Genomic DNA, 57,671 nt, shown 5'->3' with positions numbered 1-57,671 from the left:
CTCCAGCCGCCCGCTCTTTTCAAGCTGCTCAACGATCTTCTTGACGTTCTGGCTGTGACTGACGGGCGCCACGAATGTCGCGTCGGAAGTCGAGACGATGGCGACGTCCTTAAGGCCGATTGCCGAGAGCAGACGTCCTTCGCCGCGCAAGTAGGAGTTCTCGCAGTCGATGGCGACGACGTCGCCAACAATGACATTACCGTCCTTGTCAGAGGGGCTGACGTCGAGCAGCGACTGCCACGACCCCAGATCGTTCCAGCGGAAGCTCGCCGGCACCATGGCGATGCCGCTGACGCGTTCCATGATGGCATAGTCGATCGAGTTGGACGGAATAGCCTGATAGGCGTCCAGCGACATGTACACGCCGGAGAGGTCGCTGGTGGCAGCCTTGAACGCGGCTTCGGCCTTCTGCCAGATTTCCGGCTGGTGCTTGAGGAAGGCGTCGCGCATGGCGCTCGCCTTGAACAGGAAGATGCCGGCGTTCCAGAAGAAGTTGCCAGCGGCGAGATACGTTTCGGCGGTCGCCAAGTCAGGCTTTTCGACAAAACGGGTGACGTCCGCGACGTCGCCGGCTTCGCCACCAACCTCGATGTAGCCGTAGCCGGTCTCCGGTGTCGCCGGCTTGATGCCAAAGACGACAAGGCGCCCGGCATTGGCCGCAGGGACGCCACGCTCGACCGTGTCCCAGAACTGACGCTGCGTCGAAATCTCATGGTCTGAGGGCACCACCAGCACGATGCCGTCGCCATAGGCCTTGATGGTCTGCAACGCGGCGATTGCCACGGCTGCCGCCGTGTTGCGGCCCGTCGGCTCGAAGATCGCGCCGCCGCCGGCAAGATCGATCGCCGCGAGATCGGCCCGCACCCGTTCGGCATGGCGCTCCGATGCGATCAGATAGATCGGGGTTTCACCGTCGTCGCGCGCAGCAAGCCGCTTCAGCGTCTTGACGAGCATCGAGCCGTCGCCCGACAGATCGTGGAACTGCTTGGGGTTGTCCTCGCGCGACAGCGGCCAGAGACGGGAGCCGACGCCTCCGCTCATCACAAAACTGACGATCCTCTCGGCCATGCCCACTCCCCTCAGAAGGTCTGGTTGTAGGCGCCGACGGACGGATTGCGCCTCAGCACAGCGTCAACCGCCTCGAACATCTCGCGCCGGCGCTCCGACGATACCGGGCTTTCCACCACCACGACCAGTTCCGGCTTGTTGGAGGACGCGCGAACGAGCCCCCAGGTGCCATCCTCGGCAACGACACGCACGCCGTTGACGGTCACCAGGTCAACGATCTTCTGGCCGGCGAAGATTTCGCCATCGCGCTTCATTGCCTCGAAATCTGCGACGACCTTGTCGACGACGCCATATTTCAACTCGTCGTCGCAATGTGGCGACATGGTCGGCGTGCCGTAAGTCAGCGGCAGGTCGCGGTAGAGATCCGCCATCGACTTACCGGGGCTGCGGTCGAGCATCTGGCAAACGGCAATCGCCGTGACGATACCATCGTCATAGCCGCGCCCGATCGGCGGGTTGAAGAAGAAGTGGCCCGACTTTTCAAAGCCGGCGATCGCGCTCAGTTCGGCGACGCGCCGCTTGAGATAGGAGTGACCTGTTTTCCAGTAGTCGGTCTTCGCGCCGTTGGCGGCCAGCACCTTGTCGGTGTTGAACAGGCCCGTCGACTTCACGTCAACGACAAAGGTCGAGTTGGGATAGAGCGCCGAGATATCGCGCGCCAACATCACGCCGACCTTGTCGGCGAAGATCTCGTTGCCCTCGTTGTCAACCACACCGCAACGGTCACCGTCGCCGTCGAAGCCGAGCCCGACATCGGCGCCTGTTTCCAGCACCTTGTCCCTGATCGCATGCAGCATCTGCATGTCCTCAGGGTTGGGGTTGTAACGCGGGAACGAATGGTCGAGCTCGATGTCGAGCGGGATGACCTCGCAGCCGATGCGCTCCAGCGCTTCCGGCGCAAAGGCCCCCGCCGTGCCGTTGCCGCAGGCGGCGACGACGCGCAGCTTGCGCGTGATGCGTTTGCCAGTAACGAGGTCATCGATGTAGATCTTGCGGAAATTGGGCACGAATTCGTAGGTGCCGCTGCCGATCAGGTCGAAATCGCCGTTGAGCACGACCTCCTTCAGCGCCGACATTTCGTCCGGCCCGAAGGTCAGCGGCCGCTGCGCGCCCATCTTGACGCCGGTCCAGCCGTTTTCGTTATGCGAGGCGGTGACCATGGCCACCGACGGTGTGTCGAGCGCGAACTGGGCGAAGTAAGCCATCGGCGAAAGCGCGAGGCCGATGTCCTTGACGCGGGCACCCGCCGCCAGAAGCCCCGACACAAGCGCCAGCTTGATCGACATCGAGTAGGAGCGGAAATCGTGGCCGACGACAATGTCGGGGCCTGCGCCGAGACGCCGGATCAACGTACCGATGCCCATGCCCAGCGCCTGGACGCCGATCAGGTTGAGTTCCGGCTCCTTGGCCGAACTCGGATGGCCGAACCACCAGCGCGCGTCGTATTCGCGAAAACCGGTCGGTTTAACCAGTGGGAGCGTCTCGAATTCGAACGTGTTGGGAGATGCTTGGGCGACTGGCTTGAAATTCACGTCTGCACTCCGGCGCCATGGCTGCGCATAGATTCTGTTCGGGATCGAATACCGCAAGATCGGGGCACTGTCCCCTCCCGCCACGGCAGCAAAAAGGCTTAAAAGCACAACAAGATTACTCACTTGCGAAAAATTGCGCCAGTCGAACCTTTGGCGCTTGCAGGAACCCGAACCGGCGGCTATAAGCCCGCCCACTGGTCACGGAGTGTAGCGCAGCCTGGTAGCGCACATCGTTCGGGACGATGGGGTCGCAGGTTCGAATCCTGCCACTCCGACCAGAAAAATCCCGAAATCCCAACTCCTTAAGCCGAAGCGCCAGAGACTGGCTTCTTTGCCCGCTTGCAACTTTTGTCAGCACCGCGCCAGAATTCTCGACTGACGCTGGCAAGATTTCCGAGATTGGCGCGTACTATTCGCAAGACGGCAATCAAGAGTTGCGCACTACCTGCCGCAAGAAGATGTGCGCTCGTCATCTACGCATTCTATCTAACAATGCACGCCATACCTCATACAAGTTGCTGATTGTTTTAAGCAGATTTTAGTATCGGCGTTGAACCATTCTTGATCATCCGCCACCGCGAAGCGCCATATTAGCAAATCGATAATCTTCTGCGCCCACTCTGCCCTTGATCTTTCTTATCTCTGATCATCGAGGCCGAAGATCTTGGCAAAAGCCAAACAGGTGGCATATGACTGGGCATAATTACTTTGTGTACAAACAATATTTCCGGGAGCTCCCGACTCTAGCGACAAGCAGGACGTCTGGGGCATGGCGCTTGTGCCGACGCTGCAAGCTCGGAGCAGACGGTTCCAGGCCATTTACCGAACGAATTGGCTTGGGCAGATGGCAAAGGAACCTGCTTCGAGGACGACCGCCTGATACAAGCAGCTTCCTTCAGTCGAAATCCGGTACTTCGGCAATAGAGTTTGCAATTGTCGCACCGGTCTTCATCCTTCTTGTGTTCGGGATGATTGCTTACGGCATTTACTTCGGCGCCCTGCATTCCGTCCAGCAGATGGCAGCCGACGCAGCCCGAACCGCCATTGGCGGGCTCAACGAAGCCGAGCGCAAGACGCTCGCGCAGAGATATCTCGATCTCAACGCTGACGGTTACGTCCTCATCGACAAGAGCAAGTTGACCATCGACGTCAAAGACAATGTCAATGACAGCGAACAGTTCGTTGTTTCGTTGAGCTACGACGCGCGCCAGCTTCCGATCTGGAATCTGCTGCCAATGCTCCCAATGCCGGAACAGACGATCAAACGCAGTTCGACTATTCGGGTGGGGGGCATCTGAATGTTTGCAGCAATTCTCAAGAGATTGGTTGAGTTCCGTCGTTCCCGAAAAGGCAACATGGCCACCATGTTTGCCCTGTCGCTGCCGATCGGCCTGGCCGCGGCGGCTCTGGCGGTCGACGAAGGCTCGCTTTATGTCGAGCGCCGCGAAGCCCAGTCGGTCACCGATCTGGCCGCGATCTATGCCGCAGCCAACATCGCCAAGGCCGATGCCGCGGTATTGAAGGTGTTCAACAACAATCAGCAGACGAAAGTCGTCCTGGTTGACGGCTCCACCCCTCAAACGCTCGCAGTCGGCTATCAGCGTGTGCTTGTCGAAAAAGGCCGCTATGCGGCCGACCCCACTGTCGCGGCCGCCACGCGCTTTGTCGTCGGCGCGACGCCGCCCAATGCCGTGCGCGTCACCTACTCGAAGGACGGCACGACCTATTTCGCCAACGCGTTGATGGGCGACCGGAAGATCGTCACAACCGCGGTCGCCACGGCGCCGGCTGAAGCTGCCTTCTCCGTAGGATCCAGGCTTGCCAGCCTCAATGGCGGCCTCCTCAACGGTGTCCTCGGCGGCCTGCTTGGCACGACCCTTTCGCTGAACGTGATGGACTACAATGCGCTGCTGGGCGTCGACGTCAACGCGCTGCAGTTCATCGACGCCCTGAAGACCGGGCTGAACCTGACGGCTGGCACCTACAGCGAGGTTCTCGAGGCCGAGGCGACCGTCGGGCAGATCCTGTCGGCCCTGGCAACGGTCAACAAGGACAGGGACGCCGACATCGCTCTGAACAAGCTCCTGGGTTCTCATATCCCGGGTTCGCTCAAGGTGCCGCTGAAGAACTACATCGACCTCGGCGCCATTGGCAAACTGGCGACAGGCCGCGGCGCCGCCGGGCTGGATGCCAATGTCGGCATCATGGAACTGCTGAGCGCTGCGGCCGCAATCGCCAACGGCAAGAACCAGGTCGCCGTCGACCTCGGTGCCGGTGTGCCAGGCCTGCTCGGTGTCAAGCTGAACGTTGCCATCGGCGAACCGCCGCAAGGGTACAGCTGGTTTGCGGTGGGCGAGCCGGGCAAGATCGTGCGCACGGCGCAGACAAGGCTGCAACTCGTCGTCACCGTCGGCGGCGCTGGTGGGCTGGTCGACAGCGTGTTGGGTGGATCGGTGCGGGTGCCGCTCTATGTCGAGCTGGCATATGCCGAGGCCCAGCTCAAAAGCGTCTCCTGCCCCACCGGCAAGCCGGCAAGCGCAATCGTCACCGTTGCTGCCCAGCCGGGCGTCGCGGAAATCTGGCTCGGAGACATCGACCCGGCGGAACTCAAGGTTTTCACAAAGAGACCGGTTATACAGCCAGCGCAGCTGGTAAAACTCAACCCGGTCGGCCTCAACGTGCTGACTGTCGACGTCAAGGGTGCCGCCAATGTGCGGATCGGCAACATGACGCCATCTACCCTTACCTTCAACAAGAGCGACATCGACGCGCGCAGGATCAAGTCGGTTTCGACCCGCAACCTGACGCAATCGCTGACAGCCTCGCTGCTGAGCGGGCTGACGCTGGACATCGAGCTCAAGGTGCTGGGTCTTGGCCTCGGGCTGTTCGTGCCGACAGACGCCGCAGTTAAGACCGCCATCATCGGGTTGCTGTCAGGCGTGACGGCGCCTATCGACGGCCTGCTGTACAACGTCCTGTCGCTGGTGGGCGTAAAGATCGGCGAAGCCGACGTCCGGGTCCACGGCGTAAACTGTGGCCGTTCGGTTCTCGTGCTCTAAACGCGAACAGGCCCAGAGACATCGATCTCCGGGCCTGTCGTCATTTTTCAGCAAATAGTCGAGATAAGCGCCGTCAGGCCGACTGGCGGAACTTGGTCTCGTCGATCGCCGCCGCCATCAACGTCTTGGTGTAGGCTTCGCGGGGCGCACCGAAGATCTCTTCCGTCGGCCCCTCCTCGACGATCTTTCCCTGCTTCATCACGATGATGTAGTCCGACATGGCGCGCACCACCGCCAGATCGTGACTGATGAACAGGTAGGACAGGTCGTGGTCGGCCTGCAGCTTGCGCAACAGTTCGACGATCTGCTTCTGCACCGACCGGTCGAGCGCCGAGGTCGGCTCGTCGAGCACGACGACCTTTGGCTTGAGGATCATTGCCCGCGCGATTGCGATGCGCTGGCGCTGGCCGCCGGAGAACTCATGCGGATAGCGGTTGCGTGTCTCGGGCGACAGCCCGACCTCGCGCAGAGCCTCCACCGCCCGATTGTCACGTTCCTTTGACGACAGCGACGGCTCGTGGACCAGCAGTCCTTCGGTGATGATCTGGCCCACCGTCATGCGCGGCGACAAGGAGCCAAAAGGATCCTGGAACACCAGCTGAAGCTCCCGACGCAGCGGGCGCATCTCGGCGCGATCGGCCTTTGACAGGTCCTTGTCGCCAAAGCGGATCACACCCTGGCTGGGCAGCAGCCTGAGCAAGGCGCGGCCCAGCGTCGACTTACCCGATCCGGATTCGCCGACAATGCCGATCGTCTGGCGTTGCTTGAGCATTATCGAGATGCGATCGACCGCCCGAAGCAGCATCGGCGGGCCGGCAAGGAAGCCGCCACCAATCTTGAACTCCACCTCTACATTGCGGCCTTCCAGCAAGATCGGCGCCTTGTCGGCAGGTGGCGACTTGCGACCGGTCGGCTCGGCCGCCAGCAGCATCTTGGTGTAGTCGTGCTGCGGGTTGGCGAACAGTTCGTCGGCCTTGCCCTCCTCCACCACCTCGCCATAGCGCATGACATAGACACGGTCGGCAAAGCGCCGAACAATGCCGAGGTCATGGGTGATGAAGACGATCGCCATGCCGAGCTTGCGCTGCAGTTCGGCAAGCAGCATCAGGATCTGCGCCTGGATCGTCACGTCGAGTGCTGTGGTCGGCTCGTCGGCGATCAGGATGTCGGGGTCGTTGGCAAGCGCCATGGCGATCATCACGCGCTGGCGCTGGCCGCCCGACATTTCGTGCGGGTATGATTTCAGGCGACGCTCTGGATCAGGGATCTTGACCAGTTCGAGCAGCCTCAGTGCTTCGGCGCGCGCCTCCGCACCACTCAACCCGCGATGCTTGCGGATCGGTTCCATCAGCTGGTTGCCGATGGTGTAGAGCGGATCGAGCGAGGTCATCGGCTCCTGGAAGATCATGCTGATCTTGCGGCCACGGACCTTGTTGAGTTCCGATTTGCCGAGTGTCAGCAGGTTCTTGCCACGATAGTCGACAGCGCCGGTGGCCTCGCCGTTGGATGCCAGCAGGCTCATCGCCGCCATCATCGTCTGGCTCTTGCCGGAGCCGGATTCACCGACCACGGCAACAGTCTCGCCGGCGTCGACGTGAAGGTGGATGCCCTTCACCGCTTCCACAACGCCGTCGAGCGTGCGGAAGCGGACGCGCAGGTCCTTGACCGAAAGGATTGTTTCTCCAGCCATCTCACCTGTCCTTCGGATCGAGAGCGTCACGCAGGCCGTCGCCGATGAAATTCAGCGCGAACAGCGTCGAGACCAGGAAGAAGGCTGGGAACAAAAGCAGCCAGTTGGCAGTACCGATGTTCTTGGCACCCACTGAGATCAGCACGCCCCAGCTCGTCATCGGCTCCTGCACGCCAAGCCCCAGGAACGAAAGGAAGCTCTCGAGGATGATGACCTGCGGTACCAGCAGGGTCATGTAGATGACCACCGGCCCGAGCAGGTTGGGGATGACGTGACGCTGCACGATGCCACGCGAGCGGACGCCGAGCGCTTCGGCTGCCTGCACATACTCCTGCCTACGGATCGACAAGGCCTGGCCACGCACGATGCGCGCCATGTCGAGCCACAGCACCGCCCCCACCGCTAAGAACATCAACACGAAGTTTCGTCCGAAGAAGACGACCAGCATGATGACGAAGAAGATGAAGGGAAGCGAATAGAGCACATCGACGATGCGCATCATCACCTCGTCGGTCTTGCCGCCCATGAAGCCTGCGGTGGCGCCATAGACGACCCCGATGACCACGGCGACGATGCCAGCAAGAAGGCCGATCGCCAGCGAGATGCGGCCCGCCATCAGCGTTCGCGACAGCAGGTCGCGGCCGGTGTTGTCGGTGCCGAAGAGGAAGTACTGCTGCTTGATCGTGGCGCTCATCACTGCTGTTAGCCCGTCGGCGGACGTGCTCTCGAGCTTGCCGTTGTCGAACGTGTCGGAACGGTCGAGGTAGCGGATGTTGCGTTCGTCGAGCGGCTTGGCCGACGTCACCGTAATGAACACCCGTTCGCCTTCCTGACGCCATTCCTTGACGTCAACCCGCATACGCTTGACGGCGTCTGTCATGGCGGTTTCGATCATCTCCGGCTTTGGATAGGCCGAGAGACTTGGCGGCGTCCTGACATAGTCGGCATAGATCGTCGTGTACTGATGCGGCACGAAGAACGGTCCGACGATGCAGACGGTCGCCATGCCGATCAGGTAAAAGAGGCTGAACATCGCAGCCTTGTTGGCCTTGAGGCGTGCCCAGGCATCACCCCAGAGCGATCTGCCGACGACAGGCGCGGTCATGGCTGTATCAGTCATAGCGCACCCTCGGATCGAAGAAGGCATAGAGAATGTCGACGATCAGGTTGAATGCGATTGTAAACATCGCAATCACCACCACGGTGCCCATCACCAGCGTGTAGTCGCGGTTGAGCGCGGCATCGACGAAGTAGCGGCCAATTCCGGGGATAGCGAAAATGGTCTCCACGATGATCGAACCGGTGAGCAACGCCGCCGCTGCCGGGCCCGCATAAGACACGATGGGCAGGACAGCGCCTCTCAGCGCATGCTTGACCACCACCGACCAGTCGGAAAGGCCAAGCGCACGCGCCGTTCTGATATGATTGGAGCGCAGGGACTCGATCATCGAACCACGCATCAGGCGCGCCACGATGGCGATCTGTGGCAGCGACAGCGTCAGGATCGGGCCGATCTTGTTGATCCAAGCACCGTCCCCCCAGCCGCCGATCGGCAGCAGCTTCCAGGTCAGGCCAAACAGAAGCTGGATGACGGGGGCGATGACGAAGGTCGGGATCGTGCTGCCAGCAGTGGCAAGTGCGATGACCGAATAGTCGCCAAGCTTGTTCTGGTTGAGTGCTGCGACGATACCAAGCACCGTGCCGACGGCAAGCGCCAGGACCAGAGCCGACAGGCCAAGCTGGACCGAGATCGGCAGGCCGTTGGCGAACAGCTCGGTGACGGTGAAGTCGGGCAGGTTGTAGCTGGGCCCGAAATTACCGTGCAGCAGGTTCTTGAGATAGTTGACGTATTGAAGCCAGATCGGATCGCTGAGACCGAATTGCGCTTCGAGGTTGGCCTTGATCTCGGGACTGAGACCGCGCTCCTGATTGAATGGGCCGCCGGGGGCGACGCGGATCAGGAAGAAGGCCAGCGTGACGATGACGAACATCGTCGGGATGGCGGTCAGAAGCCGCCTGAATACATAGAGAAACATAGCTACCACGCCTTCGCAGGTTAGCCGGGACCGCCGCCCCCTTTTTCAGGGGGCAGCGGCAGAGCCGGGACTAGTCCTTGCTGACGAAGCGCGAAGGATGAACGTCCATGACGTTCTCGTCGAAGCCCTTGATCTTCGGCGAAACGAGGTTCTTGTAGCTATAGTAGAGCAGCGGGATCTGGCCGACTTCGTCGATCAGGATGCGTTCTGCTTCTTCGAGGTCCTTGAGGCGGAGCTCCGGCTTGCCGCCATCGGCAGCAGCCTTGTTCATGGCCTCTTCAAACTTCGGGTTGTTGAAGTTCGAGTAGTTGTTGCCGGAAGCCTTACGCGAAATGCCGAGGAAGCTTTCCGGATCCTTGTAGTCGGCGATCCAGCCAGCGCGAGCGACGTCGAAGTCACCCTTCTGCTCCAGGTGGCCGTAGTGGGTCTTGGTGTCGGTGTTGAGCAGGGTCACCTCGATGCCGAGCGGCTTGAGCTGTTCCTGGATGGCAACCGCGGTGTTCTTGTGGTTCTCCGACGTGTTGTAGCGGATTTCCATCTTCAGCGGCTTGTCGGGACCGTAGCCGAGCTTTTCGAGAACCTTCTTGGCCTCGTCCTCACGGTCGATCTGCGACATCTCGGCGAACTTGGCCAGCGACGACTTGTAGCCGTCGATACCCGGAGGAACCATCGAATAGCCGGGCAGCATAGAATTCTGCCAGACCTTCTCGGCGAGGAAGTCGCGGTCGATTGCCATCGAGACTGCGTTGCGCAGCTCGACATTGTCCCACGGTGCCTTGTCCGTCTTGATCGCGTAATAATAGGTGCCGAGATAGGCGCCGATACGCAGCTGTTCGCCGAACTTGGCCTTCAGGTCAGCCATCTGCTCGGTCGGGATGTCGTCGTTGGAGTCGAGTTCGCCGGCCTCGAAGCGCTTGATGGCGGTCGAGCGGTCTTCCGTCGGGAAGTAGTTGACGGCGTCGAGCTTCACATTGGCGGCGTCATGGAACTTCGGGTTCTTGAGCAGCTTGATGTGATCGTTCGGGACGAACTCAGCCAGCGTGAACGCGCCGTTGGAAACCAGGTTGCCCGGCTTGATCCAGTCGGCGCCGAGCTTGTCGATGGCAGCCTTGTTCACCGGATAGGTGGACTGGTGCGTCAGCATCTCGAGGAAGTAAGGGGTCGGCGACTTCAGGGTCACTTCGAAGGTGTTGGCATCGACTGCCTTGACGCCGAGTTCTTCGGGCTTGGCCTTGCCGGTGTTCACTTCTTCGGCGTTCTTCACGACGTAGAGCATCGAGGCATACTCAGCGGCGGTTGCCGGATCCTCGAGGCGACGGAAGGAGTAGACGAAATCGTCAGCGGTAACCGGGCTGCCATCCGACCAGGTGCCGCCCTGGCGGAGCTTGAAGGTGTAGACGGTGCCGTCATCCGAAACGGTCCAGCTCTCGGCTGCACCCGGAATGACTTCGGCATTCTGGTCCTGCATCACCAGACCTTCGAACAGGTCGCGCAGGATGTGAGCTTCGTAGACGGTCGATGTCTTGTGCGGATCAAGCGATTCCGGATCGGCCGAATTGCCGCGATTAAAGACGACCTCCGCAAAGGCCGGAACGGACAACGCTCCAGCAGACAGCGCAAGCGTCGTAGCGAACACTGTCGCTTTCAGCATGTTCTTCAGCATGTGTACTTCTCCCAAATAGGCGTGTTCCCCGTAAACACGGCCTCGCCTGGTTAGCGCCCGAATGCCGGATTTTTCCGGTTTCGTTGAGCGAGCCGGCAGCTCCCTACCGCCAGCGGTGGCTGACACTAGACACGACAATTTTTATTTTCAACACGACTCGTGCTCACCTAAAGTCAACTTGAGCGAGTTCAAACAAAGCGCCCGATAAAGTAATCGAGCGGGGCCAAGGTGATACGGTCTTTTTCGCGTTCACCTAAAGCCCCGGGAAACTGGACTGGGCTCAGGCCACCAAGCCTTGCCGGAACTGGCAATGACGCCGCTTTTTCGGAAAAGTTGAAGACGCAGAGCATCCGTTCGGCCCCCTCCTCACGCACGAAAGCGAGCACTTCGCCTTCGGTTTCCAGCAACGTAATCGAGCCGTGGATAAGTGCCGGAAGCGTCCTTCGGGCCGCAAGAACCGCTCTGTAACGACACAGAACTGATTCCGCATCGCGCTGCTGGCGGTCGACCGCGAGCGCACGATGGGCAGCCGAAATCGGCAGCCAGGGTTTGCCATCCGAGAAACCGCCCTGCTCTGCCTGGGCCTCCCAAACCATCGGCGTACGGCATCCGTCGCGGCCTTTGTAGCCCGGCCAAAAGCGGATGCCGTAGGGATCGCGGAGGTCTTCGAAGGCGATCTCCGCCTCCTCCAGGCCAAGCTCCTCGCCCTGGTAGATGCAGATCGAGCCACGCAGGCAGGCAAGCAAGGCAATCGAGAACTTGGCGACAGCCTCAGGGTCGCAGCCGGGCCTCGTCCAGCGCGTCACATGGCGGATCACGTCGTGGTTGGAGAATGCCCAGCAGACCCAGCCATCGGTCACCGCCGCCTCGAAATCGGCAATGCATTTGTGGACGTGAGCGGCGGAGAATTTCGGGCCAAGCAGGTCGAATGTGTAGCACATGTGCAGCTTGTCGCCGCCCGACGTGTAGGCCGCCACCGTCTGCAGCGACCGCTCGCCATCGCCGACCTCGCCCACCGAACCGCGATTGCCATATTCGTCGAGCAGCGCGCGAAACCGCTCGAGGAAGGCGATGTTTTCCGGCCGCGTCTTGTCGAACAGATGGTCCTGGTATTCGTAGGGGTTGGCTTCCTCGTTCTCGCCGGCAACGCTCTTCGCCAACGGCGGATTGTCGCGCAGCCACTTGTCGTGGACGTAGAAATTCACCGTATCGAGCCGGAAGCCATCGACGCCGCGATCGAGCCAGAAGCGCACCGTTTCCAGAAGCGCGTCCTGCACTTCGGGATTGTGGAAATTGAGATCGGGCTGCGAGGCGAGGAAGTTGTGCTGATAATACTGCTTGCGCGTCGAATCCCACTCCCAGCCCGGACCGCCGAAGATCGACAGCCAGTTGTTCGGCGCGGTGCCATCTGGCTTGGGCTGCGCCCAGACATACCAATCGGCCTTGGGATTGTCGCGGCTGGACCGGCTTTCGACAAACCAGGGATGCTTGTCGGAGGAATGCGACAGCACCTGGTCGATGATGATCTTTAGCCCGAGGCGGTGCGCCTCTGATATCATCGCATCGAAGTCGGCAAGCGTGCCGAACATCGGATCGACGGCGCAGTAGTCCGACACGTCGTAGCCCATGTCGGCCATAGGCGACTTGAAGAAGGGCGACAGCCAGACCGCGTCCACACCCAGCGAAGCAATATGCGGCAGGCGCCTGGTGATGCCGGCAAGATCGCCGCTACCATCACCGGTGCTGTCCTGGAACGAGCGCGGATAGACCTGGTAGATGACGCAGCCGCGCCACCAGTCGGCACCAGATCCGGCTTGCTGCGTCATGGCTAATCTCCCTGGCTCACGGCCTGAGGCCGTTCTATCGCAAATGAAACACTGCGCGCCGGCACGCCGAAGCGCCCACCCCCCGAAACCGATCCGTCCAGAGCCGGACGCCATTCGAAAGCCGAACGCACTGGCAAGGCAAAATGCACATCACGCCGCGAGCCATTGATCATGACTGCAAACCGGCCGCCGGAAGCGTCACCATTGCCCAGCAGCATTGTCAGCCGGTGGCGGTCGGGTTCATGCCAATTGGCGTCGCCCATCGCTCGACCGGCCTCGGTCAGCCACTCGACATCTGCAATCTGCGAGCCATCAACGGCCGAACCTCGCAGAAAATCCAGTTGCGCCAGCGCTGGCACCTCTCGCCTCAACTTGCCAAGAGCAGCGACAAAGTCCTCCAACGCGACGTCACGTTCGGCCCAATCGAGCCAGGTCAGCTCGTTGTCCTGGGCGTAGGCATTGTTGTTGCCGCGCTGGCTCCGGCCGAATTCGTCGCCGGCCGTCAGCATGATGGCGCCGCGTGAGGCAAACAGCGTCGCCAGCAAGGCTCGGATATCGCGATCGCGCTCGGCAGCGATTTCAGGATCGCCGCTCTCGCCCTCGACGCCGTTGTTCCACGAGAAGTTCTCGTTGTGGCCGTCGTGATTGTGTTCGCCATTGGCCTCGTTGTGCTTGCGCTCGTAGCGAACGAGATCGGCGACCGTCATGCCGTCATGGGCAGCAATGAAGTTCACGGTCCGCGTTTGCACGCCACCGCCGAAGGTATCCGACGATCCCGCAAGCCGTGTCGCCAGCGCTCCCACCATGCCGCGATCGCCGCGCCAGAAACGCCTGACGTCGTCGCGGTAACGGTCGTTCCATTCGAGGAGTTCCTGGGGAAAGCCGCCCAGCCGATAGCCGTTGTGACCGATGTCCCAGGGTTCGGCGATCAGGACCCGGTCGCCGATGACGGGATCGTGCCGCATCGCCTGCAGCAATGGCGCGTCGGCGCTGAACTCGCCGTCGACCCGCCCGAGCACCGGCGCGAGATCGAAGCGGAACCCATCGACGCCGGCGTGGACGATGAAATGCCGCAAGCTGTCGAGGACCAGCTCCCGCGCAACCGGGCGGTCGCAGGCAAGCGTATTGCCGGTTCCAGTGTCATTGGCATAGCGGCCGGGATCGTCGACCGCCGTGCGATAATAGGCACGGTTGTCCACGCCGCGCAGCGACAGCGTCGGTCCGAGTTCGTCGCTTTCGGCGGTGTGGTTGAATACCAGATCGAGGATGACGCCGATGCCGGCGGCATGCAGTGCTGCCGTCGTCTCGCGCAGGTCGGCCATGCCGCCAGGCGCCAGGCGTGGGTCGAGCGCCATGAAGGTCACCGGATTGTAGCCCCAGGCATTGGTGAGGCCGAGGCGAGGCAAGTGGCGCTCGTCCATCGTCGCCGTCACCGGCATCAACTCGACCGCCGACACGCCGATCTTCAACAAATGTTCGATGATCGCGGGCTCGGCGAGCGCCCGGATCGTGCCACGCAGGCGCTTGGGCACGTCGGGATGCCGCATGGTGAAGGCGCGCATCGGCACTTCGTAGATCAGGCCGCCCGGCCTGAACGCCGGCGCTGCGTGCGGCACGATGGGCAGCGTCTCAGCCACCGCCTTGGGCATCAGGCCGGCGCTGTCGCCGCCCTGCCCCCTCGGGGACGCAAGCCGGACATCATAGCGGTAGGGCCGGTCAAGCCGCAGCGCATAAGGATCGACCAGCAGCTTGTCGGGATCGAACCACAAGCCGTCTTCGGGCGCATATGGCCCGTCGGCGCGAAAGCCGTACCGCGTGCCCTCCAGCAAGCCCGGAACGGAAAGCGCGAAAACGCCATCGCCTTCGCGCTGAAGCTCCAGCCGGTCCGTCTCCGCCTTGCCGTCGGCGCCGAAGATCGACACCCACATGCGTTCGGCGGCACTGGACCAGACGGCAAAACGGATGCCGCTTTCGCTGACGGTCGCGCCGAACCGCGGCCGATATGCAGCCGCCCGGTCCACTGGCATCAGGTGATGACACTCGGCTTGTCGCGGCCGGTATGGCTCCGGATGCCGGCAATGTCGTCGGCGGCCTTGATCAGGTCGGCAAGCGCTGCCTGCGTGTCCTGCCCGTGCCCCGCCGGATCGGGTTCGTAGCGCTCGATGTAGACGCGCAAAGTGGCGCCCGACGTGCCCGTGCCCGACAGACGGAAGACGACACGCGAGCCACCCTCGAACAGCACGCGGATGCCCTGGTTCTTGCTCACCGAGCCATCGACCGGATCGTTGTAGGCAAAGTCGTCGGCACTGGCGATCTTCATGCCCTGCACGGTGGTTCCTGGCAGGGACGCCAGCTTGCCGCGCAGTTCGTCGACCAGCGCATTGGCCTTGTCGGTCTCGACCTCTTCATAGTCGTGGCGCGAATAGTAGTTCTGGCCATAGGTTGCCCAATGCTTGGCAACGATGTCCTTGGCGCTCTCGCCGCGCACGGCGAGAATGTTGAGCCACAGCAGCACCGCCCATAGCCCGTCCTTCTCGCGGACATGATCGGAACCGGTGCCGGCACTCTCCTCGCCACAGATCGTCGCCATGCCGGCGTCGAGCAGATTGCCGAAGAACTTCCAGCCCGTCGGTGTCTCGTAGATGCCGATGCCGAGCTTCTCGGCGACGCGATCGGCGGCACCGCTGGTCGGCATCGAGCGTGCTATGCCCTTGAGGCCCGATCTGTAGCCGGGCGCGAGATGCGCATTGGCCGCCAGCATCGCCAGCGAATCCGACGGCGTGATGAAGATGCCGCGACCGATGATCAGATTGCGGTCGCCGTCGCCGTCGGAGGCCGCTCCGAAGTCCGGCGCGTTCGGTCCCATCATCTCGTCATAGAGATGCTTGGCGTGAACGAGGTTCGGGTCGGGGTGGTGACCGCCGAAATCCTCCAGCGGCACGAAATTGCGGGCGGTGCCTTCGGCAGCGCCGAGACGGCGTTCGAGTATCTCCTTAGCGTAAGGCCCCGTCACGGCATGCATGGCGTCGAAGCGCATGCGGAAGCCGGACTTGAACAGCGCCCGCAAAGCGTCGAAATCGAACAGCGTTTCCATCAGCTCGGCATAATCGGCGACCGGATCGACGACCTCGACCTTCATGCCGCCGACCTCGAAAGTGCCGAGCTTGTCGAGATCGACCGCGCCGACATCGGCGATCTTGTAGGCCGAGATGACCTTGCTGCGGGCGTAGACCGCGTCGGTCATCTTCTCCGGCGCGGGACCGCCGTTTTCGGCATTGTACTTGATGCCGAAATCCTCGTGCGGGCCGCCGGGATTATGGCTGGCCGACAGGATCAACCCGCCAAAGGCCTTGCGCTTGCGGATCAGGTTCGAGGCCGCCGGCGTCGACAGGATGCCGCCCTGTCCCACCACCACGCGGCCGAAGCCATTGGCGACCGCCATGGCGATGACCTTCTGGATCACCTCGCGATTGTAAAAGCGACCATCGCCGCCAACCACCAGCGTCTTGCCAGCCAAGCCTTCAAGCGAATCGAACACTGACTGGATGAAGTTCTCGGCATAGTTCGGCTGCTGGAAGACCGGCACCTTCTTGCGCAGGCCCGAAGTGCCGGGTTTCTGGTCGTTGTAGGGCGTGGTGGCGACGGTACGAATCATTCAGGCATCCCTTTTTGAGAGAAGCATGCGATAAAGTGCGGCATATTTCTGGGCGCTGCGGCCCCATGACACATCCGACTTCATGCCCTGCTTTTGGATTGCCGCCCAAGTTGCAGGCTCGGCATACAGCGCGTTGGCCCTCAGGATGGCGTGATTGAAGGCGGCTGCGTCTTCAGGCGCGAACTGAATGCCTGTGGCAACGCCGGCTGCAACAGCCGCCTCGTTGGCATCGATGACCGTATCCGCCAGTCCGCCGGTACGCGCGACGATCGGCACGCAGCCATAGCGCAGGCCGTAGAGCTGGGTGAGACCGCACGGCTCGAAGCGCGATGGGATCAGGATGCCATCGGCGCCGCCCTGCAACAGGTGCGACAGGCCCTCGTCATAACCGATGACGACGCCAACGCGGCCGCGATGGCGCGCGGCGGCAGCCAGAAGTGCGCCTTCCAGCCCGGCATCACCCGAGCCTAGGATCGCCAGCCGCGCACCGGAGGCGATCACCGGATCGATGATCGACGCCAGGATGTCGATGCCCTTCTGCCAGGTCAGGCGGCTGACGACGCAATAGATCGGACCGTCATCGCGATCGAGCGTCATGCGCTCTTCGATCGCCCGCTTGTTGGCCTTGCGCCCCTTCAGGTTCTTCGCCGTGTAGGTCGCCGCAAGATGCTTGTCGGTCTTCGGGTTCCAGATGTCGTCGTCAATGCCGTTGACGATGCCGTGGAGATCGGGCGAACGCAAGTTGATGAGCCCGTCGAGCCCCATGCCGAAGGCCGGGGTCCGGATTTCCTGGGCGTAGGTCGGGCTGACGGTGGTGATCGCCCACGCTGCCTGCAGGCCAGCCTTGAGGAAGCCGACGCCGCCATAATACTCGACGCCGTCGAGCGCCATAGCCTGCTGCGGCAGGCCAAGGCCGGCAAAGATGCTGACGCCGAACTGCCCCTGGAAGGCCAGGTTGTGCACGGTCATCACCGACGGCACCTTCGCCGCCTCGCCATAGCGCATGTAGGCCAGCGTCATCGCCGACTGCCAATCATGGGCATGCACGATGTCAGGCTTGTAGTCCTTGACCACACCGGCAGCGATGTCGGCGCCGACACGACCAAGTGCTGCGAACCGCCGCCAATTGTCCTGCCAGTCGGCGCCGGTTGCATCGCCATAGGGACCACCGGGCCGGTCGAACAGATGCGGCGCGTCAAGCACCAGCATATCCAGGCCAGCGATTTCGGCAGCATGGAGCGCTGCCTTGCCGCCTTGCAGTGCGGTGTACTGATGAACCGCCTTTTTCTTCTTCAGCGCGTTCATCACCACGGGATAGCCCGGGACCAGGCTGCGGGTGGCAACGCCAAGTCCTGCAAGTGCCCCCGGCAGCGCGCCGGTGACATCGGCCAGCCCGCCGGTCTTGATCAGCGGGAAAATCTCGGGCGTGACCGAAAGCACCTGCACCAATTACAACTCCAGCCTGTTGATCATGTCCTGGGTGATCAGGCAGATACCTTTCTCCGAGACGCGGAAACGCTTGGCGTCCAGCACCGGATCCTCACCGACGACCAGTCCCTCGGGTATCTGTACACCATGGTCTATGACAACTCGTTTGAGCCGTGCATTGCGGCCGACATAGCAGGCCGGCAGCATCACCACGTCCTCGAGCGTCGAAAAGGAATTGATGCGCGCGCCGGTGAAGATCAGGCTGCGCTTGAGCGAGGCACCCGAGACGATGCAGTCGCCTGAGACAAGCGAGGAAACAGCCGAGCCGCGCCGGCCGTCCTCGTCATGGACGAACTTCGCCGGCGGGGTCAGTTCCGAATAGGTCCAGATCGGCCAGTCGCGGTCATAGAGGTCGAGCTCGGGCGTGATGTCGGTCAGGTCGATGTTGGCTTCCCAGTAGGCATCGACGGTTCCGACATCGCGCCAGTAGGCCTCGCCTTCCATGCTCGAACGCACGCAGGACTTGGCGAAGCGATGGGCCACGGCTTTGCCGTGCTGGACGATGTAGGGAATGATGTCCTTGCCGAAATCTCGGCTCGATTCCGGCTCGTTGGCGTCGCGGCGCAACTGCTCCATCAGGAACTTGGTCTTGAAGACATAGATGCCCATCGAGGCCAGCGCATAGTCCGGCTTGTCGGGAATGCCGGGCGGATCGGCCGGCTTCTCGATGAACGAAATGATGCTGTCCTTCTTGTCGACATGCATGACGCCGAAGCCCGTCGCTTCCATGCGTGGCACCTCGAGGCAGCCGACGGTAACGTCCGCCCCGGCGTCGACGTGCTGGCGCAGCATCAGCTCGTAGTCCATCTTGTAGATGTGATCGCCGGCCAGGATGACCATGTATTCGGGGCCATAGGCCTCGATGATGTCGATGTTCTGGTAGACCGCGTCGGCAGTTCCTTCATACCATTGCGTCTCCGAGACGCGCTGGCTCGCCGGCAGGATGTCGAAGCTCTCGTTTCGCTCGGGCCTGAGGAAGTTCCAGCCGCGTTGCAGGTGGCGGATCAGCGAATGCGCCTTGTACTGGGTGGCGACGCCGAGGCGGCGAATACCCGAGTTCAGGGCATTGGACAGCGCAAAATCGATGATGCGGGTCTTGCCGCCGAAATAGACGGCGGGCTTGGCGCGCCGGTCGGTCAGTTCCTTGAGCCGGCTGCCGCGCCCGCCAGCAAGCACATAGGCCATGGCATCGCGCGCCAGCGGCTGGTTTCTCTTCAGTTCCATGCCATCCTCCCTGCTCAGTCCGCCACAAACTCAAGCATGATCGTCGCCAGCGGCGGCAGAAGCAGCGTGGCCGCTGCCCCTCCTCCATCCGTCGGTTGCGCGGTGACCATGCCGCTGTTGCCTTTGCCCGACCCGCCATAGTCCAGCGCATCGGAGTTGAAGATTTCCTGCCACTTGCCCGCCTTTGGCAGCGGCACGCGATATCCGTCGCGCAGAACCGGGGTGAAGCTGGTGATGACGGCGATCGGCGCGCCATCAGGCGCCTTGCGCAGCCAGGCGAAGACCGAATTCGCCGCGTCGTCGACGATCAGCCACTCGAAGCCTTCGGGCTCGCAGTCGCGGGCGTGCAGCGCCGGGCGCGAGCGGTAGAGATAGTTGAGATCGCGCACCAGCTGCCAGACGCCGCGATGCGGGGCGAAGTCGAGCAGGTTCCAGTCGAGCGCCCTTGCCTCGCTCCACTCCGCGCGCTGGGCAAACTCCTGGCCCATGAACAACAGTTTCTTGCCGGGATAACCCCACATGAAGGCGTAGTAGGCGCGCAGCGTCGCGAACTTCTGCCAGTCGTCGCCCGCCATCTTGTTGAGCAGCGTGCCTTTGCCATGCACGACCTCGTCATGGGACAACGGCAGGACGAAATTCTCGCTGAAGGCGTAGAGCAGCCCGAAGGTGATTTCGTTGTGGTGATGCTTGCGGTGCACCGGCTCCTTGGCGAGGTACTCCAGCGTGTCATGCATGAAGCCCATGTTCCATTTGAAGCCGAAGCCGAGCCCGCCTTCATGCACCGGCTGCGACACCTTGGGCCAGGATGTCGATTCCTCGGCAATCGTCATTACGCCCGGATGGGCGCCGTAGACGGCAGCATTCATCTTCTGCAGGAAACGCACCGATTCCAGGTTCTCGCGGCCACCGAACTCGTTGGGGATCCACTCGCCTTCTTTGCGCGAGTAGTCGAGATAGAGCATCGACGCCACCGCATCCACGCGCAGTCCGTCGACATGGTATTTCTCCGCCCAGAACAGGGCGTTGTTGACCAGGAACGACACCACCTCGCGCCGGCCGAAATTGTAGATCGCCGTGTTCCAGTCGGGATGGAAACCCTGACGCGGGTCGGCATGCTCGTAGAGCGCCGTGCCATCGAAATGCGCCAACCCATGCTCATCGACCGGGAAATGCGCCGGCACCCAGTCGAGGATGACGCCGATGCCGGCGCGATGGGCGCCGTCGACGAAGCGGGCAAAGCCCTCGGGTTCACCGAACCGGGCGGACGGCGCATAAAGCCCCGTCGTCTGGTAGCCCCAGGACGGGTCATAGGGATGCTCGGAGATCGGCATGAACTCGATATGGGTGAAGCCTGTCTCGACGGCATATGGGATCAGCCGGTCAGCCATCTCGTCCCACGACAGGAATGTGCCGTCATCGCGGCGCTGCCACGAGCCGGCGTGCACCTCATAGATGCTGATCGGCTCGCGCCGATGGTCGGCCGCACGCCAATGAGCGCGGTGCTTGTCGTCGCCCCATTCATGCGCGGGCGGTATGTCGGTCACCGACGCAGTCGCCGGTCGCAGCTCCGAACGGATCGCGTAGGGGTCGGCCTTGAGCGGCAACCTGACACCGCGAGCTCCGATCAGTTCGAACTTGTAGGGGCGGCCCGGACCGATGTCGGGGACGAAGATCTCCCAGATGCCGGTGTCCTGGCGCAGACGCATGGGATGGCGGCGGCCGTCCCAGTCGTTGAAGTCGCCGACCACCGAAACCCGATGCGCGTTCGGCGCCCAGACCGCGAAATGCACGCCGTTGGCGCCTTCATGCGAAATCAGATGTGCGCCCAGCTTGTCGAACAGCCGGAGATGCGAGCCTTCCCCAATGAAGTAGTCGTCCATCGGACCGAGCACCGGGCCGAAGCTGTAGGCATCGGTCACCCACCATTCGCCGCCGGCATTTTTCGCGAGATAACGCAGTGGCTGGCGCTTGCGGATCGACAGCTTGCCTTCGAAGAAGCCCGCATCGTTGCGGCGGGCAAGCTCGCCGCACGCCTTGCCCTCCAGCGTGTGGGCGGTGACGGTTTCGGCATGCGGCACGAAGCAACGGGCGATAAGCCCCTTGCCAGACTGCTGGAGCCCGAGCACCGCGAACGGGTCGCCATGGGTGCCGTTCACGATCGCCTCGATATCGCCTTCCGTGGCTCTGTCGAGCTCCGGTTTCGTTTCGGCGGCCGCGCCGGGCTTCAGCATGTTTTGGTGTCCCCTCCCAGGGTTTCTTCGGCGAGGTCAGTTCATGCAATCACATCAGGCCGGCACGTTCCAGATTTCTTTGGCATATTGGCGGATGGTGCGGTCGGAAGAGAACCAGCCGACACGCGCAACGTTGCGAATGGCGCGCGCGTACCAGTCCGGGCTGTCGCGCCAGACAGTGTCGACCTGGCGCTGGGCAGCGGCATAAGAATCGAAGTCGGCAGCGACCATGAACCAGTCGTGCTGGTAGATCCCGTCCATCAGCTCGCGGTAACGCGCCGGATCGTCGGGCGAGAACACGCCTGACGAAATCGCAGCCACCGCCTGCTTGAGCTCGGGCGAACTGTCGATCACGGCTTGCGGCTGGTAGCCACTGTTGCGGCGCTCGGCGACCTCCTCGGTGGTCAGGCCGAAGATGAAGATGTTGTCGTCGCCGACATGCTCCTTGATCTCGACATTGGCGCCGTCGAGCGTGCCGATGGTCAGCGCGCCGTTGAGCGCGAACTTCATGTTGCCTGTGCCCGACGCTTCCATGCCCGCCGTCGAGATCTGTTCCGACAAATCGGCCGCCGGCATCAGGATCTCGGCCGCGCTGACATTGTAGTTCGGCACGAAGACGACCTTGAGCAATCCGCGCACCGAGGGATCGCTGTTGATCACCCTGGCGACGTCGTTGGCCAGTTTGATGATCAGCTTGGCGTTGTGGTAGCTCGGTGCCGCCTTGCCGCCGAAGAACTTCACCCGCGGCATCCATTCGCGTTCCGGGTGCGAGCGGATCTGGTCGTAGAGCGCAACCGCCTCGATGATGTTCAGAAGCTGGCGCTTGTATTCGTGGATGCGCTTGATCTGGATGTCGAACAGCGCAGACGGATCGACCTTGATGCCCAGCCGCTCGGCCACGAGGTTCGACAACCGCACCTTGTTGGCGCGCTTGACGGCCGCGAACTTGTCGCGGAACGCGGCGTCCCCGGCAAAGCCATCGAGCTCGCGGATCGCCTCGATGTCATCGAGGAAGCGGTCGCCGATGGCTTCTCGCGCCAGGCCGGTCAAACCAGGATTGCACTGGATCAGCCAGCGTCGCGGCGTGATGCCGTTGGTCTTGTTGTTGATGCGATCGGGATAGAGGCTGTGCAGGTCGGCAAACACCGTTTCCTTCATCAGCTCGGTGTGCAGCGCCGAGACACCGTTGACGCTATGCGAACCGGCAAAGGCGAGATTGCCCATGCGGACACGGCGCTCGCCGTTTTCCTGGATCAGCGAAATGCGGCTGATCTGCTCGCCGTTGAAGCGGCCCGTCGCCCGCGCTTCAAGCAGAACCTCGGCATTGATCGCGTAGACGATCTGCATGTGGCGCGGCAAAAGCCGCTCGAACAGCGGCACCGGCCAGCTTTCGAGCGCCTCCGGCAGCAGCGTGTGGTTGGTGTAGGCAAAGGTGCGCTTGGTGATGTCCCAGGACGTGTCGAAATCCATGCCATGGACGTCCATCAACAGGCGCATCAGCTCAGGCACGGCGACAGCGGGATGGGTATCGTTGAGATGGATTGCCGCCTTGTCCGGCAAGGACAGCAGGTCGCCATACTTGCTGATGTGGCGCTGCAAGATGTCCTGCAGCGAGGCGGTCGAGAAGAAGTACTCCTGCCGCAGCCGCAGTTCCTGGCCGGCCTTGTGCGAGTCCGCGGGATAGAGCACGCGTGACAGTGCGTCGGCCTTGTTGCTCTCGGCAAGGGCGCCGATGTGGTCGCCGGCATTGAACTTGTCGAGCAGGATCGGGTCGAGCGGCATGCCCGACCACAGGCGCAGCGTGTTGACGCGCGCACCGCGCCAGCCAACCACCGGGGTGTCGTAGGCAACGGCCAGGACGCGATCGGTGGGCTTCCAGACATGGCGCTCGAGCCGGCCATCCGGTGTCGTGACCGACTCGACCGAACCTCCGAAGCCGACCTCGAAGGCGCGTTCGCGGCGCTCGAATTCCCAGGGATTGCCGTGCTCAAGCCATGTCTCGGGCAGTTCGACCTGCCAGCCATCATGGATTTCCTGGCGGAACATGCCGTTGGCATAACGAATGCCGTAGCCATGAGCCGGGATGTCGACGGTTGCCATGCTCTCCATGAAGCAGGCGGCGAGCCGGCCGAGACCGCCATTGCCGAGTGCGGCGTCGGGCTCGAGCTTGGCGATGACGTCGAACTCGACACCGAGCGAGGCCAGCGCCTGGCGCATCGCATCCATCAGGCCGAGATTGGAGAAGGCGTCGCGCATCAGGCGACCGATCAGGAACTCCAGCGAGAGATAATAAACCCGCTTGGCGCTCTGGTCGTAGGCTTCTTTGGTCGAGGAAATCCACTCGTCGACGATGCGGTCGCGCACGACCTTGATCGACGCGGTCAGCCAGTCGTAGTCGGTAGCAACGGTCGCGTCCTTGCCGAGCCGATACTTCAGCGCGCTCAGGATTTCGGCAGCCAATGCCTCGGGGCTGGTGTCGCCAAGCGGCGGCTGGGGGATTTTCGGGGTCACTGCGCGGGTCATCTCGCCTCTCGCATGTTGTTCGGCCACCGTTCTTTTGCCTCCCTCGCCGACACCTGTCCTCCCGCACTCATGTTAGCCATTCCGAATGCGATCTCAATCGATTTAAATCTCCGCGTCAATATCTCGCGACGCGGAGACCTAAGGTTGTGGAGGGGCCACCGGTCAGGCAGCGATTGCCGCCTCCGGCGGCGCCTTGGCGCCGGTCATGAACGCCACCGCATCGGACATCGAGTATTCCTTCGGGTCGATGACCGTCAGCCTGCGGCCCAAGCGGTGAATATGGATCCTGTCGGCAACCTCGAAGACATGCGGCATGTTGTGCGAGATCAGCACGATCGGCAGACCGCGCCGCTTCACGTCGAGGATCAGTTCGAGCACGCGGCGCGATTCCTTGACGCCAAGGGCAGCCGTCGGCTCGTCCATGATCACGACCTTGGAGCCGAAGGCCGCGGCCCGTGCCACCGCCACACCCTGGCGCTGGCCGCCGGAAAGAGTTTCGACAGCCTGGCTGATGTTCTGGATGGTCATCAGGCCAAGTTCGGTCAGCTTTTCGCGCGCCCGCTTTTCCATCGCGCCCCGGTCAAGCATGCGGAACCAGTTGCCCATGATGCCGGGCTTCCGGATTTCGCGGCCGAGGAACATGTTGTCGGCGATCGACAGCGCCGGCGACAGAGCGAGGTTCTGGTAGACCGTTTCGATGCCGGCGTCGCGGGCCTCCATCGGCGCCTTGAAGTTCACCACCTTGCCTTCGAGGCGGATCTCGCCTTCGTCAGGGGTGATGGCTCCCGAGATCGCCTTGATGAGCGACGACTTGCCGGCGCCGTTGTCGCCGATGACGGCAAGGATTTCGCCGGGATAGAGGTCAAAGTCGGCCTGATCGAGGGCGGTGACGCGACCGTAGCGCTTGACCAGGCCGCGTGCGGTGAGAAGAGGTTCGGTAGCCATCAGCCTGCAACCTTTCTGATCCACTGGTCGATTGCGACCGCGATGATGATGAGGGTGCCGATCAGCAGATAGGTCCACTGCGGGTCGGTGCCGATGAGGCGTAGGCCGAGCTGGAACACGCCGACGATCAGCGCGCCGAACAGCATACCGAGGATCGAACCGCGCCCACCGAACAGCGAGATGCCGCCGATCACCACTGCGGTAATGGATTCGATGTTGGCGAACTGGCCTGCCGTAGGTGACACCGAGCCGATACGGCCAATGAGCATCCAGCCACCGAGAGCACAAATCAGCCCGGAGATGACATAGACGGAGATAAGGACCCTGTTGACGCGCACGCCGGAAAGCTGAGCCGCCTCGGGATCATCGCCGATGGCGTAGACATGCCGGCCCCAGGCGGTGTGGTTCAAGATGTACCAGAGGACAGCCACCAGCAGCACCATGGCGACGACGCCATAGGTGAAGACGGCACTGCCAAGACGGAAGTTCTCGCCGAAGAATTTGAGGATCGGTGCCTGCGCCTCGATGTCCTGGGATCGGATCGTCTCGTTGGCCGAATAGAGGAAGTTCGTTGCCAGCACGATCTGCCAAGTGCCGAGCGTGACGATGAACGGCGGCAGCTTCATGTAGGAAACGAGTACACCATTGATCCAGCCGCAAAACGCGCCAACGGCGAACCCGCACAGGATCGCCAGCGACGGCGGCAGGCCGTAGCGGAAGGTGAACTGCCCCATCACCACCGACGACAGCACCATGATGGCACCAACGGACAGGTCGATGCCGGCGGTCAGGATGACGAGTGTCTGGGCAGCGCCGATGATGCCGGTGATCGCCACCTGCTGCAGGATCAGCGTCATCGAGAAGGCCGAGAAGAACTTGCCGCCGATGATCAGGCCGAAAAGTGCAACCGAGGCGACAAGCACGATCAGCGGGACTGCGGCCGGGTTGGAATGCAGGAAATGCTGGATCTTCTCGATTGGCGACCTTGTATGCGTATCGAAGCTGGCCACTGAGGTGTCGCTGCCCGAGAGAACCTTCTCGAACTCCTGCGGCCGCCTGGCATCTGCCGAAGCGTCAGTCATGTCGATTTCCTCCCATGAGGGATTTCACATCCCCCTTGTAGGAAGGGCGACCAAGGGGCCGCCCTTCGTCTGCAAGGAAGTGTCACGCCGTCAGGCGGTCAGATCAACCCCAGCACTTTTCCAGGCCGGTCTTGACGTCGATCGATTCCACGCCGGTAGCCGGCTTGTCGGTCACCAGCGATACGCCGGTGTCGAAGAAGTCCTTGCCTTCCGTCGGCTTGGGCTTCTCGCCAGAGTCGGCGAACTTCTTGATCGCCTCGATGCCGAGAGCCGCCATCATCAACGGGTACTGCTGCGAGGTCGCGCCGATGACACCATCCTGGACGTTCTTGACGCCCGGGCAGCCACCGTCGACGGAGACGATCAGCACGTTCTTTTCCATCCCGACTGCCTTGAGTGCCTCATAGGCACCGGCGGCGGCAGGTTCGTTGATGGTGTGGACGACGGTGATGCCCGGATCCTTCTGGAGCAGGTTCTCCATCGCCTTGCGGCCGCCCTCTTCATTGCCGTTGGTGACGTCGTGGCCGACGATGCGGGCATCGTCTTCATCGCCGATCTTGTTGGCGTCCTTCACGTCGATGCCGAAGCCCATCATGAAGCCCTGGTCGCGCAGAACGTCGACAGTCGGCTGCGACGGGGTCAGGTCAAGGAAGGCAACCTTGGCGTCCTTGGCCTTGTCGCCGAGCGTGGCGGCAGCCCACTGGCCGATCAGCTTGCCGGCAAGCAGGTTGTCGGTGGCGAAGGTGGCATCGGCAGCATCTGCCGGCTCAAGCGGGGTGTCGAGCGCGATGACCAGGATGCCGGCGTCGCGCGCCTTCTTGATCGCGGGCACGATGCCCTTGGTGTCGGACGCGGTGATCAGGATGCCCTTGGCGCCGTCGGCGATGCAGGTTTCGATCGCCGCGACCTGGCTTTCGCTGTCGCCGTCGATCTTACCGGCATAGCTCTTCAGTGTCACGCCGAGCTCAGTCGCCTTGGCGGTGGCACCCTCCTTCATCTTGACGAAGAAGGGGTTGGTGTCGGTCTTCGTGATCAGGCACGCGCCGACATCGGCAGCAGATGCAGGTGCTGCAACGGCAGCGAGCGCGGCGACGGCCGCACCAAAGACAGTCGTCTTCAGAACTGAAAATTTCATAGGGCATTCCTCCCAGAACCAAAACCATGCGAGCCCATCAGCGGGCCTCGCCCCGGATGCTCGTGCACTCTTCCCAGTCGAGTATCCGGCCCTGACGAAACACCAATCGGGGTCCGCTGTCAATAATTAAATCACTCTTATTTATTATTGACAGGATTGCAGTCCACCCGCATTCTGTCCCAAAAGAAAAATTGCGGATTTTCAGAGAAAACCGCGGAAATGACGGGAGGAAGCCGGTGGAGGCCGGGAGTTTGAAGCACGGTTCGCCCGATGCTGCGGAAGCGCCGCAGCTGCGTGGCACCAATCAGAGCGGCATGCGCGACCAGAACGAGCGGCTGGTGCTGTCGCTGGTCAGGCAGAGCGGCGCGCTGGCCAAATCCGACATCGCCCGCATGACCGGCCTGTCGGCGCAAACCGTCTCCGTCATCATGCGCGAACTGGAGGTCGAGGGGCTTTTGCTGCGCCAGGAACCGATCCGCGGCAAGATCGGCCAGCCCTCCATTCCGATGGCCCTCAACCCGGAAGGCGCCTTCTTCATCGGCCTCAAGGTCGGTCGTCGTAGCGCCGAGCTGGTGCTCATCGATTTTCTCGGCAGGACGCGGGCGATGCTGCAGAACTCCTATGGCTACCCGACACCCCACGACACCATCGAATTCGTGAAGTCGGGCATAGCCCAAATGCGTGCCGGCCTGACGCGCGAGCAGGACAAACGCATTGCCGGCCTGGGCGTCGCCATGCCGTTCGAGCTCTGGAACTGGGTCGATACGGCGGGCGCCCCGCGCGAAATCATGGACGCATGGCGCAACCGCGACATCCGCAGCGACCTCCAGGCGCTGTTTTCTTTTCCCGTCTATCTGCAAAACGATGCCACCTCGGCCTGCGGCGCCGAACTGGTGTTCGGCGACATCGGCTCGCTTCGCGACTTCATCTATTTCTACATCGGCGCCTTTGCCGGCGGCGGCGTGGTGCTCAACGGCAGGCTCTACAGCGGACCGACGGGCAATGCCGGCGCGCTCGGCTCGATGCCGGTGCCGGGCCCGGGCGGCAGGCCTACCCAGCTCATCGATGTCGCCTCCATTGCCGTGCTCGAAAAGGCGCTGAACGCCAGGGGCATCGAAGCCTCATACCTCTGGACCTCGCCCGAGGAATGGCACGATCTCGGACCTGACCTCGACAACTGGATATCGACCGCCTCGGAGGCGCTTGCCTACGCCATCGTGGCGTCGGCATCCGTCATCGATTTCGAAAGCGCCGTCATCGACGGCTGGATGCCACCGTCGATTCGCGCCCGCCTGGTGCAATCGGTGCAATCGGCGATCGGCAAGATCGACGTCGAGGGCCTGCGTATCCCGTCCGTGCGCGAGGGCACGGTCGGCATCCACGCGCGCGCCATGGGCGGCGCCAGCCTGCCGCTGTCCGAGCGCTTCCTCATCGGCTCGACCGCACCATCGCGAGGGGTCTGATCGTGCTCATCAACATCCCTCCCCTGCTCGGGCCGGACCTCTTGTTCACGTTGCGGGCGATGGGCCATGGCGACGAGATCGCCATCGTCGACGGCAACTATCCCGCGCTCGAGCATGGCCGCCGCGTCATCCGCGCCGACGGGCTCGACCTGATCCCGGTGCTCGACGCCGTGCTGCAGGTGCTGCCGGTCGACGATTTCGTGCCGCAAGCGATCTTCCGCTCCTCGGTCAAGGGCGACCCCGCCCTGTCCGACCCCGTGCATGATGAAATCGACCAGGTCTGCGCCCATCGCGCACCAGGCTTCGCCGTCGTGCCACTCGCTGGCGATGCCTTCTACAGCCGCGTCAAGGCGGCCCACACCATCATTGCCACCAGCGAGCCAAGGCTCTACGCCAATATCATCGTCCGCAAGGGCGTCATCTATCCAAAGGGAACCGGCAAGCCATGATCCTGTGCTGCGGCGAAGCGCTCATCGACATGCTGCCACGGCAAAGTCCTGATGGCGAACCTGCTTTTGCGCCTTATGCCGGCGGCGCGATCTTCAATTCGGCGATCGCGCTCGGTCGCCTCGGCGTGCCGACCGAATTCTTCTCCGGCCTGTCGTCCGACCTGTTCGGCCAACAGGTCCGCGACGTGCTCGCGGCGAGCAATGTCGGCTCGCGCTACGCCAATCTGTCGGGACGGCCGACGACGCTCGCCTTCGTCCGGCTCGACAACGGCCACGCCACCTACACCTTCTATGATGAAAACACCGCCGGCCGCATGCTGACCGAGGCCGACCTGCCTGCGCTTGGCGACGACATCGATGCCATGTTGTTCGGCGCGATCAGCCTCATTCCCGAGCCATGCGGTTCAGCCTACGAGGGGCTGATGAAGCGCGAGCACGAGCGCCGCGTGATGATGTTCGATCCCAACATCCGGCCGGGCTTCATCCAGGACAAGCAGGCTCACCTCGGACGCATGCGCCGCATGCTTGCCATGGCCGACATCGTCAAGCTTTCGGACGAGGACCTGGCCTGGTTCGGCGAGACGGGCAGCCATGACGAGATCGCTGCTGACTGGCTGGGCAAGGGCCCGAAGCTGGTGATCATCACCAAGGGCAGCAAAGGTGCCACCGCCTACAGCGCCCAGCACACTGTCTCCGTGACACCCGAAAAGGTAACAGTGGTCGACACCGTCGGCGCCGGTGACACCTTCAATGCCGGGGTGCTCGCAGCCCTCCACGAACAGAAGGTGCTGACCAAGGCCGCCGTCGCCACACTTTCGGAATCAGCCATAGAAGCGGCACTTTCGCTCGGCGCACGCGCTGCGGCAGTGACGGTGTCGCGAGCGGGCGCAAACCCACCATGGCGGCGCGAACTGGCCTGAATCGCGCGTTTTCCGGCGATTTTACCGATCACTTTATGTTTCGCATCGCCAAGCCGGCTTAGACGCGCCAGCCGGCAAAACCCCTGTTTTCCGCCATTTTCGGTGCGAAAACGCTGCAACCGAAAGTAACAGGAACTGCAGGCGCGCCTTGCATGCCGCAGGGTGCTCGGCTTTTTCGGACTCCCCAACTCTGCTATCAGCGGCGCGAAGAAACGATTGGGTTTTGGGGCAATAATGCAGTTCATCGATCTCGGCGCGCAGCGCGAACGAATCCGCGACCGTCTCAAGGCGGCTATCGACAAGGTTGTCGATGAAGGACGCTACATCCTCGGTCCGGAAGTCACCGAATTCGAAAACCAGCTCGCCAAATATGTCGGCGTCAAGCATGTCGTGGCCTGCGCCAACGGCACCGACGCGCTGCTGCTGCCGCTGCTGGCCTCGGGCATTGGCCCTGGCGATGCGGTGTTCGTGCCGAGCTTCACCTTTGCTGCCACCGCTGAAGTTGTGGCGCTTGCCAAGGCCGAGCCGGTGTTCGTCGACATCGAGCCGGACACCTACAACATCTCCATCGAGAGCCTCGAAGCCGCGATCGCCATGATAAAGGCCGAAGGCCGCCTGAAGCCGAAGGCGATCATCCCGGTCGACCTGTTCGGCATCGCCGCCGACTACGCGGCCATCGACGCCATCGCCAAGCGCGAGAACCTGCTGGTCATTGAAGACGCCGCCCAGTCGATCGGCGGCTCGCAGGACGGCAAGATGTGCGGTGCCTACGGCCATGTCGCCGCCACCAGCTTCTACCCGGCCAAGCCGCTCGGCTGCTACGGTGACGGCGGTGCGATGTTCACCAATGACGACGAGTTCGCCGCCAAGCTGCGTTCCTTCGCCTTCCACGGCAAGGGCGAGACCCAGTACGACAACATCCATGTCGGCCTGAACTCGCGACTCGACACGCTGCAGGCAGCGATCCTGATCGAGAAGCTGGCGATCCTGGAAGACGAGATGGAGGCGCGTGCGCGCGTCGCCAAGCGTTATGCCGACGGCCTCGGCGATGTGGTCAAGGCCTCGCGCGCGCCCTCGGGCGGCCGCTCGGCATGGGCGCAGTACGCCATCGAGACCGCGGACCGCGACGGCCTGAAGAAGCACCTGCAGGAGCAGGGAATTCCGTCTGTCATCTACTATGTGAAGCCGCTGCATGTGCAGGTGGCCTACAGCCACTACCCGCGCACGCCGGGCGGCCTGCCAGTTTCCGATGCCGTGCCGGGCACCATCCTGTGCCTGCCGATGCATCCCTACCTCAGCGAAGCCGACCAGGACCGGATCATCTCGACGATCCGCAACTATGTCGGCTCCAACTCGGCCAAGATCGCGGCCGAGTAAGCAGCACTTTCAAGTCAGAACATGAAGGCCGGGTCGATGATCCGGCCGCTCGAGACGAAATGCGGATTGGCGAAATCCGCGTCGTTGACCTGGTTGCGCTTGCCATAGACCAGCGACGCACCGTCTAGCGTATGCGTGGTACCACCCGCTGCGCGCAAAACCGCATCGCCGGCAGCCGTATCCCATTCCATCGTCCTGCCGAAGCGCGGATAGAGGTCGGCCTCTCCTGATGCCAGCAGGCAGAACTTCAGCGACGAGCCGACCGAGACGATCTCGGCGGCATGCACGCGCTTGATGAAGGTTTCGGTTTCGGGCGTCAGGTGCGAGCGGCTGGCGACGATGGTCAGCGGCTCGCGTCCTTCGCGCACATGGATCTGGCGCCGGCCGGCGGCCACGCCGTCGACGATCTCGAACGCTTCGGCCTTGCCGGGTCGGCCGGCAAAGAAGCGTCCGGTGCACGGTGCGTAAACGACACCGATTTCGGGGGCTCCGTCGCGGACCAACGCGATGTTGACGGTGAAGTCGGTGCGCCGCTTGACGAACTCCTTGGTTCCATCGAGCGGGTCGATGACGAAGAAGGCGCGGCCGAGATCGGGCGCAACGACACCCTCCGACGTCTCTTCCTCGGCAACACAAGGCACGCCGGGAAAGGCCATCCGCAAGCCCTGGAGGATGATCTTTTCTGCAGCCCTGTCAGCTTGCGTGACGGGTGAGGCGTCCGCCTTGTCCGTCACCGTGATCTCGGAGTTGTAGACCTCCATGATCGCCTGCCCGGCCTCGACAGCCAGGCGTTCGAACAGTGCGAGTATGGCTTCGTCAGATGCCGCCGCCGTCGTCGTATTGATGCTCTGCAATGTCTCGCTCATTCAGCCAGGTCTCGACGGTCTCGACCATCTCTTCAGGGGTCTTGCCGAGTGTCTGGAGATGAATCTCAGGATTCTCCGGCGTTTCATAGGGCGAATCGACACCGGTGAAGTTCTTTATCGCGCCGGCGAGTGCACGGGCATAAAGCCCCTTCGGGTCGCGCTTGGCGCATTCCTCGAACGGCGTATCGACAAAGACCTCGACGAACTCGCCCTGCCCCATCAGTTCGCGCGCCATGCGGCGCTCGGCGCGGAACGGCGAGATAAACGAGACGATGACGATCAGGCCGGCATCGGCCATCAGCTTGGCGACTTCGGCGACGCGGCGGATGTTTTCGACGCGATCCTCGTCGGTGAAGCCGAGGTCGCGGTTGAGACCGTGGCGGACGTTGTCGCCGTCGAGGATGTAGGTGTGGCGGCCGGCCGCGTGCAGCTTCTTTTCCAGCATGTTGGCGACGGTCGACTTGCCCGAGCCGGACAGGCCGGTGAACCACAGCACGGCCGGGCGCTGGTTCTTGAGGTCGGCGCGGGCATGGCGGGTCACGTCGAGCGACTGCCAGTGGATGTTTTCCGACCGCCGCAGCGGGTGCAGGATCATGCCGGCACCGACGGTGGCGTTGCTGATCCGGTCGATCAGGATGAAGGCACCGGTGGTGCGGTTCTCGGCAAAACTGTCGAAGGCCACCGTCGACTGGGTCGAGATGTTGCAGACGCCGACTTCGTTCATCTCCAGCGACTTCGCCGCTTCATGGGCGAAGTCGTTGACGTTGATGCGGTACTTCAGCTCGGTGACTGTAGCACTTGCTTGATCGGTCTCTGTGCGCAGGATGTAGGAGCGCCCAGGCAGCAGCGCCTGCTCGTCGAACCAGACGACATTGGCGGCGAACTGGTCGGCGACATCGGGGCGAGCATCGGGCGAAACCAGCAGGTTGCCACGCGAAACCTCGACCTCGTCTTCGAGCACGATGGTGATCGCCTGGCCGGCAACGGCGCTGCGCAGGTCACCGCCATGGGCGACGATACGCTTGACTGTCGACGGCTTGCCCGACTTGGCAACGACGATCTCGTCGCCCTGCGAGATCGAACCTGATGCAATCGTCCCGGCGAACCCACGGAAATCGAGATTGGGCCGGTTCACATATTGCACGGGGAAGCGGAACGGCCGGTCGGTCGCCTCTTCCTCGACGACCACCGTTTCCAGATGCTCGATCAGGGTCGGGCCGGAGTACCAGCCCATCTTGTCCGAGCGTCGCGTGACGTTGTCGCCGAAGCGCGCCGACATCGGGATCGGCACAATCGACTTGAAGCCGAGGCTTTCGGCAAAGCTCGCATATTCTGCAGTGACGCGGTCGAACACGCCCTGGTCGAAGCCGACAAGGTCGATCTTGTTGATCGCAACGACGATGTTCCTGATGCCGAGCAGCGAGGCGATGATCGAGTGTCGGCGCGTCTGGCGCAGCACGCCCTGCCGCGCATCGACAAGCACGATGGCGAGGTCGGCAGTCGAGGCACCCGTCGCCATGTTGCGGGTGTACTGCTCATGGCCGGGCGTGTCGGCGACGATGAACTTGCGCTTCGGCGTGGCGAAGAAGCGGTAGGCGACATCGATGGTGATGCCCTGCTCGCGCTCGGCCTCCAGACCGTCGACAAGAAGCGCGAAATCGACGTCCTCGCCGGTAGTGCCGTGCTTGCGCGAATCGCGTTCGAGCGCGGCGAGCTGGTCCTCGAATATCTGCTTGGTGTCGGACAAAAGCCGGCCAATCAGCGTCGACTTGCCGTCATCGACCGAGCCGCAAGTCAGGAAGCGCAGGAGCGACTTCTGCTCCTGGCCGGCGAGATACTCGCGGACGCTCTCGGCGGCCTCAATCTTGGTGGCCATGGCGTGGCGCATTCTCAGAAATACCCTTCGCGCTTCTTCTTTTCCATCGAGCCGGCTTCGTCGCGGTCGATGAGGCGTCCCTGCCGCTCGGAGGTGCGGGCGGTCAGCATCTCGCTGACGATGCCCTCGAGGCTGTCGGCGTCGGATTCGATGGCACCGGTCAGCGGGTAGCAACCCAGCGTGCGGAAGCGCACGAGCTTGTTTTCTACCACCTCGCCCGGCCGCAGCTTCATGCGGTCGTCATCGCGCAGGATCAGCATGCCGTCGCGCTCGACCACCGGCCGATGCTTGGCGAAATAGAGCGGCACGATCGGGATGTTTTCCTGTAGGATGTACTGCCAGATATCGAGCTCGGTCCAATTGGAGAGCGGGAATACGCGGATCGATTCACCTGCGGCGACGCGGGTGTTGAAGATTTTCCACATTTCCGGGCGCTGGTTCTTCGGATCCCAGGCATGCTGGGCATTGCGGAAGGAGAAGATGCGCTCCTTGGCGCGCGACTTCTCCTCGTCGCGGCGGGCACCACCGAAGGCTGCGTCGAAGCCGTATTTGTCGAGCGCCTGGCGCAGCCCAACCGTCTTCATCACGTGGGTGTGCGTGTTCGAGCCGTGATCGAACGGGTTGATGTTGTCGCGGACGCCGTCCGGATTGACATGGACCAGCAGGTCGAAGCCGAGCTCGCGCGCCATGGTGTCGCGAAACTCGATCATCTCGCGGAATTTCCACGTCGTGTCGACATGCAAGAACGGGAATGGCGGCTTGGCGGGATAGAAGGCCTTCATCGCCAGATGCAACAGGACCGAGGAATCCTTTCCCACGGAATAGAGCATCACAGGCTTGGTGAAAGTGGCAGCGACCTCACGAAAAATGTGGATCGCCTCCGCCTCGAGACGGTCCAGGTGAGTCAGTCTGGCAAGCATTGAAAAGCCTTCGGAAATCGTTCCTTGGCCGCGGTTTTTGTGCCGAAACGACCGATTGGCTTGCAGTGTCGCACAAATTAGCTGTGTCGCAAGCAGCCCACGACCAAAAACCACTGCCCGCACAGTCAGTTTTTGCCCGTGTTCCACATCTTCTGGAATGCAATTCCCCGGCGTGGTCAGGCAGCTGATTTTGGCGCGAAATTTGTTCTTGGACAGGCGTTCAGATTCTTCCTGGAACCCTAGGCACTTCCCGACAGCTTGAAGCGTGGATAGACACGCTCGTTTTTCAACGTCCCTCCGCGCAGCCTTATCATTGGACAAATGCCAACGACAGGAGCCCGCCTTGGAACAAACGACCAACCTCAAGATGCCCTTCATCATGCCTTCGCAGGCGCAAAAGCACGTCACTCACAACGAGGCGCTGCTGGCGCTCGACGTCGTCGTGCAGCTTTCGGTGCTCGACCGGCATCTGGCGGCGCCACCCGCTCTGCCCATCGAAGGCGACCGCTACATCGTCGCGGCCTCGGCCACCGGCGGCTGGATTGGCAAAAGTGGCCAGGTCGCTGCCTGGCAGGACGGCGTCTGGGCTTTCCACGCCCCGGTCAAGGGTTGGCTCGCCTGGGTCGCCGACGAGCAACGCATCTTCGCCTATGACGGCACCATCTGGCTCGATGCGGTTGCACTCGGCATCAATCCGGCTGCGATGGTCGGCGTCAACACAACGGCGGATGCCACCAACCGGCTTTCGGTGAAAAGCCCGGCGGTTCTGTTAGACAATCAAGGCGCCGGCCACCAGGTCAAGATCAACAAGGCCGCATCCGGCGACAACGCCTCCCTGCTTTTCCAGACCGGCTACTCAGGAAGGGTCGAGTTCGGCCTCGCCGGCGACGACGACTGGCATCTCAAAGTGTCGCCCGATGGTTCGGCCTGGACGGAAGCCGTGAAGGTCAGCCGCACCGATGGGCGCGTACTGTTGCCGGCCGCGCTGACGTTGACTGACCAGAACCAGGTGGTAGCCAAGAGGCATGTCCGCGACATGCTTACCACCAACCGCACCTATTATGTCCGGACCGACGGCTCCAACAGTAACACCGGCCTGGTCAACAACGCCGGCGGCGCATTTCTGACCATCCAGAAGGCCGTCGACACCGCCGCCGCCCTCGACCTCTCGATCTATAATGTGACAATCCAGATTGGCACCGGCACTTATGCCGATGCTGTCGCGTTCAAAAGCTACATCGGGACTGGGCCAATCACTATCCAGGGGGATTTGACCACTCCCTCCAATGTGACTTCGTCTCTGACGACCAGCTTCAACTTCTCGGCAGTCAACGTCACTGGACGTTGGCGCGTCGCCGGCATCAAGCTCACCAACACGGGCAACTTCATCGCCGGCATCTATTGCGAGAACTCGACCGTAGAATGGTCGAACATCGAGTTTGGCGCATTCAGCGGCACTTCCTCTGTGCACCTGCAGGTTGGGTTTGGTGGGGTTCTGAGGTCCTACGGCAACTACAGCATTTCGGGCGGAGCGGTTGCGCATATCTACGCAACGCTCGGCGCAGTCATTTCAAACATCGGCCGCACGATCAACATCACCGGCACACCTGCCTTCTCAAACTGGTTCGCAGGGATATTCTCCGGATCGCTATTACAGATAAACGGCAACACCTTTTTGGGCGCCGCGACCGGCGCGCGCTACTCGGTCGCGACCAACTCGGTCATCGACACCAACGGCGGCGGAGCTAGCTATCTGCCCGGCGGAAGCAGCGGTTCTGCCACAACCGGAGGCCAGTACGTCTGATTGGCCTGCTCATCGGCGGTGCGCCCCTTTTACTGGACGCGGTAATGCCTGCCGTACCAGTCAACGAAGCGGACAAGCCCCTCCTCGATCGGCGTGTGTGGCAGCTCGCCGATCAATGCTTCGAGGTCGCTGACATCGGCCCAGGTGCTCAGCACATCGCCCGGCTGCAGCGGCATGAAGTTCTTCACCGCCTCGCGGCCCGTCGCGCGTTCGAGAATGCGGATCATCTCCATCAGATGTTCCTTGCGGCGGTTGCCGATGTTCATGACGCGATGCGGCGCCCAGCTGCCTAATGCCCCGCCGGCCGCGATGTCATAGTCCGGGTCGGCCTTGGGCGGCAGGTCGATCAGCCGCACGATGCCTTCGACGATGTCGTCGACATAGGTGAAGTCGCGGTACATGTCGCCATTGTTGTAGATATCGATGGTCTCGCCGGCGAAGATGGCGCGAGTGAACTTGTAATAGGCCATGTCGGGTCGGCCCCATGGCCCGTAGACGGTGAAGAAGCGCAGGCCCGTCGCCGGCACGCCAAACAGATGGCTGTAGGTATGCGCCATCAGCTCGTTTGCCTTCTTGGTAGCGGCATAGAGGCTGACCGGATGGTCGACACCGTCGTGCGGCGAATAGGGCTGCTTCTTGTTGCCGCCATAGACCGAACTCGACGAAGCATAGATCAGGTGCTTCGGCTGCGTTGCGCGGCAATTTTCCAGGATGTTCAGAAAGCCGGTGACGTTGGCATCGACATAGGCTTGCGGATTTTCCAGCGAGTAGCGCACGCCGGCCTGTGCCGCGAGGTTGATGACGATCTCCGGCCGGCATTCGAAAGCGGCTTTCACCGCCGCCGCATCGGCCAGATCGGCCTGGATGAAGCGGAAATCGCCATGTTCGGCCAGCAACTCCAGCCGCGCCGCCTTCAGCGACGTGTCGTAGTAGTCGGTCACGCTGTCGAAGCCGACGACCTCATGGCCATCAGCCAGAAGGCGTCGGGCGACGTGGAAACCGATGAAGCCGGCCGTGCCGGTGACGAGAACGGTCATGAATTCACTGCTCTTCAAATGCAAAACGCCCCGGCCTTTCTAAGGCCGGGGCGTCTGCAAATCCATCGCTCGATTGAAGCGATCAGGCCTTCTTGGGCAGCAGCGCCCAGATCGCCGGAACGGCTGCTGCAGCCAGTGCCACCTTGATCAGATCCGGCACGATGAACGGCACGACGCCGAACTGCCAGGACTTTTCCACGCCGATCAGCAGCGAAAGCCAGGAGAAACCAAGCGCCATCATGACGACTTCGGCGACGAGCATCGCGCCGAGCATCTTGACGATGCTGCGGCCCCAGCCGCGGTCGACGGCCCAGCCAACGATTGCCGCCATGGCAACGAAGCCCAGTAGATAGCCGCCGGTCGAACCGAGCATGTAGGTAATGCCGATGCCCTTTTCGGGCGTGCTCTGGAACACCGGATACCCCATGGCGCCCTGCGCCATGTAGAGCAGCAGTGTCGCCACGCCGAGGCGCAGGCCATAGGCCGCGCCGATGCCGAGCACGGCCAGCGTCTGCAGCGACATGTCGACCGGCCCGAGCACGACCTTGGTCTTGGCCGAAGCGATAAGCAGCAGCGAACCTGCAATGGCCAGCAAAAGCTGGGTCGCCAGGCGCGTCGCACCCTTTTCAGGCAATGCCGCCGAGATGAGCGCGGTGGAACTGGATGCAGCGGCCATGTAAATCCCCTTGTGGTATGCGCGCCGAGGCACGCCAAACATGGTTTTCCCTATATTGTCTTCCATGCTAAGCGGCAAACGAATTTGCCTTGGGCATCTCGAACTCACAGATATCGGCCGGTCATGTCCCTCGATTTCGACACACGCTTCGATCCTGCCTACGGCCAGACTGTTGCTGTCGCCGACGGCGTCGTGCGGCTCACCGCCAACAATCCAAGCGCCTTTACCTTCCATGGCACCAACAGCTACATCATCGGCACCGACACGCTGGCGGTGCTCGATCCCGGACCAAACGACGACGCGCATCTCGAAGCGCTGCTTCGCGCCATTGCAGGCCGTCCCGTCAGCCATATTTTCGTCAGCCACACCCATCGCGACCACTCGCCGCTGGCGGCCCGGCTGAAGGCGCTTACCGGTGCCGTGACGGTCGCCGAAGGGCCGCATCGCTCGGCACGTCCGCTGCGCATCGGCGAAGTCGCACCACTCGATGCGAGCAGCGACACCGATTTTATCCCCGACCTCACTGTCGCCGACGGCCAGGTCGTCGATGGCGATGGCTGGTGCATGCGGGCTGTGCTGACCCCAGGCCACGCGGCGAATCACGCCGCGTTCGCGCTTGAAGGCAGCGGCATCCTGTTTTCAGCCGACCACGTCATGGCCTGGTCGACCTCGATCGTGGCACCGCCTGACGGGGCGATGTCAGACTACATGGCATCGCTCGACAAACTCATCGAACGCGACGACAGTACCTATCTGCCCGGTCATGGCGGCCCGGTCGTTTCGCCGCAGATTTTCGTACGCGGCCTGAAAGCCCATCGCCAGATGCGCGAGGCCGCGATCCTCGAACGCCTCGCCGCCGGCGACAGCTCTATCCCAGACATCGTGCGTGCGATCTATCGCAATACCGATCCCAGCCTCTATGGCGCCGCCGGGCTTTCGGTGCTCGCCCATCTCGAGGACCTTGTCGGCCGCGGTCAGGCCGCCAGCAACGAGGCTCCGGCGATCGACAGCGTCTATTCCCTGGTCAAATAAGGCTATTGCTCGGGCGTCGCCGTGGTCGCGGTTCCCGCTTGATTGGCGATCTCCTGATCGAGCTCGGCCAGGAAAACCGTGATCCGCCCGGCGTTCTCGCCGAGGTCGTGCCGCCCGTAGCGGGAAGCCGAGCGCATGTCGACGAATGTCGAATCGCCGTCATCCACCAGCCGGATCGCCACGTCGGAGGGCAAGGCGAGGATGAAGGTTCGCGCCACCGCTTCGATGTCGACTTCGCCGACAGCCTTGTCGGCGGCAGGCGGTGGCACCACGATCTCCCAACCCTGCCGAGCGAGCACGGCCGAGACACTCTGCAGCACCTGGTCGAGTGACAGGTCGTAGCGACGCCCGGCGACCAGCGGATAGGACTGTGTCTGAAGGGTGCGCTCGCCTGCGGTTGGGATTTCGAGCCTGTTCATGGCTGACGTCCTGAGCGAGGCCGCAGCCGTCAGCGCCGGCGGATCTTCGACATCGGTCGAGATGTCGCGCAGCATCGGCAAGGTGGCGATCTGGTAGGCGACGAAACCGAACGGCGCGAGCACCGCCAACCCCAGCAGCGCACCGAAGGTCAGGTCGTGCCCGCCCCGGTCACCAAACTTCCACAGCCGCGAAAAGGCAAAGCCGGACAACAGCAACGCGAAAGCGGCGAGCAGCGCGACGATGCCCAGCACCCAGAAGAACGCCGTCGTGTCGACCAGGCCGCGGCGATGGCCGAGCACTGCGGTGATCAGCAGAACCGCGGCAAACGAAGCCATGCCCCGCGACAGACCCGCCGAACGCGTGGTGCGCACCTCATGATATCTCGTCTGGAACTCAGCCATGGAACCCCGTTACCCACCCAGCGTACATGGCAGCACTGCCGTCCCCACGGCAGAAATCGCTGCCCGGCCAAACTAGAGGGTTTCCGGCTCCGGTTGAAGCGGAAAGGCGGCTCGCGCCCCCTTCCCGCACATGAACTTGCTTACGCCGCAGTGTCCGTCGGCAGCCGGTAATCCCTGAACTTCTCGCGCAGCGCCGTCTTCAGGATCTTGCCAGTCGCCGTATGGGGAATCTCGTCGACGAAGGCGACATCGTCAGGCATCCACCACTTGGCGACCTTGCCGTCGAGGAATGCCAGAATGTCTGATTTTTCCGGATCCTTGCCTTGCTTGCGCACGATCACCATCAGCGGCCGCTCTTCCCAGCGCGAGTGTCTGACCCCGATCACCGCCGCTTCCTGGACGTCAGGATGTCCGACCGCCAGGTTTTCGAGTTCGATCGAGGAAATCCACTCGCCGCCCGACTTGATCACATCCTTGGAGCGGTCGGTGATCTGCATGTAGCCATGTTCATCGATATGAGCGACGTCGCCGGTGTCGAACCACTCGTCGGCATCGAACTGCTCGGCGCTGGCGCCACCGAAATACGAGCCGGATACCGCGGGGCCGCGCACCTTCAGCCGGCCGAAGGTCTTGCCATCCCAGGGCAGTTCGTTGTTGTTGTCGTCGGTGATCTTCATCTCGACGCCGAAGGGCGTGTAGCCCTGCTTCTGCTGGAGGTTCAGTCGGCTTTCGCCCTCGAGGTCGTCGTATTCGGGCTTGATGGTGCAGAGCGTGCCGAGCGGCGACATCTCCGTCATGCCCCAGGCGTGGATGACCTCGACGCCGTAATTGCGCTCGAACTTCTCCGTCACCATGCGCGGGCAGGCCGATCCGCCGATCACCACCTTGTTGAGATGCGGCAGCTTCTTGCCGGTTTCCTCCAAGTGCTGAAGCAGCATCAGCCAGACGGTCGGCACGGCCGCGGTGAAGGTGACGCGTTCGCTGTCGAGCAATTCGTAGATCGAGGCGCCATCCATCTTGCCGCCGGGCATGACCAGCTTGGCGCCGACCATCGGCACGCTTTGGGCCAGCCCCCAGGCATTGGCATGGAACATCGGCACCACGGGCAGGACGACGTCGCGCACTGAAATGCCCATCGCATCAGGCATCACGGCGATCATCGCGTGCAGCACGTTGGAGCGGTGGCTGTAGACGACGCCCTTGGGGTCACCCGTCGTGCCCGAGGTATAGCACATGCCGGCCGCGGCATGTTCGTCGAGCGCCTTCCAGACAAAATCGCCATCGGCTTCGGCCAGCCATTGCTCATAGGCCACGACATTGGGCAGCGCCGTCGGCGGCAAGTGGGCGGCATCGGTCAGGACGATGATGCGCTTGAGCGAGGCGACCTGCGGCGCGATCTTCTCGACCAGCGGCATGAAGGTCAGGTCGACGAACAGCGCCTGGTCCTGGGCGTGGTTCATGATCCAGACGAGCTGCTCGGGGAAAAGCCGCGGATTGAGCGTGTGGTAGACGGCGCCCATGCCCATGGTGCCGTACCAGGCCTCCATATGCCGCGCCGAGTTCCATGCCAGCGTGGCGATACGATCGCCGAGGTTGTAGCCGTCACGCTCCAGCCGTTGCGCCACCTTGAGCGAGCGCGTGCGCAGTTCTGCAAAATTGGTGCGGACGATCGGCCCCTCGATCGATCGCGACACGATCTCCCGGTCCGGATGCTGCCGTGCGGCGTGGTCAATGATCTTGTGGCACAGCAGCGGCCACTCCTGCATCAGTCCAAGCATGTGGATCCTCCCAGATCTAGTCTGGCCATTTTGGGCGCAATAGCCGGATTGTCCAGCCTGACCAAAGGGAAAGCCAAGCCGGCAAATCCAGCGGCCATATTGCGGCCACGGTCCCGGTTAACCTTTGTTACCGGCTGGCGGGATTGGTAAGATATTGTGAGGGATCACATGGATACGCATCCCCGCGCAGAGGACGAAGCCCTGCCGCAGCACGAAACGTCATCGCAGGAGCCAGAGTCTCATCTGGACAGCGTTGCCGAAACGGTCGAGCAGGACGTGATCGCAGCCGAGGAGATACCGGCAGGCGACGAAGCTCTCGCAATTTCCGATGCCGAGGACGCCGTCGTTGAGGCTGCATCCGAGCCGGTCGTGGAAACGGCCGCCGATATCGAGCTTTCCGCCGAAGAATTGTCCGAGGAAACGGCCGCGGTTTCAGAGGCCGAGGAAGCTTCTGAGGTTGTGCTCGCGGCTGAAACTTCGGCCGAAGCCGAAGTACCATCGGCGGACGACGCCGCGCCCCTCGCGATTGGCCCCGAAGAGCTGACAGAGGCAGTGCCTGAAATCGAGGAAGCCGGCCCCGCCACCATTGCGGCACCGTCCATCGCTCCAGGCTCCGTCTCGGAGTCGGAATTCGCCCACATGGTCGACGACGCACTCGAGGCTGTCGGCGGCATACTGCTGTTCAAGATGCGCCTCGATGAGGCCGGCGAGGACAGGCATGTCGCCGCGGCATCGATCGGCGACGGCGCCAGGCGCCAGTTCCTGCTGCTCTCGCTGCCTGTCACCGGCGGCAAGCTCAAGGTCGAGTCGGCCAGCCGCAGCAGCAGCCCGTTGGCCAAGCTCGCCGAAGCCTATGTCGGCGTGGTCGAGGCCTTCCGCGCCGCAGCCTGATGCCCCGACACGACGGTCAGTTCGTCGTGTCGTCGGTACCGTCATCCTCGACATCGTCGAGTCGCACAAAGGCGTAGCCCTTTGCCTTGAGCGCCAGCAAGCCCTTGACCAGCCCGCCGCCTGCCGCATGGGTCGGCTGGTTGATGTGGGCGATGATGACGTCGCCATCCTTGGCTGAGGAAACGCGGCGCTCGGTTTCGCGCGCGCCGAGCAGCGAGCCACCGTCGCCATTGATCGAATAGCCGGCAATCCTGAAGCCGAGACTGCGGATCAGTGCGATCGATGACTTGCTGTATTGCGCGGCAGCGCCGCGGAACCATTTCGGCGCCGGCCCGCCGCGCTCGGTCAGGGCCAGCGCACCGGCCACGACCTCGGCCTGCACGGCCTCGGTGCTGCCGGCACTTTTCAGCCCATAGATGCTGCGCGGCGTGTCGACCGCCGGGACGTGCTCGGCGCCGTGATTTTCCAGCTCGAACAGCTCGGGATGTGCCCGCATGATGGCGAGCGCCTCGCCATTGCGCTTCAGCCACTTGCCGGTCACGAAGATCGTCGCTGGTATCTTGTTGTCGACGAGTGCCGAGAGGATGCGGGCGTCGGTCTTGCCGCCACAGGCGTCCAGCGTCAGTGCCACGCGGGGCGTAGATTCGGTGGAAGGTCTGAGGTGCAACCGGGGTTCGAGAAGCGCTGCCGAGGCCGAAGAACTCACCAGCGCCGCGAAACCGACGCCAATCAAAAACCTGCCGAGCATGCGCATGCGAACTTCCGGGAATTGCAGTCTGGAACCGCGGCCACTGGCGCCCGAATTTTGGCGCGATGATGACCGCTGCTGCTATTTGGCTGCGGTGGTAACCGGCAATCCGCCTGCTGCTCAGCGAAGCCACCTGAAGCTATACCCAATTCGCAAATCGGGTATAGCCAAGCAGAATCAAGTCGTTCGCGGGCAGAAAAACCCTAGCGCTTTGCCTTGACCGCCGACTGCGCAGCGGCAAGCCGGGCGATCGGCACGCGGAACGGCGAGCAGGAGACATAATCCAGCCCGACGCTTTCGCAGAAGTGGATCGAGGCCGGGTCGCCGCCATGCTCGCCGCAGATGCCGAGCTTGATCTCCGGTCGCGTCGCCCTGCCCTTTTCGGCGGCGATCTTGACCAGTTCGCCGACACCGTCGACGTCGAGCGAGACGAACGGGTCCTGCTCGATGATGCCCTTCTGGCGATAGGTCTCGAGGAAGGACGCCGCATCGTCACGCGAGATGCCGAAGGTCGTCTGCGTCAAGTCGTTGGTGCCGAAGGAGAAGAACTCCGCCGCCTCGGCAATGACATGGGCGCGAATGGCCGCGCGCGGCAGCTCGATCATCGTGCCGACGAGATAATCGATATTCACGCCCGTTTCCTGCATCACGCTCTGCGCGACCTGGTCGATGCGCGCCTTGACGTAGTCGAGCTCCTTCATCAGGCCGACCAGCGGCACCATGATCTCGGGCACGACCGGGCTACCGGTCTTCTTGCCGGCTTCGATGGCCGCCTCGAAGATGGCGCGCGCCTGCATCTCGGCAATCTCCGGATAGGAGACGGCGAGACGGCAGCCGCGATGGCCGAGCATCGGGTTGAACTCGTGCAGTGCCTCGGTGCGCTGGCGCAGCTTGTCAGCCGACACGTTCATCGCGGCCGCGACCTCGGCGATCTCTTCCTCGGTCTTGGGCAGGAACTCGTGCAGCGGTGGATCGAGCAGGCGGATCGTCACCGGCAGGCCAGCCATGATCTCGAACAGCTCGATGAAATCGGAACGCTGCATCGGCAACAGCTTGTCGAGGGCTGTGCGCCTGTCCTTTTCGGTGTCGGCGAGAATCATCTCTCGCATCGCCACGATGCGGTCGCCGTCGAAGAACATGTGCTCGGTGCGGCAAAGGCCGATGCCCTCGGCGCCGAAGGAACGCGCCATGCGCGCGTCGGCCGGCGTTTCGGCATTGGTGCGCACCTTCATGCGGCGCGCCGCATCGGCCCACTCCATGATGGCAGCGAAATCGCCCGACAGTTCCGGCTGCAGCATCGGCACCGAGCCCTTCAGCACCTGGCCGTTGGAGCCGTCGATGGTGATGATGTCGCCCTTGCGGAAGGTATGCCCCATGGTGATCAGCGTACCGGCGCGATAATCGACGCGCAGCGAGCCGGCGCCGGAGACGCAAGGCTTGCCCATGCCGCGGGCAACCACCGCCGCGTGGCTGGTCATGCCGCCGCGCGTCGTCAGGATGCCTTCCGAGGCATGCATGCCGTGGATGTCCTCGGGGCTGGTCTCGATGCGCACCAGGATGACCTTGCGCCCTGCCGACTTCAGCTCCTCGGCCTCGTCGGAGGAGAACACGATCTCGCCGGTGGCAGCACCCGGCGACGCCGGCAGGCCGACGGCGATGACTTCACGCTGCGCCTTGGGGTCGATGGTCGGATGCAGTAGTTGGTCGAGCGCCGACGGGTCGATCCGGCAGATTGCTTCGTCCTTGGTGATCAGCCCCTCGCCGGCCATCTCGGCGGCGATCTTGAGGGCCGCCTTGGCGGTACGCTTGCCCGAGCGGGTCTGCAGCATCCACAGCTTGCCGCGCTCGATGGTGAATTCGAGGTCCTGCATGTCTCGGTAATGCTGTTCGAGGCGATTGGAGATCGCAACGAAGGTGTTGAACGCCTCCGGCATAAGCTTCTGCAGCGAGGGCTTGTCGGAGCCGGCGGCAATGCGCGCAGCTTCAGTGATGTTCTGCGGCGTACGGATGCCGGCCACGACGTCCTCGCCCTGCGCGTTCACCAGGAACTCGCCATAGAGCATCTTCTCGCCGGTCGACGGGTTGCGCGTGAAGGCAACGCCGGTAGCCGATGTCTCGCCCATGTTGCCGAACACCATGGCCTGGACATTGACCGCCGTGCCCCAGCTCTCGGGAATGTCGTGCAGACGGCGATAGGTGATGGCGCGGTGGTTCATCCAGCTCTGGAACACGGCGCCGATGGCGCCCCAAAGCTGCTCATGCGGATCCTGCGGGAATGCGCGGCCGAGCTCTTCCTCGACCTTGGCCTTGTAGAGCTTGATGACATCCTGCCACTGCGGCGCGGTGAACTCGGTGTCGAGTTCATAACCGAGACGCCCCTTCTCGTCTTCGAGCAGTTCCTCGAAGACCTCATGGTCGAGGCCCAACACCACGTCGGAATACATGGTGATGAAGCGACGATAGCTGTCATAGGCAAAACGTGCATCGCCGGCATCGACGGCCAGCGCCTCGACGGTAACGTCGTTGAGGCCGAGATTGAGCACGGTGTCCATCATGCCCGGCATCGAAGCCCGGGCGCCGGAGCGTACCGAGACGAGCAGCAGCTTTTCCGGATCGCCGAAACGGCGGCCGGTGATGGCGCCGACATGGTCGAGGGCGGCACGGACGTCGGCTTCAAGTGTTGCGGGATAGGCGCGGCCATTGGCATAAAACCAGTTGCAGGCTGCCGTGGTGATGGTGAAACCGGGTGGCACCGGCAGGCCGAGACTGCACATCTCGGCGAGATTCGCGCCCTTGCCGCCGAGCAGGTCGCGGTCGCTGGACCGTCCCTCCGCTGCACCGTCGCCAAAACTGTAAACCCACTTGGTCATGCCTTCTCCTCGCCGACTTAGTGTGGAGCTGGACGGTGGCCTCCGCCTGCTTCTGCGGGGAGCGATAGGATGCTGCGCTGCGAAAGGCAAGGCGCAGTTCCGCCACGGAATGTCCTACAATCGATTAATGAACCAGCACCGCGGCACCCTTGCAGCCACCCGTCGCCTCATATAGAACATACCAAGAACAAACATCGGAGACGATCATGCGCAAGACCGGCAAGCTCGACTATATCGAAATGGCGGCGGTTGGCGGCACGCTCGACCATGTGAAGTCCTTCTACAGTGCGGCTTTCGGCTGGACCTTCACCGACTACGGCCCCGACTATTCGGCCTTCTCAGAAGGCCTCGACGGCGGCTTCCAGGCCGAAGTCCCGGCAAAACCACTGCCGATTCTCTATTCCGAGGCACTGGAAGACAGCCTGACTGCTGTCGAAGAGGCCGGCGGCACCATCGTCAAGCCGATCTTCTCCTTCCCCGGCGGCCGGCGATTCCATTTCGTCGATCCGGCGGGAAACGAGCTCGCTGTCTGGGGCGAATGATTGGCTGAGCCATCGCTCTCGATCGGAGCCTGACTGCATAAGCCCAAGATCATTCGACGCGCGTCGGCGAATGCGTGTTGGTTAGATCGAGCCCCATACAACCGGCGCAAACTCGATGCGACCTGCCCCAAGATGATGCGGAAAGCTGCAAAGGCGCGATTGTGCTTTTGCCGCGCGCTGCATATAAGGCGGCTGTCGATTGACTCGCTGCGGCTTGCTGTTGCTGCCGAAGCATGTTGGGGCGTCGCCAAGCGGTAAGGCATCGGTTTTTGGTACCGACATTCCCAGGTTCGAATCCTGGCGCCCCAGCCAAAATTTTCGCAAATCGCTCGAAATCACCTCAATTCGCAAGGTTGCCGACCGGCCTCGTGCGCGCGGCAGTCGCATCCTCGACAAGGCCGCACCTCACAGCGTCGGCAGGACCTGCCGGATGTGATTGGCAAAAGCCTCGACCGCCGGCGAGCGTTCGGCGTCGCCATAGGCGATCAGCATGCCGAGGCTTGAAAGCGGCGGCAAAGGCGCGTTGAGGATGTGGAGGTCGGAGGGCACCGCCTCCTTGGTCATGACGCTGATCGCCAGGCCCGAGCGGGCAACCGCGATCAATCCGGCCAGGCTGTTGCTGGCGTAGGAGATCTTGTAGCGCAGCCCGGCATGGGCCATGGCATCGCAGGCGGCGCGGTGGTCCATGGCGTTGGAGGCCGGTAGCGCCATCGGGATGACGTCGCCGAATTCGTGCTGTTCCAGCGTCGGCCGGCTGCCGACCCAGACCAGGGGCTCGGGGCGCACGACGTCGGGGGAATCGCCGGCATTCGGGGTCGACACCAGCGCCAAGTCGAGTTGCCGCTGGTGCAGCAGGCCGCGCAGCTCGACCGTCGGCGCCGAGACGACCTTGATCTCGACGTCGGGATAGAGGCTGCCGAAGGTCTTCAGGATCGCCGGGAAGAAGGCGATCAGATAGTCCTCCGGGCTGCCGAAGATGATCGACCCATGCAGGCCCTTGTCCGAAAAAGCCGAGACCGCGTCGTCCTGCAGCTTGAGGATGCGCTCGGCATAGGCGAGGAAACGGGTACCGCTCGCCGTCAGGCTGACGCCGCTGCCCCGGCGGTGAAACAGGCTCTGGCCGAGCACCTCCTCCAGCCGCTGGATCTGCATCGTCACCGCGGACTGCGTCCGCCCGACCTGCACCGCCGTAGCACTCAGGGTTCCGAGCTGCGCCGCCCGCACGAAGGTCGTCACCAATCTGAGGTCGAGCGGCGCCTGCATATCAAATCCCCTTATATCTGAATCCTTTTATTATCAATTTTACTGCACAAACGCCAACCCCTATCGTTCGCCCGAGCATCATCAAAAGGGGTGAGACATGTCGAACAACCGGGATCACGCGTTTTGGGCTTCGGCAAGGAAGCATCTGATCCGCTATGGCGGCAGCTTCGAGCCGGCGATCATCGAGCGCGCCGCAGGCTCGTTCGTCTATGACGCCGACGACAGGCCGATCCTCGACTTCACCTCCGGCCAGATGAGCGCCCTGCTCGGCCATGCCCATCCCAGGATCGTCTCGACGGTCAGCCGGCAGGTCGAGACGGTCGCGCATCTGTTCAGCGGCATGCTGTCCCGCCCGGTCGTCGATCTCGCCGAGCGCCTTGCCGGGCTGGCGCCCGGCCTCGACAGGGCGCTTCTGCTGTCGACAGGCGCCGAATCGAACGAAGCCGCCATCCGCATGGCCAAGCTGGTCACCGGCAAACACGAGATCGTCGCCTTCTCCAAGAGCTGGCACGGCATGACCGGTGTCGCGGCCTCGGCGACCTACAGTGCCGGCCGCAAGGGATATGGCCCTGCCGCCGTCGGATCGATCGCCATACCGGCGCCGAACAGTTTTCGCCCGCGCTTCCGGCATGCCGACGGCACGCTGGACTGGCGCAGCGAGCTCGACGACGCCTTCACCCTGGTGGACAGCCAGTCGACGGGAAGCCTGGCAGCCTTCGTCGCCGAGCCGATCCTGTCGAGCGGCGGCATGCTGGAACTGCCCGAGGGTTATCTCGCTGCACTCAAGCAGAAATGCCACGAGCGCGGCATGCTGCTCATCCTCGACGAGGCGCAGACCGGCATCGGTCGCACCGGAACGATGTTTGCCTTCCAGCGCGACGGCGTCACCCCCGACATACTGACGCTGTCCAAGACCATCGGCGCCGGCCTGCCGCTTTCGGCAGTGATGACGACGGCCGAGATCGAGGACGCCGCCTTTGCCAAGGGTTTCCTGTTCTACACCACCCATGTCTCCGACCCGTTGCCGGCGGCCGTCGGCCTCACCGTGCTCGACGTGGTGGAGGACGAGAATCTCGTCGAACGCGCCCGCCATCTCGGCACAAGACTCTTCGACGGCCTGTCACAGCTCAAGCAGCGCCATGAATGTGTCGGCGACGTGCGCGGCCGCGGCCTGATGCTCGGCGTCGAGATCGTCAGGAACGGCGCGGACAGGGAGCCCGACCATGAACTCGGCGCACGGATCGCGGCGGAGGCATTCAGCCGCGGCCTCAGCATGAACATCGTCAAGCTTCCCGGCATGGGCGGCGTGTTCCGCATCGCCCCTCCCCTGACGATCTCGGAGGCCGAACTCGATCTCGGCCTCAGCATCATCTCGGACGCGATCGAAGCCGGGCTGGCCGCTGGCGCAAGCGGCCCCAGCATCGCCGCAGAGTGAAAGGCACTCCAGACATGACCGACTTGAACAGCATGAGCCAGGGCGACGGCGCCAGGGCGGAGATCGACGTGCATACGCCTGTTACCATCCGGGTGCTTGTCGCCAAGCTCGGCCTCGACGGCCATGACAGGGGGGCCAAGGTCGTGGCCCGGATCCTGCGCGACGCCGGCATGGAGGTCGTCTACACCGGCCTCTACAAATCGCCCAACGACGTCGTCAATGCCGCGATCCAGGAAGACGTCGACGTCATCGGCGTCAGCCTGCTGTCGGGCTCGCATCTGCCATTGTTCCAGGAACTCGGCCGTTGCCTCAGGGAAAAGCAGGCCGAGCACATTTTCGTCGTCGCCGGCGGCGTCATTCCCGAGCATGACTACGCCGCTCTGTCGGACAGCGGCGTCGACGCCATCGTGCCGCAGGAAGCCAGGGGCGACCTGATCGTCACGACGATCAGGAACCTGATCGCCGAACGTGGCCGCATATGACGGCGTTCGCCTCATCCCGGCCGGCCCGTCGTGCGGCCTATGTGCCTTCGGCCGTGCTTGTCCCCGAGGTGCTCAAGGGCAGCGTGCTCGCCGTCGCTCGGATGATCACCCGCGCCGAAGCGGGATATGCCGAAGCAACGGAGGCGCTGGCCGACATCTACCGGCACACCGGCAAGGCCCATGTCGTCGGCATCACCGGCGTGCCCGGCGCCGGCAAGTCGACGCTCGTCTCGGCCCTGATCAGGGCCTTTGCCTCTGACGGACACAAGGTCGGCGTGGTTGCCGTCGATCCCAGCAGCCCGTTTTCCGGCGGCGCCATCCTCGGCGACCGCGTGCGGATGAGCGAGGCGGCACAATCCTGCCAGGCCTTTGTGCGCAGCATGGCGACGCGCGGACATCTCGGCGGTCTCGCCCGCTCGACGCTGCAGGCGGTCGATGTGCTCGACGCGGCGGGATACTCGCCGATCATCATCGAAACGGTCGGCGTCGGTCAGGACGAGGTCGAAGTCGTCACCGCCGCCCACACCATCGTGGTGTTGTCCGCGCCGGGGCTCGGCGACGACATCCAGGCGATCAAGGCCGGCATTCTCGAAATCGCCGACATTCACGCCGTCAGCAAGAGCGACAGGCCCGATGCCGCCGCGACGGTCGCGGCCCTCAGCGGCATGATGACCCTCGGGCCGGGCCGGCCAGGCTCGGACTGGCAGACGCCGGTGCTGCCGGTCAGTTCGGTTTCGGGCGAACGGGTCAACGAGCTCAAGGACGCCATCTCAAGGCACTGGGACCATCTCAGGGACAGCGGCGAGTTGCAGCAGCGCGCGCGCAGCATCGGCAGGACGCGGATCCTCGGCACCGCCCGGCAGCTTTTCCAGGACAGGTTCAAACGCGACGCAGACGAACTCGAGACCCACGTTCAGGCGGTGGTGAGCCGGACCATGGATCCGTCCGCCGCCGCCTGCCTTTTGCTGGGTTGGGACAATGAGGTGCCGGCATGAAACTGTTCTCAGCCGAGGCGATCGAGGACATCAGGGAAAAGCAGGCCGCGTGGGAGGCAAACGAACTCGCCGCCACGCTGAAAAGCCGGCCCGAGGAAAGACCGGCCTATGAGACGGAATGCGGCATTCCGTTGAAGCGGATCTACACCGCAGCCGACGTCGCCGGCATCCCGGCCAGCGACCTCGGATTTCCAGGCGCCTATCCGTTCACCCGCGGCGCCTATCCGACGATGTATCGCGGTCGTCCGTGGACGATCCGGCAGGTCGCCGGCTTCGGCAATCCCGAGGCGACCAACCAGCGCTACAAATACATGATCCAGACCGGCCAGACCGGGCTTTCGACCGACTTCGACCTGCCGACGCTTCTGGGCCTCGATTCAGACGATCCGATGGCGTTCGGCGAGGTCGGCCGCGTCGGCGTGGCGATCGATACCGTCGACGACGTCGACCGCCTGTTCGACGGCATAGACCTGGAGAAGATCTCGGTCTCGCTGACCATCAACCCGTCGGCCTGGGTGATCTACGCGATGTTCGTCGCGGTGGCGGAAAGGCGCGGCTACGACCTTGCCAAGCTGACGGGCACGCTGCAGGCCGACCCGCTGAAGGAATATGTCGCCCAGAAGGAATGGATCTACCCGGTACGGCCCGCCGTCAGGCTGCTGCGCGACCTGATCATGCACAGCGCCAGGACGACGCCGAAGCTCAATCCGATCAGCCTCAGCGGCTACCATCTGTCCGACGTCGGCGGCAACGCGTTGCAGGAGATCGCCTTCATCATGGCCTTCACCATCGCCTATTGCGAGGAGGTCATCGCCGCCGGCATGGACATCGACGACTTCGCGCCCAGGCTGTCGTTCTTCTTCATCAGCCACCAGGATTTCTTCGAACAGATCTGCAAGTTCAGGGCGGCCCGGCGCGTCTACGCCAGGATCATGTCCGAGCAGTTCCATGCCAAAAAGCCGGAATCGATGCGCCTCAGGGTGCATGTGCAGACGGCGGCAATGAGCCTGACCAAGGTCGAACACCACAACAACCTGATGCGCACGGCGATCCAGGCGCTGGGCGCGGTGCTCGGCGGCTGCCAGAGCATGCATACCAACGGCCTCGACGAGGCCTTCGCCATCCCGACCGAGGAAGCGATGAAGCTGGCCATCCGGACGCAACAGATCATCCGCGACGAAATCAACGTGACGTCGGTTATCGATCCGCTCGGCGGCTCCTATTTCGTCGAGCGCCTGACGCACGACATGGAGACCGAAATCTGGAAGGTGCTGGACGAGGTCAAAGAGCGCGGCGGCGCCATCAAGCTGGTCGAGGAAGGCTGGTTCCAGCAAAAGCTGGCCGACTCCGCCTATGCCACCTTCAAGAAGATCGACAGCGGCGAGAAGGTCTCGGTCGGCGTCAACCGGCATGTCGACGAAACCAGCGGCTCCGCCGAGGTCCACATCCACCCCTATGACGACCAGTGCACCCAGTTGCAGATCGACCGCCTGACCGCAGTGCGCGCCAACAGGGACAGCGCCCTGGTGACGCAGTTGCTGGCCGAGCTCGCCGACCAGGCCCGCTCCGACGACATCAACCTGCTGCCCAAGACGATAGAGCTGGTCAAGGCGCGAGCGACGCTCGGCGAGATCTGCAGCGCGCTGAGAGACGTCTGGGGCTCCTACGCCGAACCCATGATCGTATGAGGACCCCATCATGACACCAGCAGTCATTTCGACCGACGACGGCGCCATCAGCTGGATCAGGTTGAACCGGCCGGAACGGCTCAACGCCATGAATGGCGATCTCGTCAATCAGCTCTCGGCGGCGCTGGCTCTGGCCGAGACCAGGGCGGCCACCCGCGTCATCATCCTGCATGGCGAAGGCCGCGCCTTCTGCTCGGGCGACGACCTCAAGGATCTCGACGCGCAGACCACCTCGGAAGCGGCAACGCAGGCCTGGGTCGAATCCATCCAGGAGATCACGCTGCAGATCATGCAGTCGCGCAAGATCGTCATTGCCGCGGTGCATGGCTGGTGCGTTGGCGGCGCGCTCGAATGGGTGGTCAATTGCGACTTCCGGCTGTTTGCGGACAATACGCGCTGGTTCTTCCCCGAAGTCGGCTACGGGTTGTTCGTAACTGGCGGCGTGACCGCACTTCTGACCAAGCAGGTCGGGCCGCAAATCGCCAAGGAGCTGATGATCCTCGGCGAACGCCACAATGCTGCCAAGGCGGTCGAGGTCGGCATCGCCTGGAAACTCTTCGCCGAGGCAGACCTGCTCGACGAGGCGAGGAAGCTGGCACTGGCGATTGCCGCCCGGCCCGAGGATGCGGTGGCCGACATCAAGCACGCCATCAACGAAGGCCTCCACTCCTCGCTCGCCGCCGCCATGGCGCTTGAAACCAGGGCCACAGTCAGCGGCTTCCTGTCTGCCGAAGCGCAGGCCCGGGCAAAAAGGTTCTGAACGCGCCATGACCCTTAGCGTCTCATCTCCCGCCTACATCCCCGGCAAAAACGACGACGACCTGGAGAGCCGGGTGCTGCCGCGAATCCTGCTGCGGCAGGCCGAGCGGTTCGGCAGCAAACCATTCATCGAAATCTGCGGGCACAGCGCGAGCTTCGAGGAGATGCTGCTGGTTTCGAGCCAGCTGGCGCGCGGCCTGCGCCAATTGGGCGTCAAGAGGTCGGACCGCGTGGCGATGCTTTTGCCCAACTGCTTCGAGCTCGTCGCGTTGTGGTTTGCGACATCGAGCCTGGGGGCGATCGAGGTGCCGACCAATCCCGGCCTGAAGGGCGACCTGCTTTGCCACAACCTGAACAATTGCGGCGCGGAGGTGCTGGTAACCGATGTCAGCGCGCTGGCCGAGCTCGCCAAGGTGCAGGACAACCTGCCCAGCCTGCGGACCCTGATCCTTGTCGGAACAGACCCGGCCGAAGCCCGGGCGGCGGGCATCAGGATCGACCGCATCGTCAGCTTCGAGGAATGCATGGCGCCGCAATTGGGCTTCGACCTTGTCGATGTCCACTACTCCGACCCGATGGCGATCCTCTACACCTCCGGCACGACGGGTCCGGCCAAGGGCGCATTGATGTCGCACCATCATTGCTATTCCTGGGCGGCGGCGATGGCGTCCAACCTCGGCTACACCAGCAGCGACAGCTATTTCTCCGCCCTGCCGCTGTTTCACACCGATGCCCAGATGTTCGGCGTGCTGCTGCCGCTGATCTACGGCACCAAAACCACGCTGGTCGAAAGCTTCAGCGCCTCCAGGTTCTGGGATCAGCTCCGCGCCAGCGGCGCAACCGCGACCAATCTGCTCGGCGCGATGGCCGTCATCCTGATGCGTGCTCCTCCATCGGACGCCGACCGCGACAATCCCGTCCGGGTGTGCCAGTGCATTCCGATGGTCTCCGACAGGGAGGCCTTCGAACGCCGCTTCGACATGCGGCTTGTCACCGGCTACGGCCAGACCGAAACCAGCTTCGTGACGTTGGATGCGGTGGACGACACCCGACCGGGCTCCTGCGGCCGGCCGCATCCGGATTGGCAAGTGGCGATCGTCGACGAGGCCGACAGGCCGCTGCCGCCCGGCAGCATAGGCGAGATCGTCACGCGCCCAACCAAGAGCTGGAGCATGTTCTCAGGCTATTACCGCGCCGAGGCCAAGACCGTGCAGACTCTGCGGAACCTCTGGTACCATTCGGGCGACGCCGGCTTCATGGACAAGGACGGCTGGCTCTATTTCAAGCATCGCCTCAACGAGGCCATCCGCCGCCGCGGCGAGAACATTTCCGCCTATGAGGTGGAGACGGTCGCCGAGAAGCACCCCGACATCATCGAAAGCGCCGCTTTCGGGATTCCCTCCGAATTCACCGAAGAGGACATCATGGTGGTGGCCCTGCGGCGGGCCGGCTCGACCGTGGAGCCAAGCGAACTGCTCGACCATTTCAGGAATCTCGCGCCCCGCCACATGGTCCCGCGCTACATCGAGATCACCAACACGCCATTGCCGAGAACGCCGACGGAGAAGGTTGCCAGAAACACCTTGCGCCAGCGCGGCGTGGGGCCTGCCACTTTTGACCGGGGTGAGCGTTAGCGCGGGAGCAGATGTGGTGGAACGTCGGATGGTCGCCCCCTGTTTCGTCGACGATACGCTCGAATGTCTGCGCCGCCACGACGTTCCGATAGCACCTCTGCTGGCCAGGCTGGGGCTGCCGTCCATCATCTCGGAACCGATCTCCGCCCGGCAATATGGCGCGCTCTGGCGGGCGGTGGCCGAGGCCATGGACGACGAGTTCTTCGGCGAAGGCGCGCGGCCGATGCGCTCGGGCAGCTTTGCCCTTTTGTGCCATGCGGTGCTGACGACAACGACGCTCGAGCATGCGCTGCGGCGCAGCCTGCGCTTCCTGCGTGTCGTGCTCGACGATCCGCATGGCGAACTGATCGTCCGGGACGGACTGGCGGAGGTCACCCTGCGCGATGCCGGCCCGCTGCGCTCGGCCTTTGCCTACCGCACCTTCTGGATCATCGTGCATGGCCTGAACTGCTGGCTCGTCGGCCGGCGCCTGCCGATCCGCTGGGTCGATTTCAAATGCAGCGCGCCGCCGACCGGAACCGATTATCGCCTGTTCTTCGGCGCCCCGGTGCGCTTCGACCAGCCCGAGACGCGGCTGGTCTTCGACGCCGATTTCCTCAAGCTGCCCGTCATCCGCGACAGCAGCGCCTTGCGCGAATTCCTGCGCCAGGCGCCGGCCAACATATTGGTGCGCTATCGCCATGACGATGGGCTTTCCGCTGCCATACGCGGGCGCCTGCATGGCCTGGTTCCTTCGGCCTGGCCAAGCCTCGGCAACCTCGCCACCGGCATGCGCATACAGGAGCCGACCTTGCGCCGCCGGCTGCAGCAGGAAGGCCAGACCTATCGTTCGATCAAGGACGAGATGCGGCGCGCTTTGGCCATGGAAGCGCTGTTGAGCGGCGGCCGAACGGTCGCCGACGTGGCCGCCGACATCGGCTTTTCCGAACCGAGTGCCTTCCATCGCGCCTTCCACAAATGGACAGGCAAGAGCCCCGCTTCGTTTCGCCGGGAGGCCATCGTCATGGCCGATGCAGAGGACGGTCCAACCTTGAGCCCGCTCGCGCCCTACGCGCAGGGTGCTGAGACCGGCAAACATTGCAAAATCGATCACCAAATCTGAGCGCGGCGGTCATCGTCGGTCCCCTTGCTTCGTAGCAACATGCCCGGGAGAACAACGCATCCGGGCCTGAACAATGCAGATCAAGGACAAGGTCTTTCTGGTGACCGGAGCAGGCTCGGGGCTGGGCGCGGCGGTTGCCCGGATGCTTGCCGACGAAGGTGCCAGCGTGCTCGCCATCGACATGAACGCGGCCGCCGGAGAGAAGACGGCCGCGGAACTGGGCAGCAAGGCGCGTTTTCATCGCGCCGATGTCACCAGCGAAGCCGATGGTCTCGCTGCGGTGACATACGCCGAGGCGGTTTTTGGCGACATCCACGGGCTGGTCAACTGCGCCGGCATCGCACCGGGCGAACGGGTCATCGGCCGCGACGCTCCGCATGGCCTTGACAGCTTCGCCCGGACCGTCGCCGTCAATCTCGTCGGCACCTTCAACATGTTGCGGCTTGCCGCAAGCGTCATGGTCAAGGGTGAAGCCGACACCGATGGCCAGCGCGGCATCATCAACACCGCCTCCATCGCCGCCTTCGACGGCCAGGTCGGCCAGGCCGCCTATGCCGCGTCGAAGGGCGGCGTCGTCGCGCTGACCTTGCCCGTCGCACGCGAACTGGCCCGCCATGGCGTGCGCGTCGTCACCATCGCGCCGGGCATCTTCGAGACGCCGATGATGGCCGCGATGCCACAGGAGGTGCGAGACGCGCTCGGCGCCAGCGTGCCGTTTCCGCCACGCCTCGGCCGCCCTGACGAATATGCCGGGCTGGTCAGGCACATCTGCCAGAACACGATGCTGAATGGCGAGGTCATCCGCCTCGACGGCGCGCTGCGCATGGCGCCGCGCTGACCACATGCAGGAGGAGAGCTGGGTGAACAGTCATGATCCGGTGGTCATAGCAGGGGCAGCCAGGACACCGCTTGGCGGCTTCCTCGGAAGCCTGAAGGACCTTACCGCCCCGCAGCTTGGAGCAGCGGCCATCCGCGCCGTCCTGGAGCGGTCCGAGCTGGACACCGGCCTTGTCGACCAGGTGCTGATGGGCTGTGTCCTGGCGGCCGGCCAGGGCCAGGCGCCGGCGCGCCAGGCAACGCTTGCAG

The 57,671-nt window shown here is 63.1% G+C and carries 45 protein-coding genes and 2 tRNA genes (2 of these 47 cut by a window edge); 21 read left to right on the top strand and 26 right to left on the bottom strand.

Annotated elements, in window-relative coordinates:
* Together ACSQ3E_RS07290 and ACSQ3E_RS07285 are read right to left on the bottom strand one after the other, a co-directional pair.
* Positions 1 to 1,068 carry the 5' portion of a mannose-1-phosphate guanylyltransferase/mannose-6-phosphate isomerase gene (locus tag ACSQ3E_RS07290; RefSeq protein WP_436122176.1) on the bottom strand. It extends 1,173 nt beyond the left edge of the window, so only the first 1,068 of its 2,241 coding nucleotides appear in the window; its start codon is at positions 1,066 to 1,068; its stop codon lies off the left edge, out of view.
* 11 nt (positions 1,069 to 1,079) lie between these two features.
* A complete protein-coding gene (locus ACSQ3E_RS07285) occupies positions 1,080 to 2,600 on the bottom strand; it encodes a phosphomannomutase/phosphoglucomutase (protein ID WP_436122175.1) in 1,521 nt (506 codons plus the stop codon).
* Between the two features lie 201 nt (positions 2,601 to 2,801).
* Between ACSQ3E_RS07285 and ACSQ3E_RS07280 the strand changes: the two genes are divergently transcribed.
* From ACSQ3E_RS07280 to ACSQ3E_RS07270, 3 genes are all read left to right on the top strand, one after another.
* Positions 2,802 to 2,878, top strand: a tRNA-Pro gene (locus ACSQ3E_RS07280).
* A 558-nt stretch (positions 2,879 to 3,436) separates the two neighbouring features.
* On the top strand, positions 3,437 to 3,898 hold the full coding sequence (locus ACSQ3E_RS07275; protein ID WP_436122174.1) for a TadE/TadG family type IV pilus assembly protein: 462 nt from the start codon (positions 3,437 to 3,439) through the stop codon (positions 3,896 to 3,898).
* Between the two features lie 57 nt (positions 3,899 to 3,955).
* Positions 3,956 to 5,659, top strand: coding sequence for a pilus assembly protein TadG-related protein (locus ACSQ3E_RS07270; RefSeq protein ID WP_436122173.1), 1,704 nt, complete (start codon positions 3,956 to 3,958; stop codon positions 5,657 to 5,659).
* A 73-nt stretch (positions 5,660 to 5,732) separates the two neighbouring features.
* Here the strand turns inward: ACSQ3E_RS07270 and ACSQ3E_RS07265 are convergent, their stop codons facing one another.
* The 14 genes from ACSQ3E_RS07265 to ACSQ3E_RS07200 form a co-directional block, all read right to left on the bottom strand.
* Positions 5,733 to 7,349, bottom strand: a complete 1,617-nt coding sequence (locus ACSQ3E_RS07265; protein ID WP_436122172.1) for an ABC transporter ATP-binding protein — start codon at positions 7,347 to 7,349, stop codon at positions 5,733 to 5,735.
* Between the two features lies 1 nt (position 7,350).
* A complete protein-coding gene (locus ACSQ3E_RS07260) occupies positions 7,351 to 8,469 on the bottom strand; it encodes an ABC transporter permease (protein ID WP_310323228.1) in 1,119 nt (372 codons plus the stop codon).
* Positions 8,462 to 9,385, bottom strand: a complete 924-nt coding sequence (locus ACSQ3E_RS07255; protein ID WP_310323227.1) for an ABC transporter permease subunit — start codon at positions 9,383 to 9,385, stop codon at positions 8,462 to 8,464. The genes ACSQ3E_RS07260 and ACSQ3E_RS07255 overlap by 8 nt, the downstream gene beginning before the upstream one ends.
* A gap of 70 nt (positions 9,386 to 9,455) precedes the next feature.
* On the bottom strand, positions 9,456 to 11,048 hold the full coding sequence (locus tag ACSQ3E_RS07250; RefSeq protein ID WP_436122171.1) for a peptide ABC transporter substrate-binding protein: 1,593 nt from the start codon (positions 11,046 to 11,048) through the stop codon (positions 9,456 to 9,458).
* 188 nt (positions 11,049 to 11,236) lie between these two features.
* Positions 11,237 to 12,874, bottom strand: a complete 1,638-nt coding sequence (gene bglA, locus ACSQ3E_RS07245) for a beta-galactosidase BglA (RefSeq protein ID WP_436122170.1) — start codon at positions 12,872 to 12,874, stop codon at positions 11,237 to 11,239.
* A gap of 2 nt (positions 12,875 to 12,876) precedes the next feature.
* The gene (glgX, locus tag ACSQ3E_RS07240) at positions 12,877 to 14,901 is read right to left on the bottom strand and encodes a glycogen debranching protein GlgX (protein WP_436122169.1); all 2,025 of its coding nucleotides are present in this window, start codon (positions 14,899 to 14,901) and stop codon (positions 12,877 to 12,879) included.
* On the bottom strand, positions 14,901 to 16,529 hold the full coding sequence (locus ACSQ3E_RS07235; RefSeq protein ID WP_436122168.1) for an alpha-D-glucose phosphate-specific phosphoglucomutase: 1,629 nt from the start codon (positions 16,527 to 16,529) through the stop codon (positions 14,901 to 14,903). The genes glgX and ACSQ3E_RS07235 overlap by 1 nt, the downstream gene beginning before the upstream one ends.
* Positions 16,530 to 17,975, bottom strand: a complete 1,446-nt coding sequence (gene glgA / locus ACSQ3E_RS07230; RefSeq protein ID WP_436122167.1) for a glycogen synthase GlgA — start codon at positions 17,973 to 17,975, stop codon at positions 16,530 to 16,532. It abuts the gene before it with no gap.
* 3 nt (positions 17,976 to 17,978) lie between these two features.
* A complete protein-coding gene (gene glgC, locus ACSQ3E_RS07225) occupies positions 17,979 to 19,241 on the bottom strand; it encodes a glucose-1-phosphate adenylyltransferase (RefSeq protein WP_436122166.1) in 1,263 nt (420 codons plus the stop codon).
* Between the two features lie 14 nt (positions 19,242 to 19,255).
* Positions 19,256 to 21,472 carry a 1,4-alpha-glucan branching protein GlgB gene (gene glgB, locus ACSQ3E_RS07220; protein ID WP_436122165.1) on the bottom strand — a complete coding sequence of 739 codons (2,217 nt, stop codon included), beginning with the start codon at positions 21,470 to 21,472 and terminating at the stop codon, positions 19,256 to 19,258.
* Between the two features lie 54 nt (positions 21,473 to 21,526).
* Entirely contained in the window at positions 21,527 to 23,995 is a 2,469-nt protein-coding gene (locus tag ACSQ3E_RS07215; protein ID WP_436122164.1) for a glycogen/starch/alpha-glucan phosphorylase, read from the bottom strand.
* 162 nt (positions 23,996 to 24,157) lie between these two features.
* Positions 24,158 to 24,940, bottom strand: a complete 783-nt coding sequence (locus ACSQ3E_RS07210; protein ID WP_192317963.1) for an ATP-binding cassette domain-containing protein — start codon at positions 24,938 to 24,940, stop codon at positions 24,158 to 24,160.
* Positions 24,940 to 26,022 carry an ABC transporter permease gene (locus tag ACSQ3E_RS07205; RefSeq protein WP_310323217.1) on the bottom strand — a complete coding sequence of 361 codons (1,083 nt, stop codon included), beginning with the start codon at positions 26,020 to 26,022 and terminating at the stop codon, positions 24,940 to 24,942. The genes ACSQ3E_RS07210 and ACSQ3E_RS07205 overlap by 1 nt, the downstream gene beginning before the upstream one ends.
* Positions 26,023 to 26,125: 103 nt before the next feature.
* Positions 26,126 to 27,157, bottom strand: a complete 1,032-nt coding sequence (locus ACSQ3E_RS07200) for a sugar ABC transporter substrate-binding protein (protein ID WP_183194936.1) — start codon at positions 27,155 to 27,157, stop codon at positions 26,126 to 26,128.
* 314 nt (positions 27,158 to 27,471) lie between these two features.
* Between ACSQ3E_RS07200 and ACSQ3E_RS07195 the strand changes: the two genes are divergently transcribed.
* The 4 genes from ACSQ3E_RS07195 (at position 27,472) to ACSQ3E_RS07180 (ending at position 31,366) form a co-directional block, all read left to right on the top strand.
* Complete coding sequence (locus ACSQ3E_RS07195) at positions 27,472 to 28,620, top strand: ROK family protein (RefSeq protein WP_436122487.1); 1,149 nt, start codon at positions 27,472 to 27,474, stop codon at positions 28,618 to 28,620.
* A 2-nt stretch (positions 28,621 to 28,622) separates the two neighbouring features.
* Entirely contained in the window at positions 28,623 to 29,069 is a 447-nt protein-coding gene (locus ACSQ3E_RS07190) for an RbsD/FucU family protein (RefSeq protein WP_436122163.1), read from the top strand.
* Positions 29,066 to 29,989, top strand: coding sequence for a carbohydrate kinase family protein (locus ACSQ3E_RS07185; RefSeq protein WP_310323214.1), 924 nt, complete (start codon positions 29,066 to 29,068; stop codon positions 29,987 to 29,989). Before ACSQ3E_RS07190 ends, ACSQ3E_RS07185 begins: the two co-directional genes overlap by 4 nt.
* A 234-nt stretch (positions 29,990 to 30,223) precedes the next feature.
* On the top strand, positions 30,224 to 31,366 hold the full coding sequence (locus ACSQ3E_RS07180) for a DegT/DnrJ/EryC1/StrS family aminotransferase (protein ID WP_436122162.1): 1,143 nt from the start codon (positions 30,224 to 30,226) through the stop codon (positions 31,364 to 31,366).
* 14 nt (positions 31,367 to 31,380) lie between these two features.
* On the opposite strand, the gene cysQ is transcribed toward ACSQ3E_RS07180, so the two are convergent.
* From cysQ to cysD, 3 genes are read right to left on the bottom strand one after another with little or no spacing between them, the layout of a single operon-like run.
* Positions 31,381 to 32,232, bottom strand: coding sequence for a 3'(2'),5'-bisphosphate nucleotidase CysQ (gene cysQ / locus ACSQ3E_RS07175; RefSeq protein ID WP_436122161.1), 852 nt, complete (start codon positions 32,230 to 32,232; stop codon positions 31,381 to 31,383).
* Positions 32,183 to 34,120: a sulfate adenylyltransferase subunit CysN gene (gene cysN / locus ACSQ3E_RS07170; protein WP_436122160.1), complete on the bottom strand. Its 1,938-nt coding sequence runs from the start codon at positions 34,118 to 34,120 to the stop codon at positions 32,183 to 32,185. Before cysN ends, cysQ begins: the two co-directional genes overlap by 50 nt.
* Before the next feature lie 2 nt (positions 34,121 to 34,122).
* A complete protein-coding gene (gene cysD / locus ACSQ3E_RS07165) occupies positions 34,123 to 35,028 on the bottom strand; it encodes a sulfate adenylyltransferase subunit CysD (RefSeq protein WP_310323208.1) in 906 nt (301 codons plus the stop codon).
* Positions 35,029 to 35,395: 367 nt separating this feature from the next.
* Between cysD and ACSQ3E_RS07160 the strand changes: the two genes are divergently transcribed.
* Entirely contained in the window at positions 35,396 to 36,832 is a 1,437-nt protein-coding gene (locus tag ACSQ3E_RS07160; RefSeq protein ID WP_436122159.1) for a DUF2793 domain-containing protein, read from the top strand.
* Between the two features lie 29 nt (positions 36,833 to 36,861).
* Here the strand turns inward: ACSQ3E_RS07160 and ACSQ3E_RS07155 are convergent, their stop codons facing one another.
* Together ACSQ3E_RS07155 and ACSQ3E_RS07150 are read right to left on the bottom strand one after the other, a co-directional pair.
* A complete protein-coding gene (locus tag ACSQ3E_RS07155) occupies positions 36,862 to 37,869 on the bottom strand; it encodes an NAD-dependent epimerase (RefSeq protein ID WP_436122158.1) in 1,008 nt (335 codons plus the stop codon).
* A gap of 82 nt (positions 37,870 to 37,951) precedes the next feature.
* A complete protein-coding gene (locus tag ACSQ3E_RS07150) occupies positions 37,952 to 38,545 on the bottom strand; it encodes a biotin transporter BioY (RefSeq protein WP_436122157.1) in 594 nt (197 codons plus the stop codon).
* 123 nt (positions 38,546 to 38,668) lie between these two features.
* On the opposite strand from ACSQ3E_RS07150, the gene ACSQ3E_RS07145 reads away from it, so the two are divergent.
* Positions 38,669 to 39,577 carry an MBL fold metallo-hydrolase gene (locus ACSQ3E_RS07145; RefSeq protein ID WP_436122156.1) on the top strand — a complete coding sequence of 303 codons (909 nt, stop codon included), beginning with the start codon at positions 38,669 to 38,671 and terminating at the stop codon, positions 39,575 to 39,577.
* Positions 39,578 to 39,579: 2 nt separating this feature from the next.
* Here the strand turns inward: ACSQ3E_RS07145 and ACSQ3E_RS07140 are convergent, their stop codons facing one another.
* A complete protein-coding gene (locus tag ACSQ3E_RS07140; protein WP_436122155.1) occupies positions 39,580 to 40,398 on the bottom strand; it encodes a DUF1499 domain-containing protein in 819 nt (272 codons plus the stop codon).
* Positions 40,399 to 40,538: 140 nt separating this feature from the next.
* Positions 40,539 to 42,176, bottom strand: coding sequence for a fatty-acid--CoA ligase (locus ACSQ3E_RS07135; protein ID WP_436122154.1), 1,638 nt, complete (start codon positions 42,174 to 42,176; stop codon positions 40,539 to 40,541).
* A gap of 168 nt (positions 42,177 to 42,344) precedes the next feature.
* Here ACSQ3E_RS07135 and ACSQ3E_RS07130 point away from each other — a divergent pair, with 168 nt between their 5' ends.
* Positions 42,345 to 43,067 (top strand): hypothetical protein, encoded by a 723-nt coding sequence (locus ACSQ3E_RS07130; protein ID WP_436122153.1) that lies wholly within the window; start codon positions 42,345 to 42,347, stop codon positions 43,065 to 43,067.
* A gap of 16 nt (positions 43,068 to 43,083) precedes the next feature.
* Here ACSQ3E_RS07130 and ACSQ3E_RS07125 read toward each other — a convergent pair whose 3' ends face one another.
* Positions 43,084 to 43,821: a polysaccharide deacetylase family protein gene (locus ACSQ3E_RS07125; RefSeq protein ID WP_436122152.1), complete on the bottom strand. Its 738-nt coding sequence runs from the start codon at positions 43,819 to 43,821 to the stop codon at positions 43,084 to 43,086.
* Positions 43,822 to 44,018: 197 nt separating this feature from the next.
* Positions 44,019 to 46,685 carry a pyruvate, phosphate dikinase gene (gene ppdK / locus ACSQ3E_RS07120; protein WP_310323196.1) on the bottom strand — a complete coding sequence of 889 codons (2,667 nt, stop codon included), beginning with the start codon at positions 46,683 to 46,685 and terminating at the stop codon, positions 44,019 to 44,021.
* A 206-nt stretch (positions 46,686 to 46,891) separates the two neighbouring features.
* Here ppdK and ACSQ3E_RS07115 point away from each other — a divergent pair, with 206 nt between their 5' ends.
* Both ACSQ3E_RS07115 and ACSQ3E_RS07110 read left to right on the top strand, forming a co-directional pair.
* A complete protein-coding gene (locus tag ACSQ3E_RS07115; protein WP_436122151.1) occupies positions 46,892 to 47,227 on the top strand; it encodes a VOC family protein in 336 nt (111 codons plus the stop codon).
* A 237-nt stretch (positions 47,228 to 47,464) separates the two neighbouring features.
* Positions 47,465 to 47,539, top strand: a tRNA-Gln gene (locus ACSQ3E_RS07110).
* Between the two features lie 93 nt (positions 47,540 to 47,632).
* Here ACSQ3E_RS07110 and ACSQ3E_RS07105 read toward each other — a convergent pair.
* Positions 47,633 to 48,490 (bottom strand): LysR family transcriptional regulator, encoded by an 858-nt coding sequence (locus ACSQ3E_RS07105; RefSeq protein WP_436122150.1) that lies wholly within the window; start codon positions 48,488 to 48,490, stop codon positions 47,633 to 47,635.
* Between the two features lie 97 nt (positions 48,491 to 48,587).
* On the opposite strand from ACSQ3E_RS07105, the gene ACSQ3E_RS07100 reads away from it, so the two are divergent.
* The 9 genes from ACSQ3E_RS07100 to ACSQ3E_RS07060 form a co-directional block, all read left to right on the top strand.
* Positions 48,588 to 49,925, top strand: a complete 1,338-nt coding sequence (locus ACSQ3E_RS07100) for an aspartate aminotransferase family protein (protein ID WP_436122149.1) — start codon at positions 48,588 to 48,590, stop codon at positions 49,923 to 49,925.
* A 14-nt stretch (positions 49,926 to 49,939) separates the two neighbouring features.
* Positions 49,940 to 50,407, top strand: a complete 468-nt coding sequence (locus tag ACSQ3E_RS07095) for a cobalamin B12-binding domain-containing protein (RefSeq protein ID WP_436122148.1) — start codon at positions 49,940 to 49,942, stop codon at positions 50,405 to 50,407.
* Entirely contained in the window at positions 50,404 to 51,402 is a 999-nt protein-coding gene (gene meaB / locus ACSQ3E_RS07090) for a methylmalonyl Co-A mutase-associated GTPase MeaB (protein ID WP_436122147.1), read from the top strand. The genes ACSQ3E_RS07095 and meaB overlap by 4 nt, the downstream gene beginning before the upstream one ends.
* Positions 51,399 to 53,090, top strand: coding sequence for a methylmalonyl-CoA mutase family protein (locus ACSQ3E_RS07085; protein WP_436122146.1), 1,692 nt, complete (start codon positions 51,399 to 51,401; stop codon positions 53,088 to 53,090). The genes meaB and ACSQ3E_RS07085 overlap by 4 nt, the downstream gene beginning before the upstream one ends.
* Before the next feature lie 10 nt (positions 53,091 to 53,100).
* Complete coding sequence (locus tag ACSQ3E_RS07080; protein ID WP_436122145.1) at positions 53,101 to 53,850, top strand: enoyl-CoA hydratase/isomerase family protein; 750 nt, start codon at positions 53,101 to 53,103, stop codon at positions 53,848 to 53,850.
* Positions 53,851 to 53,857: 7 nt separating this feature from the next.
* Positions 53,858 to 55,483 (top strand): AMP-binding protein, encoded by a 1,626-nt coding sequence (locus ACSQ3E_RS07075; RefSeq protein ID WP_436122144.1) that lies wholly within the window; start codon positions 53,858 to 53,860, stop codon positions 55,481 to 55,483.
* Positions 55,484 to 55,499: 16 nt separating this feature from the next.
* Positions 55,500 to 56,585, top strand: coding sequence for an AraC family transcriptional regulator (locus ACSQ3E_RS07070; RefSeq protein WP_436122143.1), 1,086 nt, complete (start codon positions 55,500 to 55,502; stop codon positions 56,583 to 56,585).
* 73 nt (positions 56,586 to 56,658) lie between these two features.
* Positions 56,659 to 57,423, top strand: coding sequence for a 3-hydroxyacyl-CoA dehydrogenase (locus tag ACSQ3E_RS07065; RefSeq protein ID WP_436122142.1), 765 nt, complete (start codon positions 56,659 to 56,661; stop codon positions 57,421 to 57,423).
* A 4-nt stretch (positions 57,424 to 57,427) separates the two neighbouring features.
* On the top strand, positions 57,428 to 57,671 hold the beginning of the coding sequence (locus tag ACSQ3E_RS07060; protein WP_436122486.1) for an acetyl-CoA C-acyltransferase. Its footprint extends 965 nt past the window's final position; only the first 244 of its 1,209 coding nucleotides appear in the window; it begins with the start codon at positions 57,428 to 57,430; the stop codon falls past the right edge of the window.

It is taken from the genome of Aminobacter sp. LjRoot7, from assembly GCF_964252895.1.
Taxonomy (GTDB): domain Bacteria; phylum Pseudomonadota; class Alphaproteobacteria; order Rhizobiales; family Rhizobiaceae; genus Aminobacter; species Aminobacter aminovorans_B.
This window is presented reverse-complemented; position numbering and strand designations above follow the sequence as displayed.

Excerpts from the sequence above, each read along its gene's own strand:
- ACSQ3E_RS07265 (WP_436122172.1), bottom strand. The coding sequence starts at position 7,349 with ATGGCTGGAGAAACAATCCTTTCGGTCAAGGACCTGCGCGTCCGCTTC.
- meaB (WP_436122147.1), top strand. The coding sequence starts at position 50,404 with ATGACGGCGTTCGCCTCATCCCGGCCGGCCCGTCGTGCGGCCTATGTG.
- ACSQ3E_RS07115 (WP_436122151.1), top strand. The coding sequence starts at position 46,892 with ATGCGCAAGACCGGCAAGCTCGACTATATCGAAATGGCGGCGGTTGGC.
- ACSQ3E_RS07150 (WP_436122157.1), bottom strand. The coding sequence starts at position 38,545 with ATGGCCGCTGCATCCAGTTCCACCGCGCTCATCTCGGCGGCATTGCCT.
- glgC (WP_436122166.1), bottom strand. The coding sequence starts at position 19,241 with ATGGAACTGAAGAGAAACCAGCCGCTGGCGCGCGATGCCATGGCCTAT.
- ACSQ3E_RS07080 (WP_436122145.1), top strand. The coding sequence starts at position 53,101 with ATGACACCAGCAGTCATTTCGACCGACGACGGCGCCATCAGCTGGATC.
- ACSQ3E_RS07270 (WP_436122173.1), top strand. The coding sequence starts at position 3,956 with ATGGCCACCATGTTTGCCCTGTCGCTGCCGATCGGCCTGGCCGCGGCG.
- ACSQ3E_RS07200 (WP_183194936.1), bottom strand. The coding sequence starts at position 27,157 with ATGAAATTTTCAGTTCTGAAGACGACTGTCTTTGGTGCGGCCGTCGCC.
- glgB (WP_436122165.1), bottom strand. The coding sequence starts at position 21,472 with ATGCTGAAGCCCGGCGCGGCCGCCGAAACGAAACCGGAGCTCGACAGA.
- ACSQ3E_RS07235 (WP_436122168.1), bottom strand. The coding sequence starts at position 16,529 with ATGATTCGTACCGTCGCCACCACGCCCTACAACGACCAGAAACCCGGC.
- ACSQ3E_RS07180 (WP_436122162.1), top strand. The coding sequence starts at position 30,224 with ATGCAGTTCATCGATCTCGGCGCGCAGCGCGAACGAATCCGCGACCGT.
- ACSQ3E_RS07250 (WP_436122171.1), bottom strand. The coding sequence starts at position 11,048 with ATGCTGAAGAACATGCTGAAAGCGACAGTGTTCGCTACGACGCTTGCG.
- ACSQ3E_RS07155 (WP_436122158.1), bottom strand. The coding sequence starts at position 37,869 with ATGACCGTTCTCGTCACCGGCACGGCCGGCTTCATCGGTTTCCACGTC.
- ACSQ3E_RS07260 (WP_310323228.1), bottom strand. The coding sequence starts at position 8,469 with ATGACTGATACAGCCATGACCGCGCCTGTCGTCGGCAGATCGCTCTGG.
- ACSQ3E_RS07135 (WP_436122154.1), bottom strand. The coding sequence starts at position 42,176 with ATGCTTGGACTGATGCAGGAGTGGCCGCTGCTGTGCCACAAGATCATT.
- ACSQ3E_RS07160 (WP_436122159.1), top strand. The coding sequence starts at position 35,396 with ATGCCCTTCATCATGCCTTCGCAGGCGCAAAAGCACGTCACTCACAAC.
- ACSQ3E_RS07145 (WP_436122156.1), top strand. The coding sequence starts at position 38,669 with ATGTCCCTCGATTTCGACACACGCTTCGATCCTGCCTACGGCCAGACT.
- ppdK (WP_310323196.1), bottom strand. The coding sequence starts at position 46,685 with ATGACCAAGTGGGTTTACAGTTTTGGCGACGGTGCAGCGGAGGGACGG.
- glgX (WP_436122169.1), bottom strand. The coding sequence starts at position 14,901 with ATGCCAGTGGACCGGGCGGCTGCATATCGGCCGCGGTTCGGCGCGACC.
- ACSQ3E_RS07125 (WP_436122152.1), bottom strand. The coding sequence starts at position 43,821 with ATGCGCATGCTCGGCAGGTTTTTGATTGGCGTCGGTTTCGCGGCGCTG.
- ACSQ3E_RS07065 (WP_436122142.1), top strand. The coding sequence starts at position 56,659 with ATGCAGATCAAGGACAAGGTCTTTCTGGTGACCGGAGCAGGCTCGGGG.
- cysD (WP_310323208.1), bottom strand. The coding sequence starts at position 35,028 with ATGCTTGCCAGACTGACTCACCTGGACCGTCTCGAGGCGGAGGCGATC.
- ACSQ3E_RS07085 (WP_436122146.1), top strand. The coding sequence starts at position 51,399 with ATGAAACTGTTCTCAGCCGAGGCGATCGAGGACATCAGGGAAAAGCAG.
- ACSQ3E_RS07105 (WP_436122150.1), bottom strand. The coding sequence starts at position 48,490 with ATGCAGGCGCCGCTCGACCTCAGATTGGTGACGACCTTCGTGCGGGCG.
- ACSQ3E_RS07195 (WP_436122487.1), top strand. The coding sequence starts at position 27,472 with ATGCGCGACCAGAACGAGCGGCTGGTGCTGTCGCTGGTCAGGCAGAGC.
- ACSQ3E_RS07255 (WP_310323227.1), bottom strand. The coding sequence starts at position 9,385 with ATGTTTCTCTATGTATTCAGGCGGCTTCTGACCGCCATCCCGACGATG.
- ACSQ3E_RS07075 (WP_436122144.1), top strand. The coding sequence starts at position 53,858 with ATGACCCTTAGCGTCTCATCTCCCGCCTACATCCCCGGCAAAAACGAC.
- ACSQ3E_RS07215 (WP_436122164.1), bottom strand. The coding sequence starts at position 23,995 with ATGACCCGCGCAGTGACCCCGAAAATCCCCCAGCCGCCGCTTGGCGAC.
- ACSQ3E_RS07100 (WP_436122149.1), top strand. The coding sequence starts at position 48,588 with ATGTCGAACAACCGGGATCACGCGTTTTGGGCTTCGGCAAGGAAGCAT.
- ACSQ3E_RS07205 (WP_310323217.1), bottom strand. The coding sequence starts at position 26,022 with ATGACTGACGCTTCGGCAGATGCCAGGCGGCCGCAGGAGTTCGAGAAG.
- cysN (WP_436122160.1), bottom strand. The coding sequence starts at position 34,120 with ATGCGCCACGCCATGGCCACCAAGATTGAGGCCGCCGAGAGCGTCCGC.
- ACSQ3E_RS07130 (WP_436122153.1), top strand. The coding sequence starts at position 42,345 with ATGGATACGCATCCCCGCGCAGAGGACGAAGCCCTGCCGCAGCACGAA.
- bglA (WP_436122170.1), bottom strand. The coding sequence starts at position 12,874 with ATGACGCAGCAAGCCGGATCTGGTGCCGACTGGTGGCGCGGCTGCGTC.
- cysQ (WP_436122161.1), bottom strand. The coding sequence starts at position 32,232 with ATGAGCGAGACATTGCAGAGCATCAATACGACGACGGCGGCGGCATCT.
- ACSQ3E_RS07185 (WP_310323214.1), top strand. The coding sequence starts at position 29,066 with ATGATCCTGTGCTGCGGCGAAGCGCTCATCGACATGCTGCCACGGCAA.
- ACSQ3E_RS07095 (WP_436122148.1), top strand. The coding sequence starts at position 49,940 with ATGACCGACTTGAACAGCATGAGCCAGGGCGACGGCGCCAGGGCGGAG.
- ACSQ3E_RS07140 (WP_436122155.1), bottom strand. The coding sequence starts at position 40,398 with ATGGCTGAGTTCCAGACGAGATATCATGAGGTGCGCACCACGCGTTCG.
- ACSQ3E_RS07210 (WP_192317963.1), bottom strand. The coding sequence starts at position 24,940 with ATGGCTACCGAACCTCTTCTCACCGCACGCGGCCTGGTCAAGCGCTAC.